At 63.6% G+C, this 55587-nt stretch carries 57 protein-coding genes and 1 pseudogene (1 of these 58 only partly in view); 2 read left to right on the plus strand and 56 right to left on the minus strand.

Annotation, left to right across the window (positions count from 1 at the left end; genetic code table 11):
* Positions 1–140: pseudogene (locus ACO6VM_RS16395) on the plus strand (IS256 family transposase); the annotation flags it as partial.
* 136 nt (positions 141–276) lie between these two features.
* On the opposite strand, the gene ACO6VM_RS16400 reads toward ACO6VM_RS16395, so the two are convergent.
* The 25 genes from ACO6VM_RS16400 to ACO6VM_RS16520 form a co-directional block, all read right to left on the minus strand.
* Positions 277–462 (minus strand): hypothetical protein, encoded by a 186-nt coding sequence (locus ACO6VM_RS16400; RefSeq protein WP_401057934.1) that lies wholly within the window; start codon positions 460–462, stop codon positions 277–279.
* Between the two features lie 259 nt (positions 463–721).
* Positions 722–1018 (minus strand): hypothetical protein, encoded by a 297-nt coding sequence (locus ACO6VM_RS16405; protein ID WP_390966547.1) that lies wholly within the window; start codon positions 1016–1018, stop codon positions 722–724.
* An 8-nt stretch (positions 1019–1026) separates the two neighbouring features.
* Complete coding sequence (locus ACO6VM_RS16410; RefSeq protein ID WP_422403540.1) at positions 1027–5793, minus strand: RHS repeat-associated core domain-containing protein; 4767 nt, start codon at positions 5791–5793, stop codon at positions 1027–1029.
* On the minus strand, positions 5790–8765 hold the full coding sequence (locus ACO6VM_RS16415) for a type VI secretion system tip protein VgrG (RefSeq protein WP_422403541.1): 2976 nt from the start codon (positions 8763–8765) through the stop codon (positions 5790–5792). Before ACO6VM_RS16415 ends, ACO6VM_RS16410 begins: the two co-directional genes overlap by 4 nt.
* Positions 8766–8816: 51 nt before the next feature.
* Entirely contained in the window at positions 8817–9863 is a 1047-nt protein-coding gene (locus tag ACO6VM_RS16420; protein ID WP_258644239.1) for a serine/threonine-protein kinase, read from the minus strand.
* Positions 9860–10588: a PP2C family protein-serine/threonine phosphatase gene (locus tag ACO6VM_RS16425; protein ID WP_125462399.1), complete on the minus strand. Its 729-nt coding sequence runs from the start codon at positions 10586–10588 to the stop codon at positions 9860–9862. The genes ACO6VM_RS16420 and ACO6VM_RS16425 overlap by 4 nt, the downstream gene beginning before the upstream one ends.
* Entirely contained in the window at positions 10588–14115 is a 3528-nt protein-coding gene (tssM, locus tag ACO6VM_RS16430; RefSeq protein WP_422403542.1) for a type VI secretion system membrane subunit TssM, read from the minus strand. Before tssM ends, ACO6VM_RS16425 begins: the two co-directional genes overlap by 1 nt.
* A gap of 14 nt (positions 14116–14129) precedes the next feature.
* Complete coding sequence (icmH, locus tag ACO6VM_RS16435) at positions 14130–14999, minus strand: type IVB secretion system protein IcmH/DotU (RefSeq protein ID WP_110996302.1); 870 nt, start codon at positions 14997–14999, stop codon at positions 14130–14132.
* Between the two features lie 2 nt (positions 15000–15001).
* On the minus strand, positions 15002–16333 hold the full coding sequence (gene tssK / locus ACO6VM_RS16440; protein ID WP_110996301.1) for a type VI secretion system baseplate subunit TssK: 1332 nt from the start codon (positions 16331–16333) through the stop codon (positions 15002–15004).
* Positions 16330–16836, minus strand: coding sequence for a type VI secretion system lipoprotein TssJ (tssJ, locus tag ACO6VM_RS16445; protein WP_347150022.1), 507 nt, complete (start codon positions 16834–16836; stop codon positions 16330–16332). The genes tssK and tssJ overlap by 4 nt, the downstream gene beginning before the upstream one ends.
* Before the next feature lie 4 nt (positions 16837–16840).
* On the minus strand, positions 16841–18022 hold the full coding sequence (gene tagH / locus ACO6VM_RS16450; RefSeq protein ID WP_401057925.1) for a type VI secretion system-associated FHA domain protein TagH: 1182 nt from the start codon (positions 18020–18022) through the stop codon (positions 16841–16843).
* An 18-nt stretch (positions 18023–18040) separates the two neighbouring features.
* Positions 18041–18181 (minus strand): type VI secretion protein, encoded by a 141-nt coding sequence (locus ACO6VM_RS16455; RefSeq protein ID WP_125462395.1) that lies wholly within the window; start codon positions 18179–18181, stop codon positions 18041–18043.
* A gap of 83 nt (positions 18182–18264) precedes the next feature.
* The gene (locus tag ACO6VM_RS16460; protein ID WP_401057923.1) at positions 18265–19785 is read right to left on the minus strand and encodes a sigma 54-interacting transcriptional regulator; all 1521 of its coding nucleotides are present in this window, start codon (positions 19783–19785) and stop codon (positions 18265–18267) included.
* A 10-nt stretch (positions 19786–19795) separates the two neighbouring features.
* Positions 19796–22420 carry a type VI secretion system ATPase TssH gene (gene tssH, locus ACO6VM_RS16465; RefSeq protein ID WP_422403543.1) on the minus strand — a complete coding sequence of 875 codons (2625 nt, stop codon included), beginning with the start codon at positions 22418–22420 and terminating at the stop codon, positions 19796–19798.
* Positions 22421–22426: 6 nt separating this feature from the next.
* The gene (gene tssG / locus ACO6VM_RS16470) at positions 22427–23434 is read right to left on the minus strand and encodes a type VI secretion system baseplate subunit TssG (RefSeq protein WP_125462392.1); all 1008 of its coding nucleotides are present in this window, start codon (positions 23432–23434) and stop codon (positions 22427–22429) included.
* On the minus strand, positions 23398–25185 hold the full coding sequence (gene tssF, locus ACO6VM_RS16475) for a type VI secretion system baseplate subunit TssF (RefSeq protein ID WP_401057921.1): 1788 nt from the start codon (positions 25183–25185) through the stop codon (positions 23398–23400). The genes tssG and tssF overlap by 37 nt, the downstream gene beginning before the upstream one ends.
* A gap of 133 nt (positions 25186–25318) precedes the next feature.
* A complete protein-coding gene (gene tssE / locus ACO6VM_RS16480; protein WP_125462391.1) occupies positions 25319–25741 on the minus strand; it encodes a type VI secretion system baseplate subunit TssE in 423 nt (140 codons plus the stop codon).
* A gap of 6 nt (positions 25742–25747) precedes the next feature.
* Positions 25748–27220, minus strand: a complete 1473-nt coding sequence (tssC, locus tag ACO6VM_RS16485) for a type VI secretion system contractile sheath large subunit (protein ID WP_110996292.1) — start codon at positions 27218–27220, stop codon at positions 25748–25750.
* Positions 27221–27248: 28 nt separating this feature from the next.
* Positions 27249–27749 carry a type VI secretion system contractile sheath small subunit gene (gene tssB, locus ACO6VM_RS16490; protein WP_110996291.1) on the minus strand — a complete coding sequence of 167 codons (501 nt, stop codon included), beginning with the start codon at positions 27747–27749 and terminating at the stop codon, positions 27249–27251.
* Positions 27750–27782: 33 nt separating this feature from the next.
* Positions 27783–29339, minus strand: coding sequence for a type VI secretion system protein TssA (tssA, locus tag ACO6VM_RS16495; RefSeq protein WP_422403544.1), 1557 nt, complete (start codon positions 29337–29339; stop codon positions 27783–27785).
* Positions 29340–29783: 444 nt separating this feature from the next.
* A complete protein-coding gene (locus tag ACO6VM_RS16500) occupies positions 29784–30440 on the minus strand; it encodes a DUF1266 domain-containing protein (RefSeq protein ID WP_422403545.1) in 657 nt (218 codons plus the stop codon).
* Between the two features lie 10 nt (positions 30441–30450).
* Positions 30451–31653, minus strand: coding sequence for a hypothetical protein (locus tag ACO6VM_RS16505; RefSeq protein WP_422403546.1), 1203 nt, complete (start codon positions 31651–31653; stop codon positions 30451–30453).
* On the minus strand, positions 31650–33983 hold the full coding sequence (locus ACO6VM_RS16510; RefSeq protein WP_422403547.1) for a hypothetical protein: 2334 nt from the start codon (positions 33981–33983) through the stop codon (positions 31650–31652). Before ACO6VM_RS16510 ends, ACO6VM_RS16505 begins: the two co-directional genes overlap by 4 nt.
* A 196-nt stretch (positions 33984–34179) precedes the next feature.
* On the minus strand, positions 34180–34728 hold the full coding sequence (locus tag ACO6VM_RS16515) for a single-stranded DNA-binding protein (protein ID WP_110996355.1): 549 nt from the start codon (positions 34726–34728) through the stop codon (positions 34180–34182).
* A 9-nt stretch (positions 34729–34737) separates the two neighbouring features.
* Positions 34738–36132, minus strand: a complete 1395-nt coding sequence (locus ACO6VM_RS16520) for an MFS transporter (protein WP_110996354.1) — start codon at positions 36130–36132, stop codon at positions 34738–34740.
* A 129-nt stretch (positions 36133–36261) separates the two neighbouring features.
* Here ACO6VM_RS16520 and uvrA point away from each other — a divergent pair, with 129 nt between their 5' ends.
* A complete protein-coding gene (uvrA, locus tag ACO6VM_RS16525; RefSeq protein WP_422403548.1) occupies positions 36262–39096 on the plus strand; it encodes an excinuclease ABC subunit UvrA in 2835 nt (944 codons plus the stop codon).
* 65 nt (positions 39097–39161) lie between these two features.
* On the opposite strand, the gene bfr is transcribed toward uvrA, so the two are convergent.
* The 31 genes from bfr to tuf form a co-directional block, all read right to left on the minus strand.
* A complete protein-coding gene (gene bfr, locus ACO6VM_RS16530; RefSeq protein ID WP_347150017.1) occupies positions 39162–39626 on the minus strand; it encodes a bacterioferritin in 465 nt (154 codons plus the stop codon).
* A gap of 163 nt (positions 39627–39789) precedes the next feature.
* Positions 39790–41229 carry a catalase gene (locus ACO6VM_RS16535; protein ID WP_401057910.1) on the minus strand — a complete coding sequence of 480 codons (1440 nt, stop codon included), beginning with the start codon at positions 41227–41229 and terminating at the stop codon, positions 39790–39792.
* A 171-nt stretch (positions 41230–41400) separates the two neighbouring features.
* Complete coding sequence (rplQ, locus tag ACO6VM_RS16540) at positions 41401–41787, minus strand: 50S ribosomal protein L17 (RefSeq protein ID WP_003255451.1); 387 nt, start codon at positions 41785–41787, stop codon at positions 41401–41403.
* A gap of 42 nt (positions 41788–41829) precedes the next feature.
* Positions 41830–42831, minus strand: coding sequence for a DNA-directed RNA polymerase subunit alpha (locus ACO6VM_RS16545; RefSeq protein ID WP_003255452.1), 1002 nt, complete (start codon positions 42829–42831; stop codon positions 41830–41832).
* Positions 42832–42853: 22 nt separating this feature from the next.
* On the minus strand, positions 42854–43474 hold the full coding sequence (gene rpsD / locus ACO6VM_RS16550) for a 30S ribosomal protein S4 (RefSeq protein WP_110996351.1): 621 nt from the start codon (positions 43472–43474) through the stop codon (positions 42854–42856).
* A 15-nt stretch (positions 43475–43489) separates the two neighbouring features.
* Positions 43490–43879 carry a 30S ribosomal protein S11 gene (rpsK, locus tag ACO6VM_RS16555; protein ID WP_003255454.1) on the minus strand — a complete coding sequence of 130 codons (390 nt, stop codon included), beginning with the start codon at positions 43877–43879 and terminating at the stop codon, positions 43490–43492.
* A gap of 18 nt (positions 43880–43897) precedes the next feature.
* Positions 43898–44254, minus strand: a complete 357-nt coding sequence (gene rpsM, locus ACO6VM_RS16560; protein ID WP_003255457.1) for a 30S ribosomal protein S13 — start codon at positions 44252–44254, stop codon at positions 43898–43900.
* A 129-nt stretch (positions 44255–44383) separates the two neighbouring features.
* The gene (gene rpmJ, locus ACO6VM_RS16565; RefSeq protein ID WP_032116397.1) at positions 44384–44500 is read right to left on the minus strand and encodes a 50S ribosomal protein L36; all 117 of its coding nucleotides are present in this window, start codon (positions 44498–44500) and stop codon (positions 44384–44386) included.
* Between the two features lie 30 nt (positions 44501–44530).
* Complete coding sequence (gene secY, locus ACO6VM_RS16570) at positions 44531–45862, minus strand: preprotein translocase subunit SecY (RefSeq protein ID WP_003257108.1); 1332 nt, start codon at positions 45860–45862, stop codon at positions 44531–44533.
* The gene (rplO, locus tag ACO6VM_RS16575) at positions 45863–46297 is read right to left on the minus strand and encodes a 50S ribosomal protein L15 (protein WP_110996350.1); all 435 of its coding nucleotides are present in this window, start codon (positions 46295–46297) and stop codon (positions 45863–45865) included.
* 3 nt (positions 46298–46300) lie between these two features.
* A complete protein-coding gene (gene rpmD / locus ACO6VM_RS16580; RefSeq protein WP_011531895.1) occupies positions 46301–46477 on the minus strand; it encodes a 50S ribosomal protein L30 in 177 nt (58 codons plus the stop codon).
* A gap of 2 nt (positions 46478–46479) precedes the next feature.
* Positions 46480–46980: a 30S ribosomal protein S5 gene (rpsE, locus tag ACO6VM_RS16585; protein ID WP_046857343.1), complete on the minus strand. Its 501-nt coding sequence runs from the start codon at positions 46978–46980 to the stop codon at positions 46480–46482.
* Positions 46981–46983: 3 nt separating this feature from the next.
* On the minus strand, positions 46984–47334 hold the full coding sequence (rplR, locus tag ACO6VM_RS16590; RefSeq protein WP_011531893.1) for a 50S ribosomal protein L18: 351 nt from the start codon (positions 47332–47334) through the stop codon (positions 46984–46986).
* A 10-nt stretch (positions 47335–47344) separates the two neighbouring features.
* Positions 47345–47878: a 50S ribosomal protein L6 gene (gene rplF / locus ACO6VM_RS16595; RefSeq protein WP_186519380.1), complete on the minus strand. Its 534-nt coding sequence runs from the start codon at positions 47876–47878 to the stop codon at positions 47345–47347.
* 12 nt (positions 47879–47890) lie between these two features.
* Complete coding sequence (rpsH, locus tag ACO6VM_RS16600) at positions 47891–48283, minus strand: 30S ribosomal protein S8 (protein ID WP_110996348.1); 393 nt, start codon at positions 48281–48283, stop codon at positions 47891–47893.
* Positions 48284–48493: 210 nt separating this feature from the next.
* Complete coding sequence (gene rpsN / locus ACO6VM_RS16605; protein WP_023629181.1) at positions 48494–48799, minus strand: 30S ribosomal protein S14; 306 nt, start codon at positions 48797–48799, stop codon at positions 48494–48496.
* Between the two features lie 13 nt (positions 48800–48812).
* On the minus strand, positions 48813–49352 hold the full coding sequence (rplE, locus tag ACO6VM_RS16610; protein WP_003255474.1) for a 50S ribosomal protein L5: 540 nt from the start codon (positions 49350–49352) through the stop codon (positions 48813–48815).
* A gap of 20 nt (positions 49353–49372) precedes the next feature.
* Positions 49373–49687 carry a 50S ribosomal protein L24 gene (rplX, locus tag ACO6VM_RS16615; protein WP_023629180.1) on the minus strand — a complete coding sequence of 105 codons (315 nt, stop codon included), beginning with the start codon at positions 49685–49687 and terminating at the stop codon, positions 49373–49375.
* An 11-nt stretch (positions 49688–49698) separates the two neighbouring features.
* Complete coding sequence (gene rplN, locus ACO6VM_RS16620) at positions 49699–50067, minus strand: 50S ribosomal protein L14 (protein WP_008089810.1); 369 nt, start codon at positions 50065–50067, stop codon at positions 49699–49701.
* Between the two features lie 23 nt (positions 50068–50090).
* Entirely contained in the window at positions 50091–50357 is a 267-nt protein-coding gene (rpsQ, locus tag ACO6VM_RS16625; RefSeq protein WP_003255478.1) for a 30S ribosomal protein S17, read from the minus strand.
* Positions 50358–50359: 2 nt separating this feature from the next.
* Positions 50360–50551 carry a 50S ribosomal protein L29 gene (gene rpmC, locus ACO6VM_RS16630; RefSeq protein WP_002555481.1) on the minus strand — a complete coding sequence of 64 codons (192 nt, stop codon included), beginning with the start codon at positions 50549–50551 and terminating at the stop codon, positions 50360–50362.
* Positions 50551–50964, minus strand: a complete 414-nt coding sequence (gene rplP / locus ACO6VM_RS16635) for a 50S ribosomal protein L16 (RefSeq protein ID WP_009397508.1) — start codon at positions 50962–50964, stop codon at positions 50551–50553. Before rplP ends, rpmC begins: the two co-directional genes overlap by 1 nt.
* A gap of 12 nt (positions 50965–50976) precedes the next feature.
* Complete coding sequence (gene rpsC, locus ACO6VM_RS16640; protein WP_011531889.1) at positions 50977–51663, minus strand: 30S ribosomal protein S3; 687 nt, start codon at positions 51661–51663, stop codon at positions 50977–50979.
* A 13-nt stretch (positions 51664–51676) separates the two neighbouring features.
* Complete coding sequence (rplV, locus tag ACO6VM_RS16645) at positions 51677–52009, minus strand: 50S ribosomal protein L22 (RefSeq protein ID WP_003103908.1); 333 nt, start codon at positions 52007–52009, stop codon at positions 51677–51679.
* An 11-nt stretch (positions 52010–52020) separates the two neighbouring features.
* A complete protein-coding gene (gene rpsS / locus ACO6VM_RS16650; RefSeq protein ID WP_003255482.1) occupies positions 52021–52296 on the minus strand; it encodes a 30S ribosomal protein S19 in 276 nt (91 codons plus the stop codon).
* A 16-nt stretch (positions 52297–52312) separates the two neighbouring features.
* Positions 52313–53137: a 50S ribosomal protein L2 gene (gene rplB / locus ACO6VM_RS16655; RefSeq protein ID WP_003255483.1), complete on the minus strand. Its 825-nt coding sequence runs from the start codon at positions 53135–53137 to the stop codon at positions 52313–52315.
* A gap of 14 nt (positions 53138–53151) precedes the next feature.
* Positions 53152–53451, minus strand: a complete 300-nt coding sequence (rplW, locus tag ACO6VM_RS16660; protein ID WP_003255484.1) for a 50S ribosomal protein L23 — start codon at positions 53449–53451, stop codon at positions 53152–53154.
* Entirely contained in the window at positions 53448–54050 is a 603-nt protein-coding gene (gene rplD, locus ACO6VM_RS16665) for a 50S ribosomal protein L4 (RefSeq protein WP_003255485.1), read from the minus strand. The genes rplW and rplD overlap by 4 nt, the downstream gene beginning before the upstream one ends.
* 12 nt (positions 54051–54062) lie before the next feature.
* On the minus strand, positions 54063–54698 hold the full coding sequence (gene rplC, locus ACO6VM_RS16670; RefSeq protein ID WP_011531887.1) for a 50S ribosomal protein L3: 636 nt from the start codon (positions 54696–54698) through the stop codon (positions 54063–54065).
* An 80-nt stretch (positions 54699–54778) separates the two neighbouring features.
* A complete protein-coding gene (rpsJ, locus tag ACO6VM_RS16675) occupies positions 54779–55090 on the minus strand; it encodes a 30S ribosomal protein S10 (RefSeq protein WP_003186070.1) in 312 nt (103 codons plus the stop codon).
* Between the two features lie 141 nt (positions 55091–55231).
* Positions 55232–55587, minus strand: partial view of an elongation factor Tu gene (gene tuf, locus ACO6VM_RS16680; protein WP_401057898.1) — the end only. It continues 838 nt past the right edge of the window; 356 of the gene's 1194 nt are visible here — the last part of the coding sequence; the start codon falls outside the window, past its right edge — the gene reads right to left on this strand; the stop codon is at positions 55232–55234.

The following is a 55587-nucleotide window of genomic DNA, read 5'->3' on the forward strand; positions in this document are numbered from 1 at the left end:
ATGACGCAGCCACCAAACTGATCTGGCTGGGGCTGCGAAACATCACGGCGAATTGGGGCTCGGCGGCGCATGATTGGAAAAGTGCAATGAATCAGTTTGCGATTCTGTACGGAGATCGGTTCATCAGGCCGACCTGGTGAAAATCATGGCCTGCCTAGCGGCAGGCCATTACCGGCCCGAACACAAAAAAACTGACAGTCCCGCACCGCCGCTCCCACAACGTTGGATGGCCATACTTTTCGTAAAAACCTAGCAAGCGTGCAGGCTCGCTACCGATCAGCGCGCGAGCCTGTTGATGTGGAAGTCACACCCTTGCGCCTCACCCCAGAATGTCAAGCTGACAAGCCCCAACACCATCAAAGCTCCGCCGTACATGCTGAACAGCACCAAGATCGACAACAACCTATTCTCGAATTTAAAAACCCTCCGATACATCTCAAGCATGCCTTCGAAGGTATTCATATTCACACCCACCTTCCTGCAATAGGCGTTCGCACAAATGATCGAAGTAAAAACCAACCCGGCACAGACCACAAACAAGGCAATTCTCACGAACTGAACAACTTCGCACATACATCACCTCTAGAAAGCGGTGACTGAGGCAGCGCACGCTCCTGCAAGCCCGGCATGTTGGCAAACGGCGCATCCCACAACCTCAATGGATCCGCCCGCATAGCCGGTGTGTGACTCGCATAGCTGCAGCGGCGCTGCCCTCCACCGATCAGCGCGCTAAACGATTGATGTGGAAGTCACACCCTTGCGCCTGCCCCCAGAATGTAATGGCGGCAACCCCCACCATCAACACCGCCCCGCCATAGGTGGTAGACAACATCAGTATCGACAGGCGTTTGTTCTCAAACTTGAAAACCCGCCGGTACATTTCGAACATGCCCTCGAAGGTATTCATGTTGATCCCGTTCTTTTTGCAGTATGAATTTGCAGAAAGTACGGCAGTCAGCCCCGCAACCACACAGAGCGCAAAGCCGGCGATCCTGATGATTTGCAGCAACTCGCACATAACCTCTCCTAGAACAGCGGTACTGCGACAGCCGGCGCCACTGGTGTCTTGATTTCCGGGCCGATGCCGGGGCCCACGCCGATATAAACCTCTGGCCACGTGGAGGTCTGGCTGATATCGAAACTGACAACCCCTACGCTGAAGCCAACACCTGCCGCGGCGGGTAGCGACTTGGCATCCGGGTCGGCAAACTTGAAACCGCAGCTAGCGGTTGCCCGTGCGCCTGCTGCAATCATCGGAACAGCGCCCTCGCCCGAAAGGCCACTGACTTCGTTGGCTTTTACGGTCACGGAGAAACCGGTGCCCATGGCAGCCATCAAGGAGCCTCGACATTCTCCCGTCATGATCGGCCGGGCAGGGCCTGGCGCCACCGCCTTGGAGATTTCCTCAGGCGATTTGCCCTCTTTCATCATGTGCATGCCCAACGATGCACGCTCCTGCACGCCCGCCATGTTGCCAAACGCTGTATCCCACAATCCCAACGGGTCCGCCCGCATAGCAGGTGTGTTGCTGACATAACTGTAAACGTTCATCCCACCCTGCATCCCAATCGGGTCCCTGGACACATACCGCGCCATTTTCGGCTCGTAATACCGATAGCGGTTGTAGTGCAGCGCCGTTTCCGGGTCCTGGTATTGCCCCTGGAAGCGAATCGGGTTGCTCACCCCCTGCAATCTGGCTTGCTCCGTTCGCTCCTCGCGTATTTCGCCCCACGCGGTGTAATGCGCACTCCAGACCACGTCCCCCTGCTCATCGGTGAGCTCTTGCGGCGTGCCCAGATGGTCACAGTGGTACCAGGCCATGGCATCGAAGGCCTGGGGTTTGACCTCGGTGTGCCACAGCGGATCACGGTCGAAGTCGTACTCGCGCCCCGCCCAGTCCGGCTGTTTGAACAGGCGTACCGGGCGGTTGTGCAGGGCCTGGGCGACCGGCACGAAGCTGCCGGGCTCGTACAGGTAGTGCACGGTGCGGCCGGTATCGCCCTCATCCAGCGGCGGCGAGCTTTCCCAGGCCAGGGTTTCGCCGTCCCAGCCATACAGGGTGAAGCCGCAGTGCAGTTCACGCTGGCGCCTGGCCCGTTCCAACTGGTTCCAGCCGGTGCCGGCCTCGGGCTTGTCCCAGTAATGGGCGAGCGAATGCTTGTGCAGGCGACGGCCCAGTGCGTCATAGCTGTATTCGACCTTGAGCCTGTCGTCGTTGTAACGCACCAGCCGGTTGAACAGGTCCCAGGTGAAGTGCGCCTGCGCACCGTCTTGCAGGCGATGGCTCAGGTTGCCGCGCTCGTCGTAGCGATACTGGCTGCCGGCATAGGTGCGCAGCAGGTTGTCCATCACCTTGTTGCGCCGGGCGTCTTCTTCCAGGGGGCGGTTGAGCTGCTGGGTTTCATCCAGCAGGTTGCCCGCCGGGTCGAAGGCGAAGGTTTCGGCGCCCAGGCGGCTGTTGGCCTGCAACAAGCGCCCCAGGGGGTCGTATTGATACGCCAGCTGGCCACGGCGGCTGTCGTGGATATCGGTCAACTGCCCCACCGTGTCGTATTCATACTGGCGCTTGAGCAGAGCAGTCTTGCCGTCATGGCTGCCGAGCCATTGCTCCTCAGGGAGCCCTGTCTTGCCCCAGCGCTGCATCTGCATGAGCTTGTTGCCCTGGTGGCGCACGACTTCGCGGTGCAGGTCATCGCGCTCGTAGGCGAGCATCTCGTGCTGGTCGAGGGTCATGCCCAGTAGGTGGCCGCTGCCGTAGGTCAGCCAGCTGACCTTGTGGCCGTCCGGGCGGATGGTTGCGGTGCGGCGGTTCAGCGCATCGTACTCATGGCGCCATACCGCCACCATCGGGTCGCCGGTCATCAGGTAGTGCTGATGCTCGCGGGTCAGGTTGCCGGCGTCATCGTAGAACCACTGCAACTTGCTGACGGCATTGAGCGCCTGGATCAACTTGCCGTTGCCATCGTAGGCGAAGGTTTCGCTCTGCTGCTGATCGCCCTGGCTCGCGCAGCGCTCGACCAGGCGCCCCATGGCATCGAAGCGCAGGTCGATGCGGCGCTGGCCGACCTGGGTGCTCGCCAGCCGACCGCTGCTCGGGTCGTACTGGTAGCGGGTGGTCAGGCCATCGAAGCCGGTCTCTTCCAGGCGGCGCCCGGCCAGGTCGTAAACGAAGCTGGCGCGGCTCTCGTTCTGGTTCTCCAGGCTGAGCAACCGGCCGAGCTTGTCCCAGCGGTAGCGCAGCCTGTGCTCCAGCGCATCGACACGCTCGGCGAGCATCCCGGCGCGGGTGTAGCTCCAGGTAGTGCAACGGTCCAGCGCATCGACATGGGCCAGCAACCGACCTTCGGCATCGCGCTCGAAGCGCTCTTCGGTCATGTCCGCATGGGTGACCTTGCTCAACTGCCCCGCCTTGTAGGCGTACTGGATGCTCTCGCCCAGCGCATTGCTGGCCTGCACCAGGCGCCCCAGTTCGTCGTACTCCCATTTACTGGTCTTGCCGGAGCAGTCGGTGTATTCGAGCAGTTGCCCGGCGTCGTTGTACGCCAGCTTCTTCTCGTTGCCGTTGGCGTCCTTGACCGCCTTGAGCTGCCCGGTTGAGGTGTAGGCGAACTCGGTCTTGTTGCCCAGCGGGTCGACCGTTTCGACCAGGTTGCCGGCGTCGTCGTAGTCGCGCAGCCACAGGCCGCCTTCGGCATCGCTGATCTTGATCAGCTGGTCCTGGTCGTCGTAGGCGTAGTGCACCACGGTATGGTCGGCGCGGATGTGCTGCAGGCGGTTACTGCGCTCATCGTAGGTGTAGCGGTCCTGGCTGCCGTCGGCGTGCAGGTGGCGGATCACGTTCTTGCGGGCGTCGCGGAACAGCCACTCGGAGCGCTCGTCAGCGTGCTGGATGCGGTAGGTGTAGCCTTCGGCGTCGTAGTAGTGGCGGGTCTGACCGCCGTAGGCGTCGGTCACGGTGGTCAGGCGGATGTGCTCATCCCACGCCAGGCGGGTTTCGAAGCTGCCATCGTCGGCCCATTCGCGGATCGCCCGGGCGTGCGGGCCGCTGCCGTCCCATTCCAGGTTCAGGCCGCGCTCGGTGCGGTCGGTGTAGCGGGTGATCAGGTGGTGCTGGTACTGGTAGCGCCAGGCGGCGCCGTGCTCGTCCTGGGCGGCGATCAGGTCGCCCTGGTCGTCGTAGTGGTAGGCGCACAGCTGGCGCAGCGGCTTGCCGTCGACCACTTGCCACAGGCCCTGGATATGGCCGTGGTCATCGAGCAGCGTGCCCAGTTGCAGGTGCACCTTGCTCGGGTCGTTGTCGGCGTAGGTGTTGATGTCCGACAGCACCGGGCGGCCGTTGTGGCTGTGCTCGTAGTGCAGCATCGCGCCGACGCCGTTGCGCATGACGATATGCACCAGGTGGAAGCGCTCGCCGACGCGCTCGTAGGTCTCGTGGCGCTCCTGCCCGCGCGACAGGATGAGCTGGGTGTCGGTGGTGCGGGTCAGGCCACGGTACTCGATCGCGTCGTAATGGGTTTTGCCAACCTTGGGCAGCGGGTAGGCGTGGCTGCGGCCATCGATATCGTGCAGCAGCAAGCCATCGTCCTGCACATCGATGCAGGTGGTGAAGGCGGTGATCCAGCGGGCGCCGAGGCTGGCGCTGTCGAGGGCGGCCAGGCGCGAGTGGTAGGTGCGGGTCCAGGTGATCGGGAACGGGCCGGGCAGGCTGAAGTCGGTGTGCTGCAGGGTCTCGCTGCCCAGGGCGAAGTTGATGCTGTTGCAGGTGTTGGCCGGGGCGCCGTTCTTGCACTGGTTGGGGGCCTGGGAGGCAGGCATCTGCTCCTTTTGGGTCTCAACTTTGCCTTCGGCCAGCTGGTGGCGAGCCTTGCTGGTGCCGCCCGCCTTGACGTTGGCCACCACCTGTTGCGGGTTGCGCTGGCGCCACTGCTTGACGCTGCTGGCCAGGGTCAGGCGCAGGGCCTCGATGGAGCCGGGGCTGCCGGCGTCACCCAGCTTGAGGATCTCGCCGCGCACCAGCGGGGCCAGCAGGCGCAGGCGGGCGCTGTGGGCCAGCAGCTCGGTCTTGCCGGCGGCGCTGAGCGCGGGGCTGACGTCGGCGCTGGTCATGCCCTTGCCGGCGCTCTTGTAAGCGTTGAAGGCGCCGGCCAAGTAGTTGCCGATGCTGGCTTGCGGGTCATGCAGCAGCAGGCTGCCCCCGCCACCGGCCGCCACGCTGGCGGGGGCTGTGCCTGCGGCCAGGGTGGCCAGGCCGCCGGCGATGTCGAGGATCAGTTGCTCGCCGAGGGTGGCAGCGTCGGCCAGTGCGGCCTTGAGATTGCCTGCGGCCTGGCCGACGAAGTCGTCGATGCTGCCGACGATATCGGCGTTGAGGTGGCCGACCATCAGCTCGATCAGTGCATCGCCCAGCACCTGCTTGCCCTCCTGGCGCACGATGAACAGCATCGGGCGCAGGGCCATGCGGGCCGCCGCAGCGCTGGCGGGTGAAGTGACCAGGCCAATCAGGTTGATGCCGTAGGTGGCGCAGTCGATCGGGTCGGGCACCTTGTTGCGGCTGAGGATGGCGATATCGCCCAAGGCATCCACCAGGGCGATGATGTTGCCCGCCACGGCCACGTTGCCGGCCACGCCCTTGAGGCGTTCGAGGGTGACGAAGCTGGCGCTGGTGTTACGCAGCCAGGTATCGAACACCACTGCGCCACGGCCAACGTCCTCGATCTGGACCTCGGCGAGTGGGGTGATCGCGACCTGAGGGGCACGGGCGTTTTCGTTTGTTGCGGCATTCTGTGCAGTCATGAGATCAGCTCGCCTGGCATCAGGTCAGTCAGGGTATTCAGGCTCGGCGCCTTGAAGTCGGGGAGTTTGGGCAGGGTCGGCAACTTGGGCAGGCTGGCCATGGCGCCCTGGACGGCGGCGCCAGCCTTGCCGGCGGCGCCCAGTGCGCTGGAAGCGGCCGGCAGCGCCGAGCTGGCGGCAGAGGCCAGTTGCGGCAGGCCGGCCACGCCGCCCTTGAGCGCGGCTTGCACCTGCTGCGCGCTTTGCAGGGTGTTCTGCCCGGTCTTGAGCAGGCCCATGCCGGTCTTCGCAGCGCTCATGCCACTGCTGGCCAGTTGCTTGGCCTTGTCCAGCATGCCGCCGCTGCCGTCGGGGGCGAGCTTGGCGTACATCGATTCGAGCAGCGACGGCGTGCCCTCTTCGGCCACGGGCAGCTTCGGCCAGGGCAGCCCCTTGGCGAAGCTGCCGAGGCTCCAGGTATCGGCCGTGTCGAGGCCGAACTTGGCCATGGCCGGCCCCGGCGCCGCGCCGGAGACGGTATTGAACCCCTGCCCGTCCAGCGCGCCCTTGAGCAGCGTGCCCAGGGCATCGGTGACCTCGTAGTCGCCGGCCTTGATGCCTTTGGTGTTGGCGTACAGGTTGAACAGCTCCAGCGCACCCTTGCCCGGCTTGGGCGGTTCGGGGAAGGTGCCGGCCATGCTCGCCCCGCCGATATGGGCGAACTGCGCGGCGTGGGCGGTGTAGTTGGCGCTGGTGACATGGGTGATGCCGCCGGCGTTGTAGGTCGTGCCGCTGCCGCCGCCTTGTACCACCAGCTCGGTCTTGGCCTTGAGGGTGATGCGGTCGGCGTTGGCGGTGATGTCGAGCTTGGCCAGCAGGTTGATGTTGTCCTTCAGCGCGCGGAAATCGATATCGCCGGAGGCTGCCACCAGGCGTAGGCCGAGGCTCTGCACGAACAGGCGCATGCCTTGGCTGGCACTGGCCAGCAGGCGTTTGCCGATGGCCAGGCTGGTGTGGCCGGTGCTGCTCAGGGCCAGGTGGCTGCCGCTGGTGAGGTGGTTGGGGCCGGGGGTGGTCAGGGCGATGCCAGCAGGGCTCGACACCACCAGGTGCGGTTGGGTGAATTCGGCGAACTCGTTTTTCGTCAGGTCGCCCGGGCCGCTGCCGAGAATGCCCTGGTGCTGCTTGTGCAGGTCCTTGGCCACGGTGTCCTGGTCGCCCGGTTCCTGGGCCTGCATCTGCTTGGCAAGTTCCGCCAGGCTGTCCTGCTGGTCGCTGGCGGTGGCCAGGCGTTCGGCGGTCTCGGGCAGGTCCTTGTGGTGCTTGGCTTCGTTGGCGCGGGGCTCGGTGGTGAGCAGCAAACCGCCGGCAGCACGGATGGCGCCGTGGCGATCGGTGCGCAGTTCGAAACCTTCACCACGTGGCGCGCCGCCACTCGGTCTGGGGTGGGTCAGGTAACCGAGGTTCAGCGCACTGGCGCCATGGTCACTGCGTAGCGCGATGCTGATTTCGCTGGTGGTGTCGTCGATACGCAGTTCGTTGCCGCGGCTGCCCTTGTATTCCTTGCTCTTGATGGTGGCCAGGGTCTTGAGGTCGGGCAGCTTGTAGTGCGGCATGTTCACGCCGTGGTACAGGCAACCGGTCACCAGCGGCTGGTCGGGGTCGCCTTCGAGGAAGCTGACCAATACCTCCATGCCGATGCGCGGTAGTTGCAGGCCAGCGATGCCCTGCCCGGCCCAGCTCGACGCCACGCGCATCCACACGCTGGACTTGTCGTCGGACTGGCCTTCGCGGTCCCAGAAGAACTGCACCTTGATGCGGCCGAACTCGTCGCAGTAGATCTCTTCACCAGCCGGGCCGCTGACCACGGCGCGCTGATCACCCAGCACCTTGGGTTTCGGGTGTTTCAGCGGCGGACGGTACGGCTGCTGCCACGGGGTAACCACGAAGAAGTTGCGGTAGCCCTGCTGGAAGCCATCGTACTTGGCGTCGACGTCGCTGGTGATGGCCTCTTCCAGTACCTGCGGCTGGCGGCCCTGGTGGTGCACATCAGTGAGCAGCCACAGGTCGTTCCACTGAGCATTGGGGTGGCTGCCCAGGGTGAGGAAGTGCCCGCTGGCGAGCAGGGGCTGGTCGCTGTCGCCGGTGGCCTGCTGGTAGTCGCTGCGGTGGCGTTCCAGGGCGCGGGTGGCCAGGTGCTTGCCGCGTGGTCGGTCGAGGAAGCGGCCGGGGTAGTCGTAGTCTTCCAGAGCCGGTTCGTCGAGGCTGTCGGCCGCGCCTTCGAGCTGGATCAGCGGTTTCTTGAAGTCGTAATCGCGGCGGGTGACGCTGCTGGTGCGGGTTTCCAGGCGCAGGGCGAAGCGCTTGATCATCGGCGTGTCGGCGACCAGGCCGGAGTCGTGCTGGAACTGCACCGGCGCCAGCTTGGGGAACACCGTCTGATCGTCGCCGAACACCAGTTGGTGGCCGTCGGCGCTGTGGCGGAAGTGGTAGTGAATCCCCTCCTCTTCGCACAGGCGCTGGATGAACTGCAGGTTGGACTCGTCGTACTGCACGCAGTACTCGCGGTCCGGGTACAGGGCACCGAGCTGGAACTGATAGGCGTTGGCAAGAATGCCGTGCTCTTCCAGCACCTGGGCAATGATCTTCGGCACGGTCATGTGCTGGAACATGCGCTGGTTGATGCGGTGGGCCAGGTACGCCAGCTGCGGGCGCAGGGTCACCTGATAGCGGGTCAGGCGCTTGCCCGCCTCGCCTTGCGCGGCGCGGTAGATCAGGCCGTGCAGGCCACGGCCGTCGTCGCCGAGCTGAAGGAACGCAGGCTTGTGCAGCAGGTTTTCCAGGTCCAGCGAAGGGCGCTCGCTGACCAGCTCCAGGTCGATGGCGTAAGGCTGGCTGATGGCTTCGTTGCCATCGAAGGCAAGCACTTGGAAGTCATGCTCCAACCCGTCGATGTGCAGGCTGAAATGGGTCTGGTTCGCGGCGGCAAACATCCTTGTCCCTCTATGTGCGTGAATTCGTGTTAATGCGTCCGTGGCCTGGCGTCATCGCCGGAGCCTGGCCCAGAAGCCTTGCGCGGCGAAGGCGTCGCGCAGCTGCCCGGCATCGACGCGGCGCTGCTCGGGGTCGAAAGCCAGGGCCCGGCGCAGCGCGGCCCAGGCCTTGCCTGGCATGCCGGGCGGGGCCTTGGCCGTCAGTTGCATGCCCTGGTCACGGGCCTTGAGCGACGGCACGCGCTCGAAGGGGTGGCGCCCGGTAATCAGCTCGTACAGCACGCACGCCACCGCATACAGGTCGCTGGCGGTACTCGGCGTGCCGCCCTCGAACAGTTCGGGGGCGGCGTAGGCCGGGGTCCAGGCTTCGAAGCGGCCATGGCTCAGGTGCGGCAGGCCGGCCAGTGGGCCGTCCAGGGCCAGGCCCAGGCCGAAGTCGAACAGGCGCAGGCCGTCGTCGCCGAGCATCACGTTGCTGGGTTTGAGGTCGCCGTGCACCACGCCCTGGGCATGCACGCAGGCCAGGGCGTCGAGCAGCGGCACGGCGATCTCGCGCACTTGCGCCCAGGCCAGGCCCAGCGGCTGGTCACAGAGCAGGCGGTCCAGCGAGGTGCCGCGCATCAGCTCCATGGTGATGAAGCCGCGTTCACTCTGCGGGTCGATGGCGAAGCCTTGCAGGCGCACCAGGTTGGGGTGGCGCAGGCGGCTGGTGAGGGCGAACTCGTTGAACAGCAGGGCGTTGGCGTCGGGCGCCGTGGCCAGCTGGTCGCTCATCAGCTTCACCGCCAGCAACGGCTGTGGGTCACCGAAGCCCTCCTGCAACAGGTCGCGGGCGCGGTACACCAGGCCCATGCCGCCGGCGCCGAGCAGGCGTTCCAGGCGGTAGCGCCCGGCGAGCACGTCGGGGATTGGCGCCAGCGCCCGCACGGCCGGGGCCGGCGCAGGTTGCGCGCGGCCCTTGCCGCGCCGCTTGCGCCGCGCCTTGCCGGTGCGGGCGGGCTCGGCCTCGCTGGCCTGGGTGAATGCAAAGTAGGTCGACTCGCTGCCCTGCTCAAGGGCGTCGAGCACGTCGAGCGCGTCGCCGCTGCCAAGGTTCATCGGTGGATCACCACTGCGGTCAGGTTGTCTTTCGCCGCGCCGCCCAGGGCGGTGTCGAACAGGCGTTGCAGGGCCTCGCCGGGCGAGGCCAGGTCCAGGGCGTGGCCCAGGCCGCCGCTCTCCAGGCCGTCGTAGAGGCCGTCGCTGCACAGCAGGAACACGTCGCCCGGCTGCGCCTCGAACTCCAGCACTTCCAGGGTGAGGCTGGCGCTGGCGCCGACGGCGCGGGTCAGGGCCCGGGCCGAGGGGTGCTCGCGGGCCTGCTCGGCGCTCATGCTTTGCTGGTCCATCAACTGCTGTTGCAGCGAGTGGTCGCGGGTCAGCTGGTACAGGCGCTGGCCGCGCCACAGGTAGCAGCGGCTGTCGCCGGCCCACACGCAGGCACCGCGGCGACCGTCGAGCAGCAGGGTCACCACGGTGCTGCCGATCACCCGCGCCTGGCCGGCGACGCTCACCGTCAGCTCCTGGCCCAGGCGCCGGTTGATCCAGTGCAGGCACTGGCGCACGGCGAGCACGCGCTCGTCGAAACTGCTGGCGGCCGGCAGATCGGCCAGGCTCTCGACGATCATCTGGCTGGCGATATCACCGGCCTCGTGGCCGCCCATGCCGTCGGCGACTGCCCACAGCCCGTGCTGCGGGCAGTCGAGAAAGGCGTCCTCGTTGCGCGCACGGACCTTGCCGGGGTCGGTGCGCGCCGCGCTGCGCCAAGGGCTGGCTGCGCGCATCACAGCTCCCCTGGCAGGCGGAAGCCGCGCAGCACGGTCAGGTCGAACGGGTTCGGCGTGCGCTGGCTGGTCAGCAGGTAGTTGGCGCGCATGCCGCCGACATTGGCCTTGAGCACCATGGTGTCGCGGCCCTTGAGGTACTCGGTCTGCATCAGGTCGAGCAGGCGGAACAGCGACCACGGGCCACCGTTCTTCTCCAGCGCCATGGGGCGGCCGTTGAGCTGCTCCAGGGTCAGGCTGGTGTTGCCGTCCTGGGCTTCGGTCGGCCACTTCAGGCTGGTGGAGACGATCGGGCCGTGGCGGTAGTCGATCACCGTGTCGCCGAAGCGGAACTCGGCGCGGCTCACCGCCGGGTCGAGGGTGTACGGCTCAAGCTTGAATTGCACCTGCGGCTCTTCGGGGTTCTGCGCGAAGAAGCTCTGGCGGATGGTCTGGGCGGCGCTCATCTGTTCGAGGTAGGCCTTGGTCATCGGCAGGCTCTGGCCGTCGAGGCTGCGCAGGCGGTAAGCGCCCGGCTCACCACTGACGAACGGGCGCATGTAGGTGTCGAAGAAGCGGTCCGCCACGCCCTGGGCCTTGAAGAAGTCGCGGAAGTCGCTGATCGCCACATCGCTGGTGCCATGGGCGTTGAACGGGTAGCGCGACTCGATGGTGCGGCCGTAGTGGCTGTACAGCTCGCTCTGGTAGCGCTGGTTGAGGTAGGTGTAGGTGTCGTTAAGCACCATGCGCCAGATGTCGTCGGACAGCAGGTTGAACCAGCCGGCCACCGGGCGCGGCAGGCGCACGGTGCCGTTGCGCAGGCTGCTCAGGGCGTCACGTTGCCCCGACATGCGCGCCTTGGCCATCTGGTACGAGGCTTCTTCGGCCTGGTTGGAGCGGGCCAGGCTGGCCAGCTGCTGCTGCAGGTCGTTGAGCGCTTGCATGGTCGGCGCCAGGTCGGGGCCCGGGCCGTTATTGTCGTCGAGCAGCCGGTGCAGCGGCTCGAAGCGCCGTTGCAGGGCCATGCGCGCAGTGTCCGGCAGCGGCTTCTTGGCCAGGGCGTCGCGGGCCTTGTCGGCCACGGCACCGGCCACGGCCGCGCCGCCCTTGCCGAGCTTCTTGGCCACGGCCTTGTTGGCGGCGGCTTCGGCGGCCGGGTTGCCTTCGTCGGTGGCTTCGGCCAGTACCGGGAAGCGGGTGTTCTCGCGCACCTCGGTGAGCAACAGCAGCAGCGGCGAGTTGGCGGCGGTCAGCGCCGACAGCTGATCGGCGCCTTCGCCGGCGTCGCTGAACGGGATCAGGCCGACCTGGTTGACCGCCTCGCCCCAGTAGTTGGCGTAGTCGCGGAAGTACAGCTGCTCCAGCTCCACCATCAGGCGGCGCATGTCCATGTCGCTGATGCCGCTGCCCTCGCCCAGCACCCAGTTGTCGCGCAGGATGTCGTTGACCAGGTTGGCGCCCTGCACCGAGAAGTACTGCTGGTAACCCTGGGAGGTGTAGAAGCCGGGGATCGGGTAGTCGATGCCGACGAACTGCGCGGCCTGCGGCCCAAGCTGCTGGCTGAGGCGATATTCGGGCAGGCTGCGGGCCTGCTCGCGCAGCACGCGGTACACCACACTGGCCAGCGATTCGGCGCGCAGCACCTGGCGGGCCTGGGCCACCAGGGCGTCGTTGAGCGGGTAGGCGAACGATTGCTCGAGCAGGCGCCCGAAGTGGGTGTTCAGGCTGTCCTGGGCGGCCGTGTTGCCGTTGTAGCGCTGCGACCAGCCGGCCGCCACCCAGTCCTTGAGCCAGGCCTGGTCGCGGCGCTCGGGCAGCCCGAGCATCAGGTAGGCGCGCAGGCTGTTGAGCAGGCGCTCGCGGTTTTTCAGGTTGCTGCGGATCTGCCCTTCGACCATCTGCGCCACCCGGGGCAGCAGCACGGTTTCCAGCTCGCGCTGGTAGGCCGGTTGCAGCACCTCGTTGGCCGGCACGCCCTGGTACAGGCCGCCGCGTTGCAGCAGCGAGACATCGCCGGGCACGGGGAACACGCGTGAGGCCTGCCAGGCGGTGTCCAGCGGCTTGAGCGCGGCCAGGGCGTCATCGCGGGCATCCAGGGCGAGGTGTTGGCGCTGCCATTGACGGCCCAGCTCACGTACCTGCTCCAGGCGTTCGTGGTTGCCGGAGAAACTGCCGGCCCACAGCGCGCCGAACAGCGCCAGGGCGCCCAGGGCACCGAGGTAGACAGCTCGCTGGCCCCAGTGGATGCGCCGGCGTTCGCGCTGGTCGAGGCCGGCCAGGTCGTACTCGGGGAAGATCACCCGGCTGAACAGTTGCAGGGTGAAGCGCGAGCGGCCCTGCACCGCGCCACGGCCGGGCTGGCCGGGGTGGAAGCCGTTGTCGCTGTCGACCTGCGGCGCCTGGTGCGGCGCGCTGGTCAGGTAGAAGCCGCGCAGCTGGCTGGCGCGCTGGTAGCGGTTGCCAGTGAAGGCGGCGTCGACGAACAGGCACAGCTGGTCGCCGATGCGCCCCAGCTGGTGCGGGAAATCGAGGATGCGCGCGCGGCGCTGGGTGTTGCGCTCGTGGTGCATGCGCTGGGTGACCTGGTCGCCCAGGCGTTGCAGCAGGCCCTGGAATTCCTTGGCCAGCAGCTCGGTGTCGGCGCCGTTCTGGCCCTTGCCGAAGGTGATGCCGAACACTTGCTCGTTCTCTTCGCGCGACTGCTGGTCGAAGAAGGCGTCAAAGCCTTGCAGGCGGTCGGTCTTGCTCAGCACCAGGTACACCGGCACTTCGACGTGCAGGCGCTGGCGCAGCTCCTGCAAGCGCGAGCGGACTTTCTGCGCCAGGTCGTTGACCGCCGCTTCGCCCCCCAGCAGGGTGTCCAGCGGCACGGTGACCACCACGCCGTTGAGCGGGCGGTTGCGTCGGCGCAGGCGCAGCTGGTCGAGCAGCACGCGCCAGGCGCTGCCGTCGATCTCGCTGTCGGACTGGTTGAGGAAGCGCCCGGCGGTGTCCACCAGCACGGCCTGTTCGGCGAAGTAGAAATCGCAGAAATCGCCGCTGGACGGATCACGGGCGAGCTTGCGCTCCAGCGCGTTGATCGGGAACTCCAGGCCCGAATGGTCGATCAGGCTGGTCTTGCCCGCGCCCTGGGGCCCGAGCACCAGGTACCAGGGCAGGTCGCGGCGCCAGCGTTCGCTGCGCCCGCCATACAGGCTCGAATTTTTGAGGGTGGACAAGGCATGCTTGAAGCGGGCCTTGATCTCCTTGGCCTCCTCGTCCTTGCGCTCTTCGCGTTCCAGGCGCTCGCGGCCGTCCTCGCTCTCAAGCTCTTCCTGCTTGCGGTTGTTGGCGCGCCAGCTGGCGAACACCATCCACAGGCCCCACACCAGAAACAGCACGCTGATGGTCAGCAAGCGCGCGGCGGCGTCTTCCCAGAACTTGTTGTCGGCCACGGCCAGCAACGGGCCGGCGAACCACACCAGCAGCGCCAGGGCCAGCACCAGCAGCAGGCTCCAGACCCAGGTCTTGGCGAGGAAGGCGCCTACTTTCTTGAAAAAATTCTTCATCACAGATCCTTGTGTCACTGCCGCGGCTGGGCCGCTGGCTGCTCGAGCGTCTGGAAGGGTTGCAGGACGGTCGCGCGCTGTTCGCCCAGTACCCAGGCGAAACCGGAATACATCACCACCAGGCACACCAGGGTGAACAACGCCACGCTCCACCACGGCACGATGCGCACCGGGCTGTTGCGCTGCTGGTCGAGCCCTTCCCAACGCGGCGACAGCTCGCGCGGCACGTCGCCGCGCAGCTGGCGGATCTGCCGGAACAGTGCGTCGCGGATGCCCTCGAGCTCGGACATGCCGCGGTCGATGACCCGGTACTTGCCCTCGAAGCCCAGCGACAGGCACAGGTACATCAGTTCGAGCATCGCCAGGTGCTTGACCGGGTTCTTCGACATGCGGTCGAGCAGCGAGAAGAACTTCTCGCCGCCGAAGGTTTCGTTGTGGAAGGCGCTGAGCAGGCTCATCTGCGACCACTGGCTCTCGTTGCCCCAGGGGGTGGTGACCACCGCCTCGTCGACCACGGTGCACAGCAGGTAGCGGGCCACGGTGACCTGGCCGTTTTCCACGCCCTCGTAATGGATGCGCGCCTCGAAGGCGCGCACGCAGGCGCTCAGGCGCTCCTTGAGGTTGTTCAGGTCTTCGGCGGTGTCGCTGTGCTTGAGCCGCACCACTTCCGAGAGCAGCTCGCCGGCGGCGGCCACCAGCGGGTTGAGGCCGACGCTGAAGCTGCCGCTCGAGGGCAGGCGCGCCGAATAGACCATGCGCTGCTCCAGCGGCTCGGCCCGCGCCGAGCTGCCCAGGGCGGTCAGGGCCTGCCCTTGCGGTGCCGAGCCATCCTGGTTGAACAGGACGGTCTTGTCGTCCTGAGGGGTATCCATGTCCTTGCTCATGCTCAGTTCCTGATGGCCCAGAATTTCAGTTCGAGATCGGAGAACTCACTGGTGACGTGGAAGGCGAAGCCACCGGAACCGTCCATCTTCTTGCGATCTTCGGCGTCGAGTTCGACGATGAAATAGGTCTTGTTGGCGTGGAACGGGATCTGCCGCGGCGCCACCGGCAGCGGTTTGACCTTGAGCCCGGGCAGGTGCAGGTTGACCAACTGGCGGATGCGCTCCACCGGGCCGACCTTGAGGTGCGACGGCAGGCGCTGGCGCAGCTCCTCGGATTCGCAGTTGGCGCTGGCGGCCAGCACGAACGAGGCGGTGGTGAGCAGGCCCGGGTCGTGCAGCGGCGAAACCAGAATGCCGTACTGGCGCTGTTGCAGTTCCAGCTCGATGGCGTGCTGCTCGAGCACCATCGACAGTACCTGGCGGATCGACTCCATCAGCTTGCGGAAGCTCGCGCCCTGGTCGCTGTGCTGGTAGCGGGCGTCCAGGCGCGGGCGCTTGGTGTCGCTGGAGAAGGTCGACAGGTCGCCGAGCATGATCAGGAAGGTGCGGTACAACTCTTCGGGGTGCACCTGCTCCAGGCTCAGGTAGTGGCGCAGGAGCATTTCGGTGCGGTTGATCAGCTGCAGCATCATGAAGTCGCCGACCTCGGCGCCACCGACCTTGCCGTTGGAGCGGATGCGCTCGGCCAGGGTGTCGCCACGCAGCGCCAGCATGCTGATGACCTCTTTGAGGCACGACAGCAGGTACACCGAGGCGTGGGTGCGGATGTAGGTGGGCACGAAGTTCGGGTCGAGGCTGATGACGCCGTCGGGCGAGGTGTCGAGGATCTCGCAGACCTTGAGCTTGACGTAGGCCTGGTCGGTTTGCTGCTCGCCCAGCAGCAGGCGGAAGTCCGGGCGCGCGCAGTTGATCTGGCTGCTGTTGTCGTCGCCGGCGTTGGAGTCGGACACCTCCACCTCGTAGGTGGTGTAGCGGGTCAGCACGTCGGACTGCTCGGGGCGGCGCGCCTCGATGTGGTTGCCGGTGACCAGCGGCAGGGCCATGAAGATCGGCGTGGCGCCGGTGTTCGGCGGCACGTCCAGGGCCAGCGGCTCGCTGCTGCCGTCGAGCTCGAACAGGCTGCCGTCGGGCAGGATGCCGGCGGCGCGGCTGATCACCAGCTTGCCCATGTTGAGGAACTGCAGGTCGATTTCCAGGTTGATGAAGCCGTAGGTGTAGGTGCCCAGCAGCTGGGTGCGGGTCTTCATCTGGCTGTCGTAGTAACGGTCGTTGTGCTGGAAATGCTGGGGACGCAGCAGCATCCCTTCCTGCCAGACTACCTTGTGCACGTTCATCGCTGATCACCCGCTTGCGCCACGGCCGGCACACCGTTGTGGATACCGGCCTGGTCGAGGTAGAGGTTGGCGGTGACCCGCTCGCCGGCGCGAATGGCCTGCACCCGGCGCCACTGCGCCTGGTCGAGGTCGCGGTAGGCGGCCATGACGCCGACGAAGCGGCTGTCGGGGTCGATGCTGAGCTTCAGGCTCAGGGTTTCGCCGGGGCGCAGTTCGTGCTCCTCGGTGGCCACCATGTCCTGCGACAGGGCTTCTTTCGGGCTCTGGTAGAGGGTGAAGAAATCGGTGCTCTCGAAGGCCACCGGGTGCTTGAGCTCGTACAGGCGCACCACCACCGGCGACGGCCGGCCGTTGATGTCCAGGTTGAGCTGGTCGGTGGCGGTCAGGGTGAGGTCGAGCTTGGTCATGTGCGAGTACGGCGACAGGGCGCTGCAGCCGGCCAGCCAGGACAGGGTGGCCAGGGCCCACGTCGCCCTGAGCATCGTGCGGGTGATGCGAGTCATGGGGTTATCCTTGCGGGTCGTGATTGAGCGAAGCGATCAGGCGGACCTGCTCTTCGTAAGTGCGGGCGAAGTCCTTGGTCAGCAGGCGCTCGCTCCAGTCTTCGTTGCCCACCAGGGCCTGGTGGTAGCGCACGTAGGCCTTCCAGCGGCTGCCGAACAGCCCGCGGCGGCCCTGACGCTCGAATTGCAGCGCCAGCTGTTCCGGGGCGAAGTGCTCCAGAGTGCTGCGCAGGGCCTGGCGGCTGGCGCCGAGCATGGCCACCTGGTGCGCCTGAAGGTCGCGGAAGGCCTGGGCCACTGCCTGCTCGGCAGAAAGCTGGCCACCACGGCGCGGCTTGAGCAGGTCGCCGAGCACCTGGTCGGCTTCCAGCGGCGCCTTGATCGGGTTGCGGCTGGCGCTTTGCGGGGTGGTCAGCGACAGGCGCAGTTCGTTCTTCAGCTCGCTGCGGGTGCGCAGGCTCTGTTGCAGCCCGGCGACGCTATGGCGCAGCAGCCCGGCGGCCTGCACCGCGAGGTCTTCGCGGGCCTGCTCGTCGAGGTTGTCCAGGTCGACGCCCAGGGCCGCGCCGAAGCGCTTCCAGAAGGCGTCGTCGCGGCGTTCGCGCGGGGCCGGCACCGGTGCGGGCTCTGGCGCCACGGCAGGCACCAGGGTGGGCACGATCAGGCTTTCCTGGTCGATCTGCGCGTAGTCGGCACGCTGGCGCGCCGGGGGCTCGGGCATGGCCAGGGCGGCCAGCTCGTCCATCGGTTGCAGGCGCGTTTCTTCGTGGTCCAGGGCGCTGATGGGGTCGAGTTCAAGGAAGGCGTCGTCGGGGATGATGGCGCCACCCGGCATGCCCAGACCGACGTCGTAGCCGGCCTCGCTGTCGATCAGCCGCGCGCGCACCTCGATGTCACCCATGCGGTACACCGCGCCTTGCTCGATGCGGTGCTGCTCACCCTTGCGCAACTGGGCACCGCTGCTGGCCAGGCGGATGCCGTTGCTGCTGGTGTCGGTGAGGAAGAACGCGCCGTTGTGGTAGGTGACCTGGGCGTGATGGCTGGACAGGTGACGTTTGTCGTCCTCGATGCACCAGTGGCAGTCCTTGGCCCGGCCGATCTCGCCACCGGCGCGGCCAAAGGTCTTGTTCGGCGCGTCGGTGCGGCCGTGCTGGCGTTTGTCGAGCAGTTCGAAAACCAGTTCCATGGTCAGGGCTCCTTGCGCTCAGTTGTCACGGTTGAGGGCCTGGGGATCTCCCAGGGGGCGGTAGCTGTCGTCGTCGAACTTGTAGTTGCCTGTGCAACCGGCCAGGGCGAACGCGGTGAGCAGGGCCAGCAAGCTGGCCCGGCAGTAACGGTGAAGCATGGGGGCGGCTCCATGTGCGGATGAGGCAGGCACCGTTACGGGTGCGCCTGGGGTAAAGGGAGTAAGTGTCGGGGTCATGCCGGTCAGCCCTCGCAATCGCCGATCTGGATGTTCAGGCGCCCCAGCCGGTACAGCAGGGTGCGCCGCGGCAGCCCGAGTTCGCGGGCGGCCAGGGTCTGGTTGCCGTCGTGCTTGCGCAGGCAGTCGAGCAGCAGGCTGCGCTCGACCTTCTCGAGGCGCTCGCGCAGGTTCAGCTCGTTGTCTTCGGGCGGCGGTTCGGCCAGGTTCAACGAGAAGTGGCCGACCTCCAGCGCGTCGCCTTCGCACAGCAGCACCGCGCGCTCCACCAGGCCCTTGAGCTCGCGCACGTTGCCGGGGAAGGCGTAGCTTTCGAGGTGATCGAGAGCGGCCTGGGTCCAGCCAACCGGGCTGCGCTGCAGGAAAGTGCAGGCCTTGTCGCAGAAGTGCCGGGCCAGGGTGATGACATCGCCGACGCGCTGGCGCAGCGGCGGCAGCTCGATGGGGAACTGCGCCAGGCGGTAGTAGAGGTCTTCGCGGAACAGGCCGTCGGCGACCAGCTGCGCCAGGTCGCGGTGGGTGGCGGCGATGATGCGCACGTCGATCTTGTGGGTGACGTTGGCGCCCAGCGGGCGGATCTCGCCCTCTTGCAGCACGCGCAGCAGCTTGGCCTGCAGGGCCAGGGGCATGTCGCCGATCTCGTCGAGCAGCAGGGTGCCGCCGTCGGCGGCATCGAACAGCCCAGGGCGGTCGCGGTCCGCGCCAGTGAAGGCGCCTTTGCGGTAGCCGAACAGTTCGCTCTCCAGCAGGCTCTCGGGGAAGGCTGCGCAGTTCTGTACCACCAGCGCGCCGGAGCGGCGCGGGCCGTAGTCGTGGATGGCGCGGGCCACCAGTTCCTTGCCGGTGCCGGTCTCGCCGCGCAGCAGCACGGTGTAGGGGCTGTGCAGGACCTTGCTGATCATCTGGCAGGTCTGGCGCATGGCCGGGCTCTGCCCGATCAGGCCGTAGCTGCTGGCGGCCACCGGGGCGCGGCCAGTCGCCTGGGGCTGTGCCCCGGGCTGGTGCAGGCGGCGCAGCAGTTGCAGTTGGCCCATGGTGAAGCTGCCGAGCTGGCCGAGGGAGTCGGCGAAGGCTTCAAGCCCGCCGCGCACGCGGTTCACGCACAACAGCACCCCGGCCACCCGCTGTTGCGCGGTCAGCAGGGGCACCGCCAGCAGCGCTTGCCAGGGCGTGGCCTGGCTGGGCAGGAAGCTGGTGTCGAACAGGCTGGCGCAGAGGTCGCTGATGTTCACCACGCGGTTCTGGCACAGGGCGAACTGCAACAGCTGCTCGCCGTTGTAGTCGGCCGGCAGGCTGGAGCAGTCACGCGCCAGCAGCCGCCCGTCGAGCCAGGCGGCTTCGAGCCCGAGCCGGGTGTGGGTCGGGTCGAGCAGGTAGACCTGCACCAGCGGGCAGCCGCTGAGCTCGGCCACGGCCGGCACCAGTGCCTGCAGCAGGCCTTGCTCGTCAGTTGCCCGCGCCAGCTCGGTGAAGGTGCCCAGCAGCGCTTCGGCGTAGGCCAGCGGTTGGGGCACGTGCGTGAACATCACCCCCACCTCAGGCGAACTCGCAGGTCACGCCGGCATCCCCGTCGAGGGTGGCGTGTACGCGGCTGATCGCCTCGCCGCTGGCCATGGCGTCGAGCAGGCGGTCGGCGACCTTGGGCAGCACGTGGGTGTCGATCAGGTGGTCGATCAGGCGCGCGCCGGCTTCGCTCTGGCTGCAGCGCTCGGCCAGGTGGTCGACCAGCGCCTGGCAGTGGCTGAACCCCAGTTGCCGACGCTGCAAACGCTCGCCCAGGCGGCCCAGCTTGATCTCGATCAGCTCGCGCAGCACCGGGCCGCCCACCGGGTAGTACGGCACCACGCGCATGCGCGCCAGCAGCGCCGGCTTGAAGTGGCGGCTGAGCGCCGGGCGGATGTGCTGTTCGAGCAGCTCGGCGTCAGGGCGCTCGCCGTTTTCGCAGAGGGCGCTGATCTGGTCGCTGGCCAGGTTGGAGGTCATCAGGATCAGCGTATTGCGGAAGTCGATCTGGCGGCCTTCGCCGTCGTTGGCCACGCCCTTGTCGAAGATCTGGTAGAACAGGTTGAGCACGTCCGGGTCGGCCTTCTCCACCTCGTCCAGCAGCACCACCGAATACGGCTTCTGGCGCACCGCCTCGGTGAGCATGCCGCCTTCGCCGTAACCGACGTAGCCGGGCGGCGCGCCGATCAGGCGCGAGACGGTGTGCTTCTCCTGGAACTCGGACATGTTGATGGTGGTGATGAAGCGGTCGCCGCCGTACAGCAGGTCGGCCAGCGCCAGCGCGGTCTCGGTCTTGCCGACGCCGCTGGGGCCGACCAGCAGGAACACGCCCACCGGTGCGTCGGGCTTGTTCAGGCCGGCGGCGGTGGCGCGCATGGAGCGGTTGAGCGCATGCACGGCCTGCTCCTGGCCACGGATGCGGGCGCGCAGGTCGTCGGCGAAGGTGATCACCTTGGCGTTGTGCTCGCGGGCCAGCTGGCTCAGCGGAACGCCGGTCCAGGCGCTGATCACCTCGGCCACCAGGCGTGGGCACACTTCGGCGCTGACCAGGCGTTCTTCGGCCTGGGCGTCGAGCAGGGCCTGATGGGTCTCGGCCAGGCGTTGTTGCAGCTGTTCGCGGCTTTCGCCTTCGACGACGGCCTCGCCCTCCTCGCCTTCGGCTTGCGCGGCTGGTGCGACGGCGGCGTTGGCAACCTGCTGGCGCAGCTCCAGTACCTGCTCGGCCAGCTCACGCTGACGGGCCCAGCGGGCGGCCAGTTCGATCTCTTGCCCGTGGGCTTCGGCCAGGCGCTGCTCGAGGGCGGCGAAGGCCTCGTGGTCGATGGCCAGGCCCGCCTCGGCGTCACGGCGCAGGGCGTTGCGCTGGCGCTCGCCCTCGGCCAGTTCGGCACGCAGGCGCTCGAGGCTGTCGGGGGCGGCAGCCAGGCTTATGCGCACCCGGGCGCAGGCGGTGTCGAGCACGTCGACGGCCTTGTCGGGCAGCTGCCGGCCGGTCAGGTAGCGCGCCGACAGTTCGGCGGCAGCGACCACGGCGTCGTCGCGCAGGTAGATGCCGTGGCTCTTCTCGTACAGCTGGGCCAGGCCACGCAGAATGGTCACCGCCTCGCCCACGGTGGGTTCGAGCAGTTGCACCGGCTGGAAGCGACGGGCCAGGGCCGGGTCTTTCTCGAAGTACTTCTTGTACTCGGCCCAGGTGGTGGCGGCGATGGTGCGCAGCTCGCCACGGGCCAGGGCTGGCTTGAGCAGGTTGGCGGCGTCGGAGCCACCGGCGTTACCGCCGGCGCCGATCAGGGTGTGGGCTTCGTCGATGAACAGGATCACCGGGCGCGGCGCGGCCTTGACCTCGTCGATCACCCCCTTGAGGCGGCGCTCGAACTCACCTTTGACGCTGGCGCCAGCCTGCAGCAGGCCCATGTCCAGCGCCAGCAGGTCGACCCCTTGCAGGGCCGGCGGCACTTCGCCGGCGACGATGCGCGCGGCCAGGCCTTCGACCACGGCGGTCTTGCCCACGCCGGCTTCGCCGACCACGATCGGGTTGTTCTTGCGGCGGCGAGCGAGGATATCGATCATCTGGCGGATCGACGCGTCGCGGCACAGGACCGGGTCGAGCTTGCCGTCACGGGCCTGCTGGGTGAGGTTGTGGGTGAAGCGCTGCAACATCGATTCGCCCTGGGGCGCGCCGGGGGCCTTGGCGGCAGCCGGTTGCTGGGCCAGGGCGTAGCCCTTGAGGCGTTCGATATCCAGGCCGCCGAGCAGCTTGTGGTAGCGGCTGCCGGCATAGCGCAGCGGGTTGCGCAGCAGGCCGAGGATCAGCGCAGCCTGGTCGACCTGGCTCTGGCCCAGCTCGAGGTTGGAGACCAGCAACGCGTCCTGCAGCCACTGCACCAGCTCCGGGGCAAACACCGGGTTGCGGGTGGCGCTGTGTTCGACATTGGGTTGCAGCGCGGCGCTGAACGCACCGGTATCGATCGCGGCGTCCTGCAGCGCACGCTGCAACAGGCTGTCGGGGCGCTCGAGCAGGCCCAGCAGCAGGTCCTCGATGAGGATCTTGCTGCCGCCGCGGGCGACGCAGCGCTCGGCGGAGCGCTCCAGGTCGCGGCGGCTGTCGGCGTCCAGGGCCTGGACGAGTTGTTGCAGGTCTACGTTGATCATGGCCATTGGTCCTTAATGAATTTTGCTTCCCAGGGTCACCACGCCATCGGCGCGCTCGCGACCCAGCCAGCTGGTCCAGCCCAGGTGGCAGACGTTCTGTTCGCCGATGCGCAGTTCGCGGATCTCTTCACGGCGCAACTCCAGGCGGATGTCGTAGTCCAGCGGGTCGCGCAGGGTGAAGCGGGTCAGCGCGCACAGCGGCTGGTAGCCGAAACCGATCGGCAGGAATTCGTGAAAGCGCTGCCAGTCCAGCTGGGTGATGTGGATGCGGAACTTGCCGCTGCGGTCGCGCACGCGCTCGCCCAGCACGGCGTCCTCGCCCAGCAGGCTGTTGGCCAGCCCCAGGCGGTTGCACTGCTCTTCGAGGATGTCGACGCGCCGTTCCAGGCACTGCTCGATCACCAGGTCGGCGTGCTTGAAGTAGTAACGCAGCACGGCCTCGATCAGCGCCGCCGAGTGGGCGCGCAGGCTGAGTACGCCGAGGTACGGCAGCAGGCGTTTCCAGTTCAGTTCCTTGGCCTGGCGGATCTGGTCGCCGCCCAGGCCGATCAGGGCGAACAGGTGCGACGAGAAGCCATCCAGCGCGCCGCTCTCGAAGCTGGCGCGGTAGCGGTACTTGCGCCAGATCGGCAGCATCAGGCGTTGCAGGCGGTGGTGGAACAGGTCGAGGAACATCCGCGTGGGGTTGCCGTCCTCGTTGTCGCCCAGCGCCTGTTCGCCATAGAACGCCGGCAGCGGCGAGCTGGAGCCGACCAGGCCGATCAGGTTGAAGCGCATGCGCGCGCGCAACTGGCCGTGCTCGCGGAAGAACTCGATGCGGTCGACGTCGCTGCCGGGGAAACCGAGGCTGGGGTTGGCCTGGAACTCGACCAGGTCGTAGAGCTCTTCGTCTTCCAGGTACGGGTACGCCTCGCGCAGCTGTTCCATGACCAGCAGCACGGCCTGGAACAGCGAGTACTCGCGGATGCTCCGGCTCAGCCGGCTTACAGCAGCGGTTGCAGGCCCATGCGTGGTGTCCATTGGTACACCTCCCCCTGTGTGCTTTTCACCCGCAGCTCGTGGTACGAGTTGAGGCTGGCGTAGAGTGCGAAGAATTCATTGAGCACCGAGGCGAAGACGAACAGGTCGCCCTCGCCGATGTAGCCCTCCGGGTCGATTGTCAGTTCGGTGCGCAGGCCGCGCAGCGGCAGGCCTCGGTGCAGGCGGTCGACGTGCTGGTGGCGGATCGCCTTGAGCCCGCCAAGCAGGCGGCGGCTGACCTTTTCCGCGTGCTGGTCGTAGTAACGCGGCAGGTCGTAGGTTTCGAGGATCACCTTGAGTGCATCAACGTCGGCCAGCGACAGGTAGTTCAGCGACATGTTGCTGATCAGCTTCCACAGGAAGTCGCGGTTCAGCGGCGGCGCGTAGCTGGCGGTGACCGGGGTGATGTTGCGGAAGGTGAGGAACTCGGGGGTCTCTTCGCTGAGCATGCAGATGTCGCCGAGCTTCAGGCGCCGCGGCAGGTTCTGGTTGGTGCAGGTGAGCTCGATCGACAGCGTCTCGTGGGATTCGGCCTGGTGCACGCCGAAGCTCAAGTAGGTGTCGAGGCCGTCATGCAGCAGCGAGGAGCGCTGGCGGATGCTGTAGTGCGAGCGGTTCTCCGGCACGTCGAAGCTGGCGTCGTGCTCGAACGATTCGAAGGGTACGTAGCTCTGGTAGCCGAGGCCGCCGGGGCTCCAGCCGGTAACGCCGTCAACCGAGAACACCCCGCAGTGCTCGGGGTCGAGCTCGGCCGGCAGCAGCAGGTATTCGTCCTGCTTGCCATCCAGACGGATAGGCAGGGCGTCGTGCTTGAACAGGTTGGCGATCGGCGTGCAGTACAGCTTGACGTTGTCCAGGGTCGGGCGCAGGCGCTGGGCCTCGCCCTGGCGGATGTCGAAGCGCAGCTCGACGCCATGCACCTGCTTGAGGGTTTCCTCGGGCAGGCTCTGCAGCACGTCCAGGCCGGTCACGTCGACGAACAGGAACTTGTCCTGGAAGGCGAAGTACTCCTGCAGGAAGCGGTAGCCGCGGAAGGTGTTCAGCGGGTAGGGAATCAGCGCCTCTTCCTCGGCGAAGCCCACCGGGTGCACCTTGGCCGCCGGTGCACGCAGCAGCAGCGGCTCGCCCTTGGCGTTGACCATCGGTTTGCCGTGGCTGTCCAGCGGCATCAGCTCGATGCCGGCCAGACCGCGCAGCAGGCTCAGGTAGAGCATCTGGCTGATGTAGCGCTCGCCGGCCAGGTGCAGGCGCAGCTTGCTGAGCTTGACGTCGCCCAGGTTGCCGTCGCAGTTCATGTCCAGGCGCAGGCTGAGCAGTGCGCCCTGGCCATTGAGCGAGTAGTTCAGCGCGCTCAGGCGCAGGGGCAAAACTTCGGTGGGGTAGCAGGTGCGAAAGCGGCAACTGACGCCCTCGATCGGCCGCCCTTCCACCGGGGTGTCACGTTCGACCCGCAGCGCCGGGCCGGCCTGGCGCAGGGGGTCGAACTGCAAGATGCTGAAGGCCGGCAGCGGGCGCATGTAGTTCGGCCACAGCAGGTGCATCAGCGAGTGGGTCAGCTCGGGCAGTTCGTCGTCGAGCTTCTGCCGCAGGCGGCCGGTGAGGAAGGCAAAACCTTCAAGCAAGCGCTCGACGTCCGGGTCGCGCCCGGCCTGGCCGAGGTACGGCGCCAGCGCCGGGCTGCGTTCGGCAAAACGCCGCCCCAGCTGGCGCAGTGCCGTCAGCTCGCTTTGGTAGTAGTAATTGAAGGACATCCGTCGTTCCGCCTGAATTCAGCTCTCGGGTACCGCCAGTGGCCGGTACTGCGCATGCGCGGGGCCGGGCCACAGGGCCGACCGTTTGCCGCGCAAGGGTTGGGGGAAAACTCAGGCTATGGGAGGCGCAACATCACTCGTCTCCTTGACTGACTCTGACTTGCCCGCTGCCATCCAGGCGCGCGGCAAAACTGACCTGGCGCTTGATTCCGTCCACCTCAAGCTGGCCTTCGATGCTGAAAGCCAGCTTGAGCTGATCGTGATCACGCGGGCGGGACACCACCCGGACATCGGACATGCGCGGTTCGTAGGCTTCGATGAAGTACTCGATGGCCCGGCGTGCCTGGCTGAGCGCGTCGTGCAGGCTCAGGCGCATGTCGTTGAGGTCGGGCAGCCCGTAGTCGGCGAGCGTCTGCACGCTGCCGGCCCGGGTGCTGAGCATCTTCGCAAGATGAGCGGCCACGGAAGCCATGGCGGCGTCTTCACGCCGCCAGTTGGCGCGCTGGTCGGCTTCGCCGCTCAGGCGCTCGAACAGGCTTCCGTAACCATTGCCCATCGTCGCTTACTCCTTGTCCAGCTTGCCGACCAGCGACAGGGTGAAGTCGGCGCCCATGTACTTGAAGTGCGGACGCACGTTCAGGCTGACGCGGTACCAGCCCGGCTCACCTTCCACGTCGCTGACGATCACCTGGGCGGCGCGCAGCGGACGACGGCCACGCACTTCGGCGCTCGGGTTCTCCTGGTCGGCCACGTACTGGCGGATCCACTTGTTCAGTTCCAGCTCCAGGTCGGTGCGTTCCTTCCAGGAGCCCAGCTGCTCGCGCTGCAGGACTTTGATGTAGTGGGCCAGGCGGTTGACGATCATCATGTACGGCAGCTGGGTGCCCAGCTTGTAGTTCAGCTCGGCAGTCTTGCCTTCGGCGCTGATGCCGAAGAACTTCGGTTTCTGCGCCGAGTTGGCCGAGAAGAACGCCGCGTTGTCGCTGCCCTTGCGCATGGTCAGGGCGATGAAGCCCTCTTCGGCCAGCTCGTACTCGCGACGGTCGGACACCAGTACTTCGGTCGGGATCTTGGTCTCGATCTCGCCCATGCTCTCGAAGTGGTGCAGCGGCAGGTCTTCAACCGCGCCACCGCTCTGCGGGCCGATGATGTTCGGGCACCAGCGGAACTTGGCGAAGCTGTCGGTCAGCTTGGTGCCGAAGGCGTAGGCGGTGTTGCCCCACAGGTAGTGCTCGTGGCTGTTGGCCACGGTTTCCTTGTAGACGAACGACTTGACCGGGTTCTCTTCCGGGTCGTACGGGTTGCGCAGCAGGAAACGCGGCACGGTCAGGCCGATGTAGCGCGCGTCCTCGGACTCGCGGAAGCTCTGCCACTTGGTGAACTGCGGGCCTTCGAAGTGATCCTTCAGGTCCTTCAGGTCTGGCAGGCCGGTGAAGCTTTCGAGGCCGAAGAATTTCGGGCCGGCCGCGGCGATGAACGGCGCGTGGGACATGCAGGCGACGCTGGAGACGTACTGCATCAGCTTGACGTCGGGCGAGCTCGGCGACATGAAGTAGTTGGCGATGACCGCGCCAACCGGCTGGCCACCGAACTGGCCGTATTCAGCGGTGTAGATGTGCTTGTACAGGCCAGCCTGCATGACTTCCGGCGAGTCTTCGAAGTCGTCCAGCAGGTCCTGCTTGGAGACGTTGAGGATCTCGATCTTGATGTTTTCGCGGAAGTTGGTGCGGTCGACCAGCAACTGCAGGCCGCGCCAGGCGGACTCCATGGACTGGAAGTCCGGGTGGTGGAGGATCTCGTCCATCTGGCGGCTGAGTTTGGCATCGATCTCGGCGATCATGCGGTCGACCAGCGCTTTCTTGACCGGCTCGCCGTCATTCTGCGGCTTGAGCAGTTCTTCGATGAAGGCCGACACGCCGCGCTTGGCGATGTCGTAGGCTTCGTCATCCGGGGTCAGGCGGGTTTCGGCGATGATGCTGTCGAGAATGCTGAATTCGCTGTTCTCGGCGCTCTGTTGCTCTGCTGCGGTGCTCATGGCAATTAGGCTTCCTTGACTAGGGGGATCAGGCGTCCGGCTGAGCGTTCAGGCCCAGCTCGCCGAGCACGCGCTCGCGGGACTCGTTGTCGGCCAGCACACCCTCGATGGCCTTGCGGAAGGCCGGGGCGTTGCCCAGCGGGCCTTTCAGGGCAACCAGGGCTTCGCGCAGCTCCATCAGCTTCTTCAGCTCTGGGACTTGCTCGACCAGGCTGGCCGGGTTGAAGTCCTTCATGGTGTTGACGCGCAGGCTCACCGCCAGCTCGTCGCCTTCGGCGCCTTCCTGCAGGCGGTTCGGCACGGCCAGGGTCATGCTCAGTTCCTGCTTGGCCAGCACTTCGTCGAAGTTCATCTTGTCGATGCTGATCGGCTTGCGGTCTTCGATCTTGCGATCGTCGGCACGCAGGGTGTAGTCACCGATCGCCAGCAGCTTCAACGGCAGTTCGATCTCTTCCTGAGCTCCGCCGGTGGCGGGTTTGAAGGTAACGTTGATGCGTTCCTTGGGGGCTACCGAGCCTTCTTTGGCCATTGGTTTTCTCCTTGAGGGTTATGGCCCTTGGGCCTATTCGAGTACGACTTCGAGATCGAGGTGGCACAGCCTGCGGTAGATCTCGTCCTTGCGTTCGCGCACCACATGGTTCTGCGGCAGCAGCTCGCAGCAGGTGTGCAACAGGTGCAATACCTGCAACGACAGGTCTGGCTCCCAGGCATCCAGGCCGGATTGGCGCAGTTGCTCGTCGAGGGCTTCCAGTTGGGTCTTGGCCAGTTCGTATTTCTTGGCCGTGTAGCAGAGGCGCGCCTGGCTCAGTTGCCAGAAAAAGCGCTCGCGCCCGCCATGGGCGCCCTGCATCTGCTGCTTGAGGTGCTGCACCGCGCTCTTGAGGCCGTCCTTGCGCAGGATCGGCAGGCTCGCCTCCAGGGCTTCGTCCCAGGGCGCATGGCGCACGCCGGGCTCGGCCACTGGCTGGGCCGCGGCGGTTTGCAGGTGGGGGGTGACCTGGGCGGCGACCCAGGCGCGGGTCTCGGGGTCGGCGAACGGGGTGCCGTCGTGGAACTTGAGCTCGACGACGCTAGGCAGGCGTTGCAACAGCGAGGCGAAGTTCATCTCCACTTCGCGCATGCCGGCTTCGACGTTCAGGGCCTGGCAGCATTCCCACACCAGGCGCTGGCCATCGAACCAGAACGGCGCCTTGGCCACGCTGTTTTCCAGCTCCACCAGCAGGTCGGCGTAGTTGCCCTGCTCGAAGCGATCCTTGTAGCTCTTGAGTTTGTCGGCGGGCAGGCCGCGCAGGGCGGTGACGTTCTCGGCGTTGCGCTCGGGCATCGCTTCGATGGGCAACCACAGCAACGTGCGGTTCAGGCGCAGGGCGCGCAGGTCGGTGGCTTTCTGCCGCTGCCACCATACGCACAGCTGCCGGCCCTGCTCTTGCTGGGCGCGCAGGGCCTTGTTGGCGTCCTTTTCGTTCTCCACCGGCTCGCCGGGGGTGAACAGTTGGGTGGCGGCCTGCTTGACCTGGGCGACGATGGCGCCGACTGCGCCGGGTTGTGGTTCGTTGTCGGCGGAGCGCTGGACCTGGCCCTTGAGTGCGCGGCAGATCGGCAGCAGCAGGGGCGCGTCGTCCCCCAGCCGGGCGGACAGCGCCGCCTCCAGGCCGCTTAACTGCTCGACCATCTGCTGGAACAGCGGCAACTGCTCCTTGATGGCGATGTCGGCACCCAGCGCCTGTTCGAGGCGCGGCACCAGCCAGCCGATGGCGGCGGAACGGGTACGGGGTTTGGCGGGGTGGACGTCGTCCCAATGCTGCTCGCACAGCTCGCGCAGCACGCTGATGCCAGCCAGCAGGCCGGCGTAGGATTCACGCTGGAACAGGGCCCAGGTGAACCACGAGGCCACGCGCAGATCCTTGGACTGGTCGCGCAATAGCGCTTCGCTGTTCTCGAGGATTTTCAGCCAGTCCACCTGGCCGCTGGCGTGGATCGACTGGGCGCGGGTCAGCTCGTTTTCGAGGGCTTCGAACTCGGTGGAAAAACGCACGTCTTCACCGCCGAAAGAGCCGGGGGAGACAGCATTTTTGCCAAGTTCAAGATAGCGCGCGGCCAGTTTCGAAGAGTAGGACATCCTTTTCTCACAGTTAGAACCTCGCCATCGACCCTGGAACTGACGTTCAGGATTTGTCGATCTGGAAGTTCTATTGATTCAGCCCACAATCCGGTGGGCAGTCGATCAAACGGCTGAGTAGCCTAATGCTATCAATAACACTTTGCAATCACTCAAATGGATAGCAAACGCTGATGCATTGGGCCTCTAGGGGTTTCCCTGATGGCACTCATATATACCCTGACCCACACGGGAAAGTTGTCAGGTTATTGCTTGCAACAATATTCCGTAGTTTTAACTTAACTTTCACACACATAAGCAACAACACATGTTAGAGCCATCATCAGATTTCATTGAGGGGCTGCAACAGCAATCAGTGATACGCTCGAAATTCAATTACTTGAATGGGGTTTCAGAGTATTCCTACATCGAAAACCCCAACATCTTGCAACAAAAAACATGCGCTCACGCCGGCTGAAGTTCTGGACTCAACGCAGGCACTTCGCGCCATGGCAGGCCGGCCCAACGCCCCTCGGGCGCCAGTAATGCCTGAAGCCGCTGCTCGTCAAAAAGACCCAGCGAATCGGCGCGAAAGGCCCCGACCCATTGCCGACGACCGGCAAGGTAGGCCGCGCCGAAATCCGCCCAGCCATCGAAACAGTCCTGGGCGCGCTGGGCGTTGAGCAACAGCACGCGCCAGCCAATGTCGGGCGCCAGCCAACCCAGCAACAGGGCGCAGCGCACAAGAAAGGCGCAGCGCAGGCAGGCGAAGGCCAGCGAGGCACGCGGGTCGTCGGTCGGTTGCAAGTTGAGCAGGTCGAGGCGGAACCACTGGCGCTCGAAGTCCGTGGCGAAGTAGCGCTGGATCTCTTCGTCGCTGGCGCTGCCTTGCAGGCCGGCGATGTGCAGCAAGGGTATGCGCAGGAAGTCCTGGGCACTTTGGGTGAAGTTCATGCAGTGCTTGTTGTAGAAGCCGTCCACTTGCATGGCGTCTGCCATGGGGCTCGCCAGCGCCAGTGCAAGATGCTTGCGGGGGCTGAACAGCTCGAAATCCGGTGCGCGCGGGCGCAGCCAGCGTGCAAGGAGCCAAGTGGCGACCAGCATGCCCAGGAAGATCAACATCGCAATAGCCTCAGCGGTGGGTGGATAGCCAATCGGCGATGCCAGCGGCCATGGCCGCGGTCATGCCGGGCCAGGTCACGGCTTCGGTGGCATAGACCGGGCCGTCATGTGCGGGCTGGCCAAGCAGGTGGCGCAAGGCGTAGCGCAACGTGGCGGTACGCGGTGGCGTCGCCCGCAACTGTTCGGGCTGACGCGCCGCCACCAGCCATTCCACCAGCGCCGAGGGCGCGGCGAAACGGTCGAACAACTGCGGGTGCTGGGCGATCAGCCGCGCCTGGGTTGCGGGGTCGGTCACCGCTTCCAGCCGGCACCAGCCCGCGTCACAGCGCACCACTCCGATGGCCAGGCAATCCGCCGGCGTTTGCCGGTCGGCGCCCAGCGCATTCAGGCACCTGAGCACGTCGTCCAGGTAGCGGGCGATCGGCGGGCGGTTCTGTTTGCCCTTGAGCTGGTCGAGGCGCAGGCTGCCGTCGGCCATGACCAGCAGGCTGATGGTGATGTGCGGCTGGCCCTGGCCATCGCGCAGGCTGAAGATGCGCATGCGCCCGGCCTCGACGGCCTCGGCGTAGCTTTCGCCGTAGCCGCCGTGCAGGGCACGACGGTCGGCGAACTGGCCGAGGCAGTGGCGCATCACGTAGCTTTCGTAGGCCATTTCCTCGCGCAGGTGCGGGCCGTCCGGCAGCAGCTCGACCAACGCGTGCTCGGCGCATTCGACCACCTGGCGCACGGCCTCGGGCCGGCTCTGGCGCCAACCCTGGGCCTGGCGCGCGGCCATGCGGGCGTGTTCCTGGTGCCACAGCGCCAGGGCCTGCGGGCAGTTGATGCGTTCGAGCTTGCCGTACAGCGCCGTGCCTTTGCGCGCGGCGAGGAACTCCACCAGCATCGCCTCCTGCTCCAGCACCGCAGGGTGTTCCGGGTCGAGCCAGGCGAGCGTCACGGCGCCGTCCGCCTTGGCCGCCTGTTCCAGGTGGCGGCCGACCCAGGCCGGTACGGCCTGGCCTTGCAGCAAGGTCGCGGCCTGCTCGAGGCTGTGCACCCTGTGCACTGGCTCGAAGTTGCCGACCAGCTGGCGGTAGAAATGGTTGAGCAGCCAGCTGCGCACCGACGCTTCGTCGCCCCGGGCCTGGCTGCGTTGCTCTAGGCGGCGCTTGAGCGCTTCGGCGTTGAGCAGGTTGCGCGGCGCGTAGGCGCCAGCGCGCGGGGTGGCGATCATTTCCACACTTGCCACCAGCGCTTGGCCGCAGGCGCCTGTACCGGCTCCTGCTGCATCTCGTCGATGATCTGGCGCAGGGTGGCGGCGTTGGCCACGTCGTGGGGCGCCTCGCTGCCGGCACACAGGGCCAGCGCGGCAGTGTAGCGGGCGATGGCTTCATCCTTGCGGCCGAGGTTCTTGAACAGGTCACCGGCATCCCAGGTCAGCAGCGTGTCGTTGTGGCCAACGATGATCGCTTCAAAGCGCTGCCACAGCGCCAGCGCGGCGTCCGGCTGGGTGGGGGCCAGGTGCAGGGCTACTTTCAGCCGGCAGCGCAGGCCGTCGTAGTCCACTTGCTGATCGGTGATTTCCTGCTCGGCTTGCCAGTCGAGCAGTCGTTGCAGCCAGATCGTGATCTCGTGGTCGCGGTCGAGGAAATACAGCGCCCTGGCGACCTTGCCGATGTACTCATCCGGGTCGTGGCGACCGTAGCCATGAGCAAGGACGAAGTGCCACAGGGCTTCCGCCGCCTGGCACACTGCGGCGTGGTCGTCGAGGGCGAGCTGGGCGTTGAGCAGGCCGTCGTAGTGCTCGGCGAAGGGGCTGGCGTCGATGCCGCGCTGGTGCAGTTCGATGGACGCCGCGACGCGCTCCTGGCCCTTGAGGTAGCGGTAGTTGATCGCCAGGTTGTTGCACAGCATCGAGTACAGGTGCGCGCAACCGTCGCCGCGATGCCCCTGGCCGGTGGCGAAGTAGCGCTCCAGGCATGCCTGGCCGCGCTCGTAGCCCTCGCGCTGGACCATCTCGCACAAGTGCCGGGCTTCTGCCTGCTGCTCTGGCGTGAGGGTTTCGATGAAGTGCTCGACCAACCCCGACAGTTTGCCGCTGTGGTTGTAGTAGTCGTAGCCACTGGCCAGGGTGAACGCTGGCAGGTGCAAGGCGGCGAGCAGGCCCTGCGCATCGGCCGTGGCGTACATCAGGGCATAGCTGCTGCGGTGGTCATCCAGCTGACCGCTGGCGAAGGCTTCCTGCAGCAGGGCCAGCTCGGCGGCCGCGTCGATGCGCCCGGCCTGCCGGTCGCGCACGGCCTGCAAGCGCAGGATCCAGGGGTGGCGCGGGGCGATGCGCTGGGCGTCGGCCAGGGCCAGGGCATACAGGCGCGCGAGCTGTTCGGGCTGTTCGCCATCGTCGTACAGCGCTTCGAGCAGCGCGCCCTTCCCCGCTGGCGACTCGTCGAGGGCCGGCAGGCACGCCAGGAAGTGCTCCAGCACCTCTTCACTGTCACAGGCGCGCATGACGCACAGTGGCCACCAGACGCTCGGGTCCTGGGCGAGCAGGCGCTCGACCACCACCTGGGCCGCGACGGGCGCGGCGGCTGCGCGCAGGTCGTAGATCTCGTGGAAGGCTCGCCGCCCTGCCCGTTCGATTTCGCCTGCCTCGACCAGCCAGGGCAGCTCAAAGGCAATGAAGCTGTTGTCGCCATCGCTGTCCAGGGCAATGGCTGCTGCCGGCAGGATGCGCAAGGCGCCCGGCAGGTCGCCCTGGGCATGCATGGCCCGGGCGGCGAGGCGCGCCAGGCGCACTTCCCACTCGCGGCGCCGGGCCAGCGACAGGTCGGCGATCAGCGCCATCACCGGTTGCTCGAACATGGCCAGGCGCAACGGGATCAGCTCGATCAGGCCATTGCCCAGCCAGGTCCAGTCGCCCTGGTCGATGTCCTGGTCCGGGCCGGCCTGGCGCAACGCGGCCACGGCTTCGAGGGCAACCTCGCGGGCTTCGGCCTGCTGCTGGTGATTGTGCAGCGCCCAGGCGCGGCGGCAGGCGCGGTCGGCCAGGTCCCAGGCGCGCAGGCTGGCACGCCCGGGGTTGAGCAGGGTCAGGGCGTGGCGGGCATCGATGGCTTTGAGCGCCAGCGCCAGGGAGCGCTGCTCGAGCTGCTCGAAGATACTCGCGCGGCGGTAGTGCTCGACGTCGTAGTCCGGCGCGACCTGGGCCATGGCCTGGGCGTGGTCGAGCAGCTGTTCCAGCAGCGCTTCGTCGTCGCGGTAATTGGCCAGGCGCAGGCGCTTGAGCAGCAGGCACATGCTCATTTCGGCGCGGGCGGCGGGGTCGCAGTGTTCAAGCAGGCGTTGGCCGTCATGCTCGAGCACGCGGGTGGCGGCGTGGAGGTCACCGGCGTTGACCCACAGCACATGCAGGCGCTCGATCGAGCCGATCGAGTCGGCTTGCAGCGGCTCGGCCTGAAGCTGCTCCAGCAGCGCGGCCGCGCCATGGTCCTGGAGGACGCCGTCGAGGCGGTCCAGCAATTGCTCGAGTTCAATGCCGGTGATGACGGTATTGGCGACTGTCATGTGCTGCTCCCTGTGATGACCTGCGCACACCCTGTGCGTCGTGGCGCGCACGCTACCAGTTGCGCCAGACAAAGCCAAGATTCCTGGCGCCAATATGCCATCGGCCGGTGATTGCGTTACTGCGCAAGGGTCCATAAAAAAACCCAGGGCACAGGCCCTGGGTTTTTCGAGTTGGCGTGACGCCGAGCGCTTGCGATCAGAACGGAATATCGTCGTCGAAGCTGTCGAAGTCAGCGGCTGGCTGCGGAGCCGGCTGCTGCGGCGCTGGGCGCTGTGGCGCCTGCTGAGGACGCTGGGCTTGCTGGCGCGGGGCCTGGTTGTACTGCTGCTGGCCGCCACCCTGGTTGTAGTTGTTGCCACCACCCTGGTTGTACTGGTCGCCGCCACCTTGCTGGTTCTGCGGACGGCCGCCGAGCAGCTGCATGGTGCCGTTGATGTCGACAATGATCTCGGTGGTGTAGCGCTTGATGCCGTCTTTTTCCCACTCGCGGGTCTGCAGCTTGCCTTCGATGTACACCTGCGAACCTTTGCGCAGGTACTCGCCGGCGATTTCGGCAACCTTGCCGAACAGCGAAACGCGGTGCCACTCGGTGCGCTCGACCTTCTGGCCGGACTGCTTGTCGGTCCACTGCTCGCTGGTGGCCAGGCTCAGGTTGGTCACGGCGTTACCGTTGGGCAGGTAGCGGACTTCGGGATCCTGACCGCAGGTACCGACCAGAATGACTTTGTTAACCCCACGGGCCATAACGTTCTCCTAGGCTTCGCACGCCGAAGAGGCTGGGTTTACCAGACGCTCGAGGGTCGCACGGTCCAAAATTTTCGTATCCAGTTTGATATAGATGGCGGCTTCTTCTGCCACCACCACGGCGTCGGTCACACCCGGCACGGCCATCAGGCGCTCGGTAAGCCCGGCTTCCCGGACTGCCTCTGGCGTCAGCGGCATGCGCAGGCTGGTCACGTAAGGCGGCTCGTTCATGCGCAACGCAGTGACCAGCCACAGGGCACACAGCCCCGCGCAACCGAGAAACACCATGCTCAGGCCACCGTGCTGGAACAACCAGCCACCGATGATTCCTCCCAGCGCGGCACCCAGGAACTGACTGGTGGAGTACACACCCATTGCAGTCCCTTTGCCACCGGCGGGCGACACCTTGCTGACCAGCGAAGGCAAGGATGCCTCCAACAGGTTGAAGGCGGTAAAGAATACCACGGTGCCGATCACCAGTCCGCGCAAGTTGTCAGCCCACTGCCAGAAGAACAGCTCCACCAGCAGCAACACACTGACCGCGCCAAGCAGCACGCGTTTCATCTTGCGCTTCTTCTCGCCGTAGATGATGAAGGGGATCATTGCAAAAAATGAAACCAGCAGCGCGGTCAGGTACACCCACCAGTGCTCTTCCTTCGGCAGCCCGCCACGCTCGACGAAGGCCAGCGGCAGCGCGACGAAGCTGGCCATGAGGATGGCGTGCAGGACGAAAATGCCCACGTCCAGGCGCAGAAGGTCCGGATGGCGCAGGGTCGGGCCCAGGGCCTGACGGGCCACGCCGGACTCGCGGTGCTGCAGGGTCTTGTGGGTGTTGGGCACGACGAAGGCGATCAGGGCGATACCGACCAGGGCAAGTCCTGCAGTGGCGAGGAACAATCCTGACAAGCCGAAGGCGCGAGTCAGCAGCGGCCCGACGACCATGGCAACGGCAAACGACAGGCCGATGCTCATGCCGATCATGGCCATGGCCTTGGTGCGGTGTTGCTCGCGGGTGAGGTCGGACAGCAGCGCCATGACGGCTGCGGAAATGGCCCCGGCACCTTGCAGGATGCGCCCGGCGATCACGCCCCAGATCGAGTCGGCCTGGGCCGCCAGCACGCTGCCGAGGGCGAAGATCACCAAGCCCAGGTAGATCACCGGGCGGCGGCCGATGCGGTCGGAGATCATGCCGAACGGAATCTGCAGCACGGCCTGGGTCAGGCCATAGGCGCCGATGGCCAGGCCGATCAGCGTAGGCGTGGCACCGGCCAGGTCCATGCCGTAGGTGGCCAGCACCGGCAATACCATGAACATGCCCAGCATACGAAAGGCAAAGACCAGGGCCAGGCCGCTAGCGGCGCGGGTTTCGCTGCCACTCATGCGCTCGTTGTGGGTGTCGTGCATGGATTAACCTCGTGTGAACCGGCGGCGATTCTATCAGTCCGACGGCTTGGCGGCATCTGCGCGACGCTTTGCCGCGTACTGGCAGCGCGCCGTATACTCCTTTGTTTATGCCCGCCGAGCGAGGCCGCAGTGGACAAGATCCTGATTCGTGGGGCACGTACCCACAACCTGAAGAACATCGACCTCACGCTACCGCGGGACAAGCTGATCGTAATCACCGGCCTGTCCGGCTCCGGCAAGTCGTCGCTGGCGTTCGACACGCTGTATGCCGAGGGCCAGCGCCGCTATGTGGAATCGCTGTCGGCCTACGCCCGGCAGTTCCTGTCGATGATGGAAAAGCCCGACGTCGACACCATCGAAGGCCTGTCGCCGGCGATTTCCATCGAGCAGAAGTCCACCTCGCACAACCCGCGCTCCACCGTGGGCACCATCACCGAGATCTACGACTACCTGCGCCTGCTCTATGCGCGGGTGGGCACGCCGCGCTGCCCGGACCACGATATTCCGCTGGAAGCGCAAACGATCAGCCAGATGGTCGACCTGGTGCTGGAAAACCCCGAAGGCAGCAAGCTGATGCTGCTGGCGCCGGTGATCCGCGAGCGCAAGGGTGAGCACCTGGCGGTGTTCGACGAGCTGCGCGCCCAGGGCTTCGTGCGTGCGCGGGTCAACGGCAAGCTCTACGAGCTGGACGAACTGCCCAAGCTGGACAAGCAGAAGAAGCACAGCATCGATGTGGTGGTGGACCGCTTCAAGGTGCGTGCCGACCTGCAACAGCGCCTGGCCGAGTCGTTCGAGACCGCGCTCAAGCTGGCGGACGGCATCGCCCTGGTAGCACCGATGGATGACGAGGACGGCGAAGAGACGATCTTCTCCGCGCGCTTCGCCTGCCCGATCTGCGGCCATGCGATCAGCGAGCTGGAACCGAAGCTGTTCTCCTTCAACAACCCGGCCGGCGCCTGCCCGACCTGCGATGGCCTGGGGGTGAAGCAGTTCTTCGATACCAAGCGCCTGGTCAACAGCGAGCTGACCCTGGCCGAGGGGGCGATACGCGGCTGGGACCGGCGTAACGTCTATTACTTCCAGATGCTCGGTTCGCTGGCGGCACACTATGGCTTCAGCCTTGAACAGCCGTTCGGCGAGCTGTCGGCCGAAGACCAGAAGGTCATCCTGCACGGCAGCGGCAAGCAAAGCGTCGACTTCAAGTACCTCAACGACCGGGGCGATATCGTCAAGCGCTCGCACCCGTTCGAAGGCATCGTGCCCAACCTCGAGCGCCGCTACCGCGAGACCGAGTCGGCCACCGTGCGCGAAGAGCTGGCCAAGTTCCTTGGCACCCAGCCCTGCCCCGACTGCCGCGGCACCCGCCTGCGCCGTGAGGCGCGGCATGTGTGGGTGGGCGAGAAGACCCTGCCGGCGGTGACCAACCTGCCGATCGGTGAAGCCAGCAATTATTTCAGCGACCTGACCCTGACCGGCCGCCGTGGCGAGATCGCGGCAAAGATCCTCAAGGAAATCTGCGAGCGCCTGCAGTTCCTGGTCAACGTCGGCCTCGACTACCTGACCCTCGACCGCAGCGCCGACACCCTGTCCGGCGGCGAGGCCCAGCGGATCCGCCTGGCCAGCCAGATCGGCGCCGGTCTGGTGGGCGTCATGTACATCCTTGATGAACCGTCCATCGGCCTTCATCAACGGGACAACGACCGCCTGCTGGCCACCCTCAACCACCTGCGCGACCTGGGCAACACGGTGATCGTGGTGGAGCACGACGAGGATGCCATCCGCCTGGCCGACTACGTGGTGGATATCGGCCCTGGGGCCGGCGTGCATGGCGGGCAGATCGTCGCCGAGGGCACACCGGACGAGGTGATGGCACACCCCGATTCGCTGACCGGCAAGTACCTGTCCGGGCGCAAGAAGATTGTCGTGCCGGCCAAGCGCACTCCGCGCAACAAGAAGCTGTCGCTCAAGCTCAAGGGCGCGCGCGGCAACAACCTGCAGAACGTCGACCTGGAACTGCCGATTGGCCTTTTGACTTGCGTGACCGGTGTGTCCGGCTCGGGCAAATCGACGCTGATCAACAACACCCTGTTCCCCCTGGCGGCCACCGCGCTCAACGGTGCCAGCACCCTGGAGCCGGCGCCGCACAGCAGCATCGATGGCCTGCAACACCTGGACAAGGTGGTCGATATCGACCAGAGCCCGATCGGTCGCACCCCGCGTTCGAACCCGGCGACCTACACTGGCATCTTCACGCCGATCCGTGAGCTGTTCGCCGGTGTGCCGGAGGCGCGTTCCCGCGGCTATGGCCCGGGGCGTTTCTCGTTCAACGTCAAGGGCGGGCGCTGTGAGGCGTGCCAGGGCGACGGCCTGATCAAGGTGGAAATGCACTTCCTGCCGGACATCTACGTGCCGTGCGACGTGTGCAAGAGCAAGCGCTATAACCGCGAAACCCTGGAGATCAAGTACAAGGGCAAGAACATCCACGAGGTGCTGGAAATGACCATCGAGGATGCCCGTGGGTTCTTCGACGCGGTACCGGCACTGGCGCGCAAGCTGCAGACGCTGATGGACGTGGGGCTTTCCTACATCAAGCTGGGGCAGTCAGCCACCACGCTGTCGGGTGGCGAGGCGCAGCGGGTCAAGCTGTCGCGCGAGCTGTCCAAGCGCGATACCGGCAAGACCCTGTACATCCTCGACGAACCGACCACAGGTTTGCACTTCGCCGATATCCAGCAACTGCTGGACGTGCTGCATCGTCTGCGCGACCACGGCAACACCGTGGTAGTCATCGAGCACAACCTGGATGTGATCAAGACGGCGGACTGGCTGGTGGACCTGGGGCCGGAGGGTGGCTCCAAGGGGGGGCAGATCATTGCCGTCGGTACGCCTGAAGAGCTGGCCGAGCAGCAGCAGTCCTATACCGGGCACTATCTGAAACCACTGCTGGAGCGAGATCGGGCCTGATCTAGCGGCCATGAAAAAGCCCCTGTCATGTGAGTGACAGGGGCTTTTTTTCAGCTGTGGATAACTTACATCTGCGACTGCAGGTAGTTCTCCAGGCCGATAGCCTTGATCAGGCCCTGCTGCTTCTCCAGCCAGTAGGTGTGATCTTCTTCGGTATCTGCCAACTGCGCGCGCAGGATGTCGCGGCTGATGTAGTCTTTGTGCAGCTCGCACAGCTCGATGCCCTTGCACAGCGCGGCGCGGACTTTGTACTCGAGCTTGAGGTCGGCAGCGATCATCTCGGGCACGGTGCTGCCCACTTCCAGATCGTCAGCGCGCATGTCCGGGGTGCCTTCGAGCATGAGGATACGGCGCATCAGCGCATCGGCGTGCTGCGTCTCTTCTTCCATCTCGTGGTTGATGCGCTCGAAGAGCTTGCCCAGGCCCCAATCTTCATACATCCGTGAATGAATGAAGTATTGATCGCGTGCTGCCAGTTCGCCCTTCAGCAACATGACGAGGTAGTTGATTACGTCCGGGTGACCTTGCATCGCCCTGCTTCTCCCTGTGAATGCGTCGATAGCTCATAGTTTGAACCAGCTTTTGCGCGCGGTCACGGGAAAATGCGCAATTAACGGCAAATAATCGGCTAAACCGTAGTGATTTTCATTGAAAAACCGCCCAAATGAGGGCGGTTCTTTTTATCACTTCGACTTAGGCAAGGGTTATGCCCAAGGCTTTGGCAATGCCTTCTGCATAGGCCGGATCGGCCTTGTAGAAGTGCTGCAGTTGACGCTGGATGACGTCCTCGCTGACGTTGGCCATGGTGCCGGCGATGTTGTTGATCAGCAGCGCTCGCTGCTCGTTGCTCATCAGGCGGAACAGTGCGCCGGCATGGCTGTAGTAGTCGTTGTCCTCGCGGTGATCGTAGCGATCAGCCGCACCATTGAGGGCCAGCGACGGCTCGGCATGACGCGGCGACTGCTTGGGTGCATCGCTGAAGCTGTTCGGTTCGTAGTTCGGCGCACTGCCGTAGCTGCCGCTGGCCATGGCGCCATCGCGCTGGTAGCTGTGCACAGGACTGCGTGGCGCGTTCACCGGCAGATGCTGGTGATTGGTACCTACGCGGTAGCGGTGGGCGTCGGCGTAGGCGAATACGCGGCCTTGCAACATACGGTCTGGCGACAGCCCCACACCCGGGACCATGTTGCTCGGGCCGAACGTGGCCTGCTCGACTTCGGCGAAGTAGTTGAGCGGGTTGCGGTTGAGCTCAAGCACGCCAACCTCGATCAGCGGGTAGTCCTTTTGCGACCAGGTCTTGGTCACGTCGAACGGGTTCTCCTGACGGCTTGCGGCCTCGGCTTCGCTCATCACCTGGATGCACACGGTCCAGCGCGGGTAATCGCCACGCTCGATGGCTTCGAACAGGTCGCGCTGGGCGTAATCAGGGTCGCTGCCGGCCAGGCGCGCGGCTTCGGCAGGGGCCAGGTTCTTGATGCCCTGTTGGGTCTTGTAGTGCCACTTGACCCAGGTGCGCTCACCTTTGTCGTTGATCAGGCTGTAGGTATGGCTGCCGAAACCGTGCATGTGGCGGTAGCCGTCCGGAATGCCGCGATCAGAGAACAGGATGGTGACCTGATGCAGCGCCTCGGGCGAATGCGACCAGAAGTCCCACATCATCTGGGCGTTCTTCAGGTTGCTCTGCGGGTGGCGCTTCTGGGTGTGAATGAAATCCGGGAATTTCAGCGGGTCACGAATGAAGAAGACCGGCGTGTTGTTGCCGACAATGTCCCAGTTGCCTTCTTCGGTGTAGAACTTGAGCGCAAAGCCACGCGGGTCGCGCTCGGTATCGGCAGAGCCGCGCTCGCCGCCCACGGTGGAGAAGCGCAGGAAGGTCTCGGTCTGCTTGCCGACGGCGCTGAACAGCTTGGCACTGGTGTAGCCGGTGATATCGCGGGTAACGGTGAAAGTACCGTAGGCGCCCGAGCCTTTGGCATGTACCCGGCGCTCAGGAATGTTCTCGCGGTTGAAGTGGGCGAGCTTCTCGAGCAGGTGGAAATCGTCGAGCAGCAACGGGCCGCGCGGGCCGGCGGAACGGGAATTCTGGTTATCGGCTACAGGTGCACCGCTGGCGGTGGTGAGAATCTTGCTCATGGGCTCTCCTTATCGGTCTTGAACGGCCGGCTAATCGGCTTGGAGAGAGTATTGACGAGCGGTGTTACACGAACAAATTCATTGCCTGACTTGCATCAATAGAAAATAACAATTCACTGGGCAACAAAAAACCGGGCACTAGGCCCGGTTCTTTGTAGCAGACAGAACGTCTTACTCGGCAGCTTCTACAGCACCACCGACTGGACGATCAACCAGCTCGACGTACGCCATAGGCGCGTTGTCGCCAGCGCGGAAACCGCACTTCAGGATGCGCAGGTAGCCGCCCTGACGGGTGGCGTAGCGCTTGCCCAGATCGTTGAACAGTTTGCCAACAGCGGACTTCGAACGAGTACGGTCGAAGGCCAGACGGCGGTTGGCAACGCTGTCTTCCTTGGCCAGGGTGATCAGCGGCTCGGCAACGCGGCGCAGTTCCTTGGCTTTCGGCAGGGTGGTTTTGATCAGCTCGTGCTCGATCAGCGACACAGCCATGTTCTGGAACATAGCTTTGCGGTGAGAGCTGGTACGGCTCAGGTGACGTCCACTTTTACGATGACGCATGATTCATTCCTTACCAAACACAACGTTCGGTGATTACGACGATCAGGCTGTCGCCTTGTCGTCTTTCTTAAGGCTTGCAGGCGGCCAGTTGTCGAGGCGCATGCCGAGAGACAGACCACGGGAGGCCAGGACGTCCTTGATTTCAGTCAGGGACTTCTTGCCCAGGTTAGGAGTCTTCAACAGCTCTACTTCGGTACGCTGAATCAGGTCGCCGATGTAGTAGATGTTCTCCGCCTTGAGGCAGTTGGCCGAACGTACGGTCAGTTCCAGGTCGTCAACCGGGCGCAGCAGGATCGGATCGATCTCGTCTTCCTGCTCGACCACAACCGGCTCGCTGTCACCTTTGAGGTCGACGAACGCGGCCAGCTGCTGTTGCAGGATGGTCGCGGCACGACGGATGGCCTCTTCAGGATCCAGGGTACCGTTGGTTTCCAGATCGATGACCAGCTTGTCCAGGTTGGTACGCTGTTCAACACGGGCGTTCTCGACCACATAGGCGATACGACGCACCGGGCTGAACGAAGCGTCCAGCTGCAGACGGCCAATGCTACGGCTTTCGTCTTCGTCGGTCTGACGGGAGTCGGCCGGCTCGTAACCGCGACCACGAGCTACAGTGAGCTTCATGTTCAGGGCGCCGTTGGACGCCAGGTTCGCGATTACGTGATCGGGGTTGACGATCTCGACATCGTGATCCAGCTGAATATCGGCAGCGGTAACCACCCCCGAACCCTTTTTCGACAAGGTCAGCGTAACTTCGTCACGACCGTGCAGCTTGATAGCCAGGCCTTTCAGGTTCAACAGGATTTCAATGACGTCTTCCTGTACACCTTCGATCGCGGAGTACTCGTGGAGTACGCCATCGATCTCGGCCTCGACTACTGCACAGCCAGGCATGGAGGACAACAGGATGCGGCGCAGCGCGTTGCCCAGGGTATGGCCGAAGCCACGCTCGAGAGGCTCGAGCGTGATCTTGGCGCGGGTTGGACTGACAACCTGCACATCAATGTGGCGGGGTGTCAGAAACTCATTTACCGAAATCTGCATGGATGCACCTATTTTCTAGCCCTTACTTGGAGTAGAGCTCGACAATCAGGTTTTCGTTGATGTCGGCGGACAGGTCGCTGCGAGCAGGAACGTTCTTGAAAACGCCCGACTTTTTAGCAGCATCCACGTCTACCCACTCAACGCGGCCACGCTGAGAGCACAGTTCAAGGGCTTGAACAATGCGCAGCTGGTTCAGCGACTTCTCGCGAACCGCGACCACGTCACCCGGACGAACTTGGTAGGATGGAATGTTCACGGTCTTGCCGTTGACGCTGATTGCTTTGTGCGAAACCAGCTGACGGGACTCGGAACGGGTAGAACCGAAGCCCATACGGTAGACGACGTTGTCCAGACGGGACTCGAGCATCTGCAGCAGGTTCTCACCGGTGGCGCCTTTCTTCGAGGCAGCCGCTTGGTAGTAACCGCGGAATTGACGCTCCAGAACACCGTAGATACGACGAACTTTTTGTTTCTCGCGCAGCTGGGTACCGTAGTCGGACTGACGGCCACGGCGCTGGCCGTGGATACCTGGGGCTGCTTCGATGTTGCACTTCGATTCCAGAGCGCGAACGCCGCTCTTCAGGAACAGGTCAGTGCCTTCACGGCGAGACAGTTTGCATTTTGGACCAATGTAACGTGCCATTTATCTGTCTCCTGATTACACGCGACGCTTCTTCGGCGGACGGCACCCGTTATGCGGGATTGGCGTCACGTCGGTGATGCTGGCGATCTTGTAGCCGCAGCTGTTCAGTGCACGAACGGCGGATTCACGACCCGGACCTGGACCCTTGACGTTGACGTCGAGGTTTTTCAGGCCGTATTCCAGCGCAGCTTGACCAGCACGCTCAGCAGCGATCTGAGCTGCGAACGGGGTGGATTTGCGCGAACCACGGAAACCCGAACCACCGGAGGTCGCCCAGGACAGTGCGTTGCCCTGACGGTCGGTGATGGTCACGATGGTGTTGTTGAAAGACGCATGGATGTGGGCGATGCCATCAACCACTGTCTTTTTGACTTTTTTACGAGGACGAGCAGCAGGTTTTGCCATGTCTATATTCCTGGGCGATTACTTGCGGATCGGCTTACGCGGGCCCTTACGGGTGCGTGCGTTGGTCTTGGTGCGCTGACCGCGAACCGGCAGACCTTTACGATGACGCAGGCCGCGGTAGCAACCCAGGTCCATCAAGCGTTTGATCTTCATGTTGATGTCACGACGCAGGTCACCTTCGGTGGTGAACTTCGCAACTTCGCCACGCAGGGTTTCGATTTGCTCGTCGCTCAGATCCTTGATCTTTGCGGCTGGGTTGACACCAGCGTCTGCACAGATTTTCTGCGCAGTAGTGCGACCGACACCATAGATGTAGGTCAGCGAGATAACAGTATGCTTGTTATCTGGAATGTTGACGCCTGCAATACGGGCCATTCAGTGGGACTCCAATTGACAGCTACCTACGCCCCGGAAGCCAAGAAATAGGGCGCGAGATAATATCGCTGTAGAAACGAATAATCAACCCAGCAGCACACTAGCTGCTGGGTTTGACGCAGATCACACTCAGCCTTGGCGCTGCTTGTGACGCGGTTCCACGCTGCAGATCACGCGCACGATACCTTCGCGACGAATAATCTTGCAGTTGCGGCACAGCTTTTTCACCGATGCACGAACTTTCATTACCGACTCCTCGAACCTTAAGGGGCTAGATCAGCGCAGCAGACCGCTGCCGCCGTAGCCTTTCAGGTTGGCTTTCTTCATCAGGGATTCGTACTGGTGCGAAACGAGGTGCGATTGTACTTGGGACATGAAGTCCATCACAACCACTACCACAATCAGCAACGAGGTCCCGCCAAGGTAGAACGGCACGTTTGCAGCCACCACCAGGAACTGGGGCAGCAGGCACACGGCCATCATGTAAAGAGCACCGAACATGGTCAAACGGGTCAGAACGCCATCAATGTAGCGCGCCGACTGCTCACCAGGACGGATACCCGGAATAAAGGCACCGGACTTCTTCAGGTTTTCCGCTACGTCTTTCGGATTGAACATCAACGCTGTGTAGAAGAAGCAGAAGAAAATGATCCCTGCACTAAACAGCAGAATGTTCAACGGCTGACCAGGAGCGATCGACTGCGAGATGTCCTGCAGCCAGCCCATACCTTCGGACTGACCGAACCAGGCACCCAGCGAAGCCGGGAACAGCAAGATGCTGCTCGCGAAAATGGCCGGGATTACGCCCGCCATGTTCACTTTCAGCGGCAGGTGGCTGGTCTGCGCAGCGAAGACCTTGCGGCCCTGCTGACGCTTGGCGTAGTGAACGGCGATACGACGCTGACCACGCTCAATGAACACCACGAAACCGATAATCGCTACTGCCAGCAAACCGATAGCGACCAGGGCGAAGATGTTGATATCGCCTGTACGCGCAGACTCGAAAGACTGCCCGATTGCTCTCGGAAGACCGGCAACGATACCTGCGAAGATCAACATCGAGATACCGTTGCCCACACCGCGCTCGGTGATCTGCTCACCCAGCCACATCATGAACATCGCGCCTGCCACGAAGGTGGAGACGGCGACGACATGGAAGCCGAGGCCAACAGAAAACGCCACGCCCTGGTTGGCCAGGCCAATGGACATGCCAATGGCTTGAACCAGCGCCAGGATAACGGTGCCGTAGCGGGTGTACTGGCTGATCTTGCGACGGCCAGCTTCACCTTCCTTCTTCAACTGCTCCAGCTGCGGGCTGACAGCGGTCATGAGCTGCATGATGATCGATGCCGAGATGTACGGCATGATCCCCAGTGCAAAGATGCTCATGCGCTCCAGCGCGCCGCCGGAAAACATGTTGAACAAGCTAAGAATGGTCCCCTCATTCTGCCGGAACAGATCCGCGAGACGGTCCGGGTTAATGCCTGGTACCGGGATGTGCGCGCCAATCCGATAGACGATGATCGCCATGAACAGAAAACGCAGACGAGCCCAGAGTTCCGACATCCCGCCCTTACCGAGCGAAGAGAGAGCACCTTGCTTAGCCATTTATTCCTCGAACTTGCCGCCAGCTGCTTCGATAGCCGCACGTGCACCTTTGGTGACGGCGATACCCTTGAGGGTGACTGCGCGAGTGACTTCGCCCGACAGCATGATTTTCACACGCTGTACGTGCTGGCCGATCACGTTGGCGTCCTTGAGGGACTGAACGGTGATCAGATCGCCTTCCACCTTGGCCAGCTCGGACAGACGCACTTCTGCGCGGTCCATGGCTTTCAGGGATACGAAGCCGAACTTCGGCAGGCGACGGTGCAGCGGCTGTTGACCGCCTTCGAAGCCTGGAGCAATGGTGCCACCGGAACGCGAAGTCTGACCTTTGTGACCACGGCCACCAGTCTTGCCCAGACCGCTACCGATACCACGGCCCGGACGGTGCTTCTCGCGACGGGAACCCGGCGCTGGACTCAGATCATTGAGTTTCATCGATTAACCCTCGACCTTCAGCATGTAGTAAGCCTTGTTGATCATCCCGCGGTTCTCGGGAGTATCCTGGACTTCTACAGTGTGACCGATACGACGCAGACCCAGACCCTTGACGCACAGTTTGTGGTTAGGGATACGGCCCGAGACGCTCTTGATCAGCGTAACTTTAACGGTTGCCATGATCAGCGGATCTCCTCAACAGTCTTGCCGCGCTTGGCAGCAATGGACTCAGGGGATTGCATGGCTTTCAGACCCTTGAAGGTGGCGTGTACCACGTTCACTGGGTTGGTCGAGCCGTAGCACTTGGCCAGGACGTTCTGAACGCCAGCAACTTCCAGGACGGCACGCATTGCGCCACCGGCGATGATACCGGTACCTTCCGAGGCAGGCTGCATGTAGACCTTCGAGGCGCCGTGGGCGGCCTTGGTGGCGTACTGCAGGGTGGTGCCTTTCAGGTCAACCTGAATCATGTTGCGACGAGCAGCTTCCATGGCTTTCTGGATCGCAGCTGGTACTTCGCGCGATTTGCCACGGCCGAAGCCAACGCGGCCTTTGCCATCACCTACCACGGTCAGCGCGGTGAAGGTGAAGATACGGCCGCCTTTGACGGTCTTGGCAACGCGGTTAACTTGAACCAGCTTCTCGATGTAGCCTTCGTCGCGCTTTTGATCGTTATTTGCCATAACTTAGAACTCCAGCCCGCCTTCACGAGCAGCATCAGCCAGCGCTTTGACGCGGCCATGGTACTTGAAGCCGGAACGGTCAAAGGCAACTTGAGATACACCGGCGGCTTTCGCACGCTCAGCTACCAGCTTGCCAACCTTAGTGGCCGCGTCGATGTTGCCGGTGGCACCATCACGCAGTTCTTTGTCCAAGGTCGAGGCACTTGCCAGAACCTTGCTGCCGTCGGCCGAGATGACCTGGGCGTAGATGTGCTGCGAGGAGCGGAACACGCACAGACGCACGGCTTCGAGCTCGTGCATTTTCAGGCGTGCTTTGCGAGCGCGACGCAGTCGAGTAACTTTTTTGTCGGTCATTTGCTAGGCCCTACTTCTTCTTGGCTTCTTTACGACGGACTACTTCATCCGCGTAACGCACACCCTTGCCCTTGTAAGGCTCTGGCGGACGGAAACCGCGGACTTCAGCGGCCACCTGACCTACCAGCTGCTTGTCGATACCCTTGATCAGGATGTCGGTCTGGCTAGGAGTTTCAGCGGTGATACCGGCTGGCAGTTCGTAATCCACTGGGTGCGAGAAGCCCAGAGCCAGGTTCAGGATGGTGCCCTTGGCCTGTGCCTTGTAACCAACACCGACCAGCTGGAGCTTGCGCTCGAAGCCTTGGCTTACGCCTTGGACCATGTTGTTCACCAGGGCGCGGGTGGTACCGGCCATGGCGCGAGCTTGCTGATCACCGTTGCGAGCGACGAAACGCAGCTCACCAGACTCTTCGGTAACTTCAACAGACGAGTGAACGTTCAGTTCGAGAGTGCCCTTGGCACCCTTCACCGAAAGCTGCTGACCGGCGAATTTGACTTCGACGCCTGCTGGCAGCTTAACGGGGTTCTTAGCGACGCGAGACATGCCTATCTCCCCTTAGAACACTGTGCACAGAACTTCGCCGCCGACACCGGCAGCGCGCGCAGCGCGGTCAGTCATCACACCTTTGTTGGTGGAGACGATAGACACGCCCAGACCGCCACGTACTTTCGGCAGGTCAGTGACGGCCTTGTACTGGCGCAGGCCTGGACGGCTGGTGCGCTTCAGTTCCTCGATGACCGGACGGCCTTCGAAGTACTTCAGTTCGATCGACAGGGAAGGCTTGGCTTCGCCGCTGACTTCGTAGCCGGCGATGTAACCTTCGTCTTTCAGTACTTTGGCAACCGCAACCTTCAGCGTGGAGGAAGGCATGCTTACGACAGACTTTTCAGCCATCTGGGCATTACGGATGCGAGTTAGCATGTCCGCTAACGGGTCCTGCATACTCATGGGCTAGATGCTCCTGATACAAGAATTATTAGCCTTGCGGCTATCACAACCACCCGGGCAGGCAGGGTAAAAAACCCAGGCTCAGGTGAGCCGGTCATTCTAGACACAAGGCAGAAACGAAACAAGCCCCATATAGGGGCTTGTTTCTTTGCGAGGTCACCGGCGGTCGGAAGATCTCTCCCCTTCCGCCGGTGGTCACGCCAACCGGGATTACCAGCTGGCCTTGACCAGACCTGGCACATCACCACGCATGGCGGCTTCGCGCAGCTTGTTACGGCCGAGGCCGAACTTGCGGTACACGCCGTGCGGACGACCGGTGATGCGGCAGCGGTTACGCATGCGCGAAGCGCTGGCGTCACGTGGCTGCTTCTGCAGGGCGACAACGGCAGCGAAACGCTCTTCTGGAGAGGCGTTCAGGTTGACGATGGTCGCTTTCAGCTCGGCACGCTTTTTGGCGTACTTGGCTACCGTGAGCTGACGCTTCAGCTCGCGGTTTTTCATGCTCTTCTTGGCCATTTTCCTACTCCAATCAGTTGCGGAACGGGAACTTGAAAGCACGCAGCAGAGCGCGGCCTTCGTCGTCCGAACGAGCAGTGGTGGTCAGGGTGATGTCCAAACCGCGCAGAGCATCGATCTTGTCGTAGTCGATTTCCGGGAAGATGATCTGCTCTTTCACGCCCATGCTGTAGTTGCCACGACCATCGAAGGACTTGGCATTCAGGCCGCGGAAGTCGCGAACCCGAGGCAGGGAGATCGCCAGCAGGCGGTCCAGGAATTCGTACATCTTGTCGCTACGCAGGGTCACCTTGACGCCGATCGGCCAGCCCTCACGGACTTTGAAGCCCGCGATGGATTTACGAGCGAAAGTCACGACCGGCTTTTGACCGGTGATCTTTTCCAGGTCAGCAACAGCGTGCTCGATGACTTTCTTGTCGCCGATCGCTTCGCCCAGACCCATGTTCAGGGTGATTTTGGTAACGCGAGGAACTTCCATCACGTTCGACAGCTTAAGTTCTTCCTTAAGCTTAGGAGCGATTTCGTTCCGGTAAATCTCTTTCAGTCGTGCCATGGTCTTCTACCTAGCAGTGTTCAAGCATCAACCGCTTTTTGGGTCGACTTGAAGACACGAATTTTCTTACCTTCTTCTACTTTGAAACCAACGCGGTCAGCTTTGTTGGTTTCGCTGTTGAAGATGGCAACGTTGGAAGCGTGCAGTGGCGCTTCTTTCTCGACGATACCGCCCTGGACGCCCGCCATCGGGTTAGGCTTGGTATGACGCTTGACCAGGTTGACACCACCGATGACCAGACGGTCATCAGCGAGAACCTTCAGCACCTTACCGCGCTTACCTTTGTCTTTGCCGGCGATCACGATGATCTCGTCGTCACGACGAATCTTTTGCATGTCGGATCTCCTTAGAGCACTTCAGGGGCGAGCGAGACGATCTTCATGAACTTCTCGGTACGAAGTTCACGGGTCACTGGCCCGAAGATGCGAGTGCCGATCGGCTCTTGCTTGGTGTTCAGCAGAACAGCAGCGTTGCCGTCGAAACGAATGATGGAACCGTCAGCGCGACGTACACCGTGACGGGTACGGACGACAACAGCAGTCATCACTTGGCCTTTTTTGACCTTACCGCGCGGAATTGCTTCCTTGACGGTTACCTTGATGATGTCACCGATGCCGGCGTAACGGCGGTGCGAACCGCCGAGCACCTTGATGCACATGACGCGACGAGCGCCGCTGTTATCGGCCACATCGAGCATGGATTGAGTCTGAATCATAAAATTTCTCCGACCCCTAGCCCTTAGACTTCAACAGCGCGTTCGAGGACTTCAACCAGTGCCCAGGACTTGGTCTTGGCCAGCGGACGGGTTTCGCGAATGGAAACCTTGTCGCCGATCTTGCACTGGTTGGCTTCGTCGTGCGCGTGCAGCTTAGTCGAACGCTTAACGTATTTACCGTAGATCGGGTGCTTTACGCGACGCTCGATCAGAACGGTGATGGTCTTGTCCATTTTGTCGCTGACGACACGGCCAGTCAGCGTACGGACGGTTTTTTCAGCTTCAGCCATGATCACTTACCTGCCTGCTGGTTGAGCACAGTTTTCACGCGAGCGATGTCACGCTTAACTTGCGAGAGCAGGTGCGACTGCCCCAACTGGCCAGTTGCTTTCTGCATGCGCAGATTGAACTGGTCGCGCAGCAAGCCGAGCAGTTGCTCATTCAGTTGCTGTGCGGATTTTTCACGAAGTTCATTCGCTTTCATCACATCACCGTCCGCTTAACAAAGGAGGTGGCGAGAGGCAGCTTTGCAGCGGCCAGGGCGAAAGCTTCGCGCGCCAGCTCTTCAGAAACACCCTCGATCTCGTACAGGACTTTGCCTGGCTGAATCTGGGCAACCCAGTATTCCACGGAACCCTTACCTTTACCCATCCGCACTTCGAGAGGCTTCTTGGTAACCGGCTTGTCCGGGAACACACGGATCCAGATCTTGCCGCCACGCTTAACGTGACGGGTCAGGGCACGACGTGCCGACTCGATCTGGCGAGCGGTGAGACGACCGCGGGCGACAGCTTTCAGAGCGAACTCGCCGAAGCTGACCTTGCTACCGCGCAGTGCCAGACCACGGTTGTGGCCAGTCATCTGCTTGCGGAATTTTGTACGCTTTGGTTGCAACATTTGGCGTACCCCTTACTTAGCAGCTTTTTTACGAGGCGCTGGTGCTTGAGGCTTCAGCTCTTCCTGGCGACCACCAATCACTTCGCCTTTGAAGATCCAAACCTTGACACCGATCACACCATAGGTGGTGTGAGCTTCGTAGGTGTTGTAGTCGATATCGGCACGCAGGGTGTGCAGGGGCACACGACCTTCGCGATACCACTCGGTACGTGCGATCTCGGCACCGCCGAGACGACCGCTCACCTGGATCTTGATGCCCTTGGCACCAATACGCATGGCGTTCTGTACGGCGCGCTTCATGGCGCGACGGAACATTACGCGGCGTTCCAGCTGCTGGGCTACGCTCTGAGCAACCAGCATAGCGTCGAGTTCCGGCTTGCGGATCTCTTCGATGTTGATGTGCACAGGCACACCCATCTGCTTGGTCAGGTCCTGACGCAGCTTCTCAACATCTTCACCTTTCTTGCCGATAACGATACCGGGACGAGCGGTGTGGATGGTGATGCGTGCAGTTTGAGCCGGACGATGAATATCGATACGGCTTACGGACGCGCTTTTTAGTTTGTCTTGGAGGTACTCACGAGTTTGCAGATCCTTCAGCAGGTAATCTGCGTAAGTCGCGCCGTCTGCGTACCAGACGGAGGTGTGCTCCTTGACGATTCCCAGGCGAATGCCAGTGGGATGTACTTTCTGACCCATCTGATCGACTCCGTTACTTGTCCGCAACCTTGACAGTGATATGGCAAGACCGCTTGACGATGCGATCAGCGCGGCCTTTGGCACGCGGCATGATGCGCTTCAGCGAACGCCCTTCGTTGACGAAGACGGTGGAGACCTTCAGGTCATCAACGTCTGCGCCTTCGTTGTGTTCGGCGTTGGCAACGGCCGACTCGAGGACTTTCTTCATGATTTCAGCGGCTTTTTTGCTGCTGAAGGCCAACAGGTTGAGCGCTTCGCCCACCTTCTTCCCGCGGATCTGGTCGGCGACCAAGCGGGCTTTCTGGGCGGAGATGCGAGCGCCCGACAACTTAGCGGCTACTTCCATTTCCTTACCCCTTAACGCTTGGCTTTCTTGTCAGCCACGTGCCCGCGATAGGTGCGGGTACCGGCGAACTCGCCCAGTTTGTGGCCGACCATGTCTTCGTTCACGAGAACTGGGACGTGTTGGCGACCGTTGTGTACCGCGATGGTCAGACCGACCATTTGTGGCAGGATCATCGAACGGCGCGACCAGGTTTTAACTGGCTTGCGATCGTTCTTCTCCACCGCCACTTCGACCTTCTTCAACAGGTGAAGATCGATAAAAGGACCTTTTTTCAGAGAACGTGGCACTGTCGTATCCCTCTAGTTACTTGCGACGACGGACGATCATGTTGTCGGTACGCTTATTACCACGGGTTTTAGCACCCTTGGTTGGGAAGCCCCATGGCGATACCGGATGACGACCACCGGAGGTACGACCTTCACCACCACCATGCGGGTGGTCAACCGGGTTCATGGCAACACCACGAACGGTTGGGCGAACGCCGCGCCAGCGTTTGGCACCAGCTTTACCCAGCGAACGCAGGCTGTGCTCGGAGTTCGAGACTTCGCCCAGGGTCGCACGGCACTCAGCCAGGACTTTACGCATTTCACCAGAGCGCAGACGCAGGGTCACGTAGACACCTTCGCGAGCGATCAGCTGAGCCGAAGCACCAGCGGAACGAGCGATCTGAGCACCCTTACCCGGCTTCAGTTCGATGCCGTGAATGGTGCTACCTACTGGGATGTTGCGCAGCTGCAGGGAGTTACCGGCCTTGATTGGGGCCAGGGCACCTGCGATCAGCTGGTCGCCAGCGCTCACGCCTTTAGGGGCGATGATGTAGCGACGCTCACCGTCTGCGTAGCACAGCAGGGCGATGTGAGCAGTACGGTTCGGGTCGTATTCGATACGCTCGACGGTGGCTGGAATGCCATCCTTGTCGTTGCGACGGAAGTCGACCAGACGGTAATGCTGCTTATGACCACCACCCACGTGACGCGTGGTGATGCGGCCATTGTTGTTACGACCACCAGACTTCGATTTTTTCTCGATCAGCGGTGCGTGAGGAGCGCCTTTGTGCAGCTCCTTGTTGACCACCTTGACCACAAAACGGCGGCCAGGGGAAGTCGGTTTGCATTTAACGATTGCCATGATGCACCCCTTCCTTACTCAGCACTGCTGCTGAAATCGAGATCTTGGCCTGGCTGAAGGGAGACGATCGCCTTCTTCCAGTCATTACGCTTGCCCAGACCACGTGCGGTACGCTTGGTTTTACCCAGAACGTTAACAGTCGACACGTTTTCAACTTTTACGTTGAACAGGCCTTCGACAGCTTTCTTGATTTCCAGCTTGGTTGCATCGGTAGCAACCTTGAATACGAACTGGCCTTTCTTCTCAGCCAGAACGGTAGCCTTCTCGGAAACGTGCGGGCCAAGGAGGACTTTGAATACGCGTTCCTGGTTCATCCCAGCAGCTCCTCGAATTTCTTCACGGCCGAAACGGTGATCAACACCTTCTCGTATGCGATCAGACTGACCGGGTCGGAACCTTGAACGTCACGTACATCGACGTGCGGCAGGTTGCGAGCAGCCAGGTACAGGTTCTGATCAACAGCGTCCGAAACGATCAGAACATCGCTCAGACCCATGCCGTTCAGCTTGTTCAGCAGGTCTTTGGTTTTCGGAGCTTCAACAGCGAAGTCCTGAACCACGACCAGACGGTCGCTACGCACCAGCTCAGCGAGGATGGAGCGCAGAGCTGCGCGATACATCTTCTTGTTGAGCTTCTGCGAGTGATCCTGAGGACGAGCTGCGAAGGTTACACCACCGCCACGCCAGATCGGACCACGGGTAGTACCGGCACGAGCACGGCCAGTACCTTTCTGACGCCATGGGCGCTTACCGCCACCGGCCACGTCAGAACGGGTCTTCTGCTGCTTGGTGCCCTGACGGCCGCCGGCCATGTAGGCCACGACTGCTTGGTGTACCAGCGTCTCGTTGAATTCGCCACCGAAAGTCAGTTCGGAAACTTCGATCGCCTGAGCGTCATTTACATTAAGTTGCATGTCAGTTTCCCCTTACCCGCGAGCCTTGACAGCTGGACGCACAACCACGTCGCCGCCAGTAGCGCCTGGAACGGCACCCTTGATCAGCAGCAGGTTGCGTTCAGCGTCTACGCGTACTACTTCCAGGGACTGCACAGTCACGCGCTCAGCGCCCATGTGACCGGACATTTTCTTGCCCTTGAATACACGACCAGGAGTCTGGCACTGGCCGATGGAGCCAGGGACACGGTGCGATACGGAGTTACCGTGGGTGTTATCTTGACCACGGAAATTCCAACGCTTGATGGTACCGGCGAAGCCTTTACCTTTGGACTGACCGGTTACGTCTACCAGCTGGCCTGCAGTGAAGAGTTCAGCTTTGATCAGATCGCCAGCCTGGAAATCGCCTTCTTCAAGACGGAACTCCCAGACACCGCGACCAGCGGCAACGTTGGCCTTGGCAAAGTGGCCAGCCTGAGCGGCGGTCACACGCGAAGCACGACGCTCGCCGACAGTGACTTGCACTGCACGGTAGCCATCAGTTTCTTCGGTTTTGAACTGGGTGACGCGATTCGGCTCGATCTCAATGACCGTGACCGGAATGGAGACACCTTCTTCGGTGAAAATACGGGTCATACCCGCTTTTCGACCGACTACACCAATAGTCATGTTGTAAACCTCATGAGTGTACGGGGCTTTCACCCGCTATGGCCGCCCATTTCAGAGCGTTACACGACCAGACCGAAGTCTTAGCCGAGGCTGATCTGTACTTCCACACCGGCCGCCAGATCAAGCTTCATCAGCGCGTCAACGGTTTTATCCGTTGGCTGGACGATGTCCAGAACACGCTTATGAGTGCGAATCTCGTACTGGTCACGCGCGTCTTTGTTGACGTGCGGGGAGACCAGAACGGTGAAACGCTCTTTGCGGGTAGGCAGTGGAATTGGACCACGCACTTGTGCACCAGTACGTTTCGCGGTTTCCACGATTTCCTGGGTGGATTGGTCGATCAGGCGATGGTCGAAAGCCTTCAACCTGATACGGATTTGCTGATTTTGCATTGGATTTCAGACTCCAGGCTGTTCCCAACGGACGCACTACGCCCGCTAAAAGGAGGCGTGATTCTATAGACGCCCCAATTTAGTGTCAACCCAATAAAAAAAGCCCCCGCTGAGCGGGGGCTTTTTCAATCGGTCGAGTGATTACTCGATGATTTTGGCTACGACGCCGGCGCCGACGGTACGACCGCCTTCACGGATGGCGAAGCGCAGACCGTCTTCCATTGCGATGGTCTTGATCAGGGTGACTTCCATCTGGATGTTGTCACCTGGCATTACCATCTCAACGCCTTCTGGCAGCTGGCAGTTACCGGTTACGTCAGTAGTACGGAAGTAGAACTGAGGACGGTAGCCTTTGAAGAACGGAGTGTGACGACCGCCTTCTTCCTTCGACAGAACGTAGACTTCTGCGGTGAACTTGGTGTGCGGCTTGACCGAACCTGGCTTGACCAGAACCTGGCCACGCTCAACGTCGTCACGCTTGGTACCACGCAGCAGGA

Source organism: Pseudomonas sp. GZD-209 (assembly GCF_049310485.1).
GTDB lineage: Bacteria > Pseudomonadota > Gammaproteobacteria > Pseudomonadales > Pseudomonadaceae > Aquipseudomonas > Aquipseudomonas sichuanensis.

Bases quoted from the DNA above. Each gene is read 5' to 3' on its own strand.
- ACO6VM_RS16400 (WP_401057934.1), bottom strand. From the start codon at position 462: ATGAATACCTTCGAAGGCATGCTTGAGATGTATCGGAGGGTTTTTAAA.
- ACO6VM_RS16405 (WP_390966547.1), bottom strand. From the start codon at position 1,018: ATGTGCGAGTTGCTGCAAATCATCAGGATCGCCGGCTTTGCGCTCTGT.
- ACO6VM_RS16410 (WP_422403540.1), bottom strand. From the start codon at position 5,793: ATGACTGCACAGAATGCCGCAACAAACGAAAACGCCCGTGCCCCTCAG.
- ACO6VM_RS16415 (WP_422403541.1), bottom strand. From the start codon at position 8,765: ATGTTTGCCGCCGCGAACCAGACCCATTTCAGCCTGCACATCGACGGG.
- ACO6VM_RS16420 (WP_258644239.1), bottom strand. From the start codon at position 9,863: ATGAACCTTGGCAGCGGCGACGCGCTCGACGTGCTCGACGCCCTTGAG.
- ACO6VM_RS16425 (WP_125462399.1), bottom strand. From the start codon at position 10,588: ATGCGCGCAGCCAGCCCTTGGCGCAGCGCGGCGCGCACCGACCCCGGC.
- tssM (WP_422403542.1), bottom strand. From the start codon at position 14,115: ATGAAGAATTTTTTCAAGAAAGTAGGCGCCTTCCTCGCCAAGACCTGG.
- icmH (WP_110996302.1), bottom strand. From the start codon at position 14,999: ATGAGCAAGGACATGGATACCCCTCAGGACGACAAGACCGTCCTGTTC.
- tssK (WP_110996301.1), bottom strand. From the start codon at position 16,333: ATGAACGTGCACAAGGTAGTCTGGCAGGAAGGGATGCTGCTGCGTCCC.
- tssJ (WP_347150022.1), bottom strand. From the start codon at position 16,836: ATGACTCGCATCACCCGCACGATGCTCAGGGCGACGTGGGCCCTGGCC.
- tagH (WP_401057925.1), bottom strand. From the start codon at position 18,022: ATGGAACTGGTTTTCGAACTGCTCGACAAACGCCAGCACGGCCGCACC.
- ACO6VM_RS16455 (WP_125462395.1), bottom strand. From the start codon at position 18,181: ATGCTTCACCGTTACTGCCGGGCCAGCTTGCTGGCCCTGCTCACCGCG.
- ACO6VM_RS16460 (WP_401057923.1), bottom strand. From the start codon at position 19,785: ATGTTCACGCACGTGCCCCAACCGCTGGCCTACGCCGAAGCGCTGCTG.
- tssH (WP_422403543.1), bottom strand. From the start codon at position 22,420: ATGGCCATGATCAACGTAGACCTGCAACAACTCGTCCAGGCCCTGGAC.
- tssG (WP_125462392.1), bottom strand. From the start codon at position 23,434: ATGGACACCACGCATGGGCCTGCAACCGCTGCTGTAAGCCGGCTGAGC.
- tssF (WP_401057921.1), bottom strand. From the start codon at position 25,185: ATGTCCTTCAATTACTACTACCAAAGCGAGCTGACGGCACTGCGCCAG.
- tssE (WP_125462391.1), bottom strand. From the start codon at position 25,741: ATGGGCAATGGTTACGGAAGCCTGTTCGAGCGCCTGAGCGGCGAAGCC.
- tssC (WP_110996292.1), bottom strand. From the start codon at position 27,220: ATGAGCACCGCAGCAGAGCAACAGAGCGCCGAGAACAGCGAATTCAGC.
- tssB (WP_110996291.1), bottom strand. From the start codon at position 27,749: ATGGCCAAAGAAGGCTCGGTAGCCCCCAAGGAACGCATCAACGTTACC.
- tssA (WP_422403544.1), bottom strand. From the start codon at position 29,339: ATGTCCTACTCTTCGAAACTGGCCGCGCGCTATCTTGAACTTGGCAAA.
- ACO6VM_RS16500 (WP_422403545.1), bottom strand. From the start codon at position 30,440: ATGTTGATCTTCCTGGGCATGCTGGTCGCCACTTGGCTCCTTGCACGC.
- ACO6VM_RS16505 (WP_422403546.1), bottom strand. From the start codon at position 31,653: ATGATCGCCACCCCGCGCGCTGGCGCCTACGCGCCGCGCAACCTGCTC.
- ACO6VM_RS16510 (WP_422403547.1), bottom strand. From the start codon at position 33,983: ATGACAGTCGCCAATACCGTCATCACCGGCATTGAACTCGAGCAATTG.
- ACO6VM_RS16515 (WP_110996355.1), bottom strand. From the start codon at position 34,728: ATGGCCCGTGGGGTTAACAAAGTCATTCTGGTCGGTACCTGCGGTCAG.
- ACO6VM_RS16520 (WP_110996354.1), bottom strand. From the start codon at position 36,132: ATGCACGACACCCACAACGAGCGCATGAGTGGCAGCGAAACCCGCGCC.
- bfr (WP_347150017.1), bottom strand. From the start codon at position 39,626: ATGCAAGGTCACCCGGACGTAATCAACTACCTCGTCATGTTGCTGAAG.
- ACO6VM_RS16535 (WP_401057910.1), bottom strand. From the start codon at position 41,229: ATGAGCAAGATTCTCACCACCGCCAGCGGTGCACCTGTAGCCGATAAC.
- rplQ (WP_003255451.1), bottom strand. From the start codon at position 41,787: ATGCGTCATCGTAAAAGTGGACGTCACCTGAGCCGTACCAGCTCTCAC.
- ACO6VM_RS16545 (WP_003255452.1), bottom strand. From the start codon at position 42,831: ATGCAGATTTCGGTAAATGAGTTTCTGACACCCCGCCACATTGATGTG.
- rpsD (WP_110996351.1), bottom strand. From the start codon at position 43,474: ATGGCACGTTACATTGGTCCAAAATGCAAACTGTCTCGCCGTGAAGGC.
- rpsK (WP_003255454.1), bottom strand. From the start codon at position 43,879: ATGGCAAAACCTGCTGCTCGTCCTCGTAAAAAAGTCAAAAAGACAGTG.
- rpsM (WP_003255457.1), bottom strand. From the start codon at position 44,254: ATGGCCCGTATTGCAGGCGTCAACATTCCAGATAACAAGCATACTGTT.
- rpmJ (WP_032116397.1), bottom strand. From the start codon at position 44,500: ATGAAAGTTCGTGCATCGGTGAAAAAGCTGTGCCGCAACTGCAAGATT.
- secY (WP_003257108.1), bottom strand. From the start codon at position 45,862: ATGGCTAAGCAAGGTGCTCTCTCTTCGCTCGGTAAGGGCGGGATGTCG.
- rplO (WP_110996350.1), bottom strand. From the start codon at position 46,297: ATGAAACTCAATGATCTGAGTCCAGCGCCGGGTTCCCGTCGCGAGAAG.
- rpmD (WP_011531895.1), bottom strand. From the start codon at position 46,477: ATGGCAACCGTTAAAGTTACGCTGATCAAGAGCGTCTCGGGCCGTATC.
- rpsE (WP_046857343.1), bottom strand. From the start codon at position 46,980: ATGGCAAATAACGATCAAAAGCGCGACGAAGGCTACATCGAGAAGCTG.
- rplR (WP_011531893.1), bottom strand. From the start codon at position 47,334: ATGACCGACAAAAAAGTTACTCGACTGCGTCGCGCTCGCAAAGCACGC.
- rplF (WP_186519380.1), bottom strand. From the start codon at position 47,878: ATGTCTCGCGTCGCTAAGAACCCCGTTAAGCTGCCAGCAGGCGTCGAA.
- rpsH (WP_110996348.1), bottom strand. From the start codon at position 48,283: ATGAGTATGCAGGACCCGTTAGCGGACATGCTAACTCGCATCCGTAAT.
- rpsN (WP_023629181.1), bottom strand. From the start codon at position 48,799: ATGGCCAAGAAGAGCATGAAAAACCGCGAGCTGAAGCGTCAGCTCACG.
- rplE (WP_003255474.1), bottom strand. From the start codon at position 49,352: ATGGCACGACTGAAAGAGATTTACCGGAACGAAATCGCTCCTAAGCTT.
- rplX (WP_023629180.1), bottom strand. From the start codon at position 49,687: ATGCAAAAGATTCGTCGTGACGACGAGATCATCGTGATCGCCGGCAAA.
- rplN (WP_008089810.1), bottom strand. From the start codon at position 50,067: ATGATTCAGACTCAATCCATGCTCGATGTGGCCGATAACAGCGGCGCT.
- rpsQ (WP_003255478.1), bottom strand. From the start codon at position 50,357: ATGGCTGAAGCTGAAAAAACCGTCCGTACGCTGACTGGCCGTGTCGTC.
- rpmC (WP_002555481.1), bottom strand. From the start codon at position 50,551: ATGAAAGCGAATGAACTTCGTGAAAAATCCGCACAGCAACTGAATGAG.
- rplP (WP_009397508.1), bottom strand. From the start codon at position 50,964: ATGTTGCAACCAAAGCGTACAAAATTCCGCAAGCAGATGACTGGCCAC.
- rpsC (WP_011531889.1), bottom strand. From the start codon at position 51,663: ATGGGTCAGAAAGTACATCCCACTGGCATTCGCCTGGGAATCGTCAAG.
- rplV (WP_003103908.1), bottom strand. From the start codon at position 52,009: ATGGAAGTAGCCGCTAAGTTGTCGGGCGCTCGCATCTCCGCCCAGAAA.
- rplB (WP_003255483.1), bottom strand. From the start codon at position 53,137: ATGGCAATCGTTAAATGCAAACCGACTTCCCCTGGCCGCCGTTTTGTG.
- rplW (WP_003255484.1), bottom strand. From the start codon at position 53,451: ATGAACCAGGAACGCGTATTCAAAGTCCTCCTTGGCCCGCACGTTTCC.
- rplD (WP_003255485.1), bottom strand. From the start codon at position 54,050: ATGCAACTTAATGTAAATGACGCTCAGGCGATCGAAGTTTCCGAACTG.
- rplC (WP_011531887.1), bottom strand. From the start codon at position 54,698: ATGACTATTGGTGTAGTCGGTCGAAAAGCGGGTATGACCCGTATTTTC.
- rpsJ (WP_003186070.1), bottom strand. From the start codon at position 55,090: ATGCAAAATCAGCAAATCCGTATCAGGTTGAAGGCTTTCGACCATCGC.